The organism is Pseudomonas sp. yb_2, from assembly GCF_043103905.1.
Lineage (GTDB): Bacteria > Pseudomonadota > Gammaproteobacteria > Pseudomonadales > Pseudomonadaceae > Aquipseudomonas > Aquipseudomonas alloputida.
Window position 1 is genome coordinate 1 of record NZ_JBICKH010000050.1, and the last position, 57,671, is coordinate 57,671.

Genomic DNA, 57,671 nt, shown 5'->3' on the forward strand with positions numbered 1-57,671 from the left:
GAACATCTCCGAAACCACCGTGAATACGTGGCAGAGGCGATGAACGACATCCTTCAAGCAGCGGGATCCGCTTATGCAGGTGGCACCGGATCGCCCCTGTTGAACCGATTGGCAGCGGATCAGTTCCCAATCGTTCAGTCTACCTGGATCTAGCCAAATCGATCCCAAGCGCTTGAGGCCAGTGATTGCACCGCCAAGCAAGCTATGGCAGTGTGCCACCGTCACGCGAAACCTCTTGTTCAGACCAGCGGCCAATGGAATTATGAAAGGGAAAAAAAAGGGAAGAGTTGGCTTACGGGAGATCCAGGCCAGCATCTTGAACGGATATTCACTGGCGCACGTACTCAGCGACGCCAGGTCTGGCCTTGCGGTAACAGAATTCGGAGCCTTGCTGTCCTGGTTGCAAACCGCGACCAAGAAGGGTCGACCAGTCGGCGAAAAATTCCGTCAGACCCTCTTCCCTCGCAACCTATCGGAGCTAAGATCCCAATCGGTGATGGGGGCGATAAGCGGAGAAAGAGAGTTACACTGGTTCACTGCGATCGCACTGAATAACGCCAGTAGATTGAGTTCGCAAGTGCAATTTTTCGAAGCTGTCGAGTCCGCCTTCCTCGCTGATGACTCCAGACTATGCTTGCAGTTGCTCGATGCTTACGAAGCTGAGCACGGCTATTCGTTGTGGTCGATTGATGCAAAAATCGCTTTTCTGCAACATTTTGAAGGGGTGGAAGCACAGAAGAACTACCTAGCCTCGCTCAAAGAAAGCGCGCATGGCAATGTAATCTGGCTTGCCGCTTCTTGCAGCAACCGGAACGAAGTTCCAACTACATTCTTCAACTACTTAAACCAGACTATGGATTTGCTGGATAGCGTTGAGGACGCTCCGCTGAAGCACTGGTTGAAATACCAGTCCATGGGAATTATCCCCGATGAGCCACTCGCACAACAGCAAATCCTCCAGTACCAGACAAACTCTGCACTGATAGATGTCTACACCGCTCTCTTCGACATCCTCCAGCAATGCGTGCTAAATTCGGCCCACCCCCTGCATGTTGTCGGCACGCAGTGTGCCATACGTCTCGCCGAAAAAATCCGCGATCCCCGCTTGCAGCGTCTACTCTTCCTCGCTGGGGAAGTTAGCTGCCCAGGCCAAAAAGCTCCACAGCCTTCTGACCCTCTTGACCAAAGCGGTCAATGGCCAGTGATGTGGAAACGCCAAGCTGAACACTTGATCTACTCCAATACCCCCCCACCATCCGGTAAAAGTTTCATCGCAACATCCATTGCTGCCCTATGTAACGTATATGCTCAAGGGGCTGATGCAGATGCAGCGTTGGCCACTGCACTGAAGCAGTGCTTGAATTTCAGGTGGATGGGAGCTTCTCAGGTATTTCAGCAGTTCTTGATGAGGGAAATGTCAAGTTCTGCTCTGCCTGAGCCAGACGACATTACAAACCGCTTCATCTACACCGCTCATCTTGATGAGTCCATGTTGCCATTTTTGCCAGTGGCATGCAGGGATAATTACATCGAATTAATTGGTAATCTCAAAAAATCGCCTGCGACAGATGCACGCTCTGAATCTTTAGATCAAGTGCATAGTGAAGCGCTAATTAGCGCCGAAAGAGAATTACTTCGCGGCGACCTTGATCTCGCTTCAAGTTATGCTCACACTGCGCTTGAATCGCTACAGCCTCGAATCCGTCGTTTGGCGGCAAGATTGGTCTGTGCGCTCTCGATGCACGATGAAAAAAAACTCGAATTGATCCGCAAAGTCAGTGCTTTCGCAGTAAGAGACCCACAGTCTATTCATTTGTTACCCATAAGCTTATGCGGTGACTACCTGGACAAAGCGCTGCGCAAGGAAATGAAAGGTGATCTGGCGACATCGATCGCCCTGTCGCTGAATTACCGGCATTATGACGATGCTTACTCCAGCGTTCTGTCCTATGCCTATGAAGATTTTTTGATTAAGCATGGACTGGAACGCCCGTCACAGCTATTAGACCATGTTTCCAAGCTAGATCACGACCTCCTGATCTACTACCTGCGCTATATCTGCATCCCCGAAACAATGAAGGTCTCCTCTGTCTTCCTCGGCACCGTTGATCTGCAGGATGAGCGCTTGGCGGTGTGTTCCATGTTGCTCGAACTCGACCCTGAAAATCAGAAAATCTACGAGTCGGAAATAATGGAGATCACTCGCTCGCAAGTAGTGCGAAGTGGTGTTCGCCACGTCGAACAGAGCAAGATGTCTATTGACACCATCGCACTGAGAAGATGGGCCGATAAAAAACACCGCGAAAACTTTTCTCGCTACAAGGGATTGATTAAAGCCGGCCTCCGACCTTCCGAAGGCTTCCAAGAAGCTTATTTCAGCCTGCTCACAGACGGTACTCCACTACCATCCGAGTTCTTGCAAGTTCCTACAGATGAAGCGGGCGCCCTACTCCAGGAAATTCTCCGCTCAATCTTGCTCGAAGCCACCATAAACCCAATGTATGGCTTGGACTGCTACCTCAGTATGCGCATTCGCCACGGTGCGTTATCTGGACAGTTGAGAGGCCCACTTGAACTGCAGGGGATCATAACCAGGCGACAAGCAAGCGACGGAGCCTACGCTGCTAACGAAATCTGGATGGAGCGTCTGTCAGCTCTTGATTCATCTGCGCGAGAGAGAGTAAATATTGAATTATGTGTATTCTCCGCCCGCTACGATGCCCTCATCGAACACATCACCAATGAGCTGATACAAATCACGAGCGAAGAAAAGCCTGATGGCTTATTCGACATGATGATCCCCATCCTGCGTATTCGCATGCTCGCCAGTATTTTGCGAGAAGACACCAGCTTTGAAGACTTCTTTAGTGAATGCATTCACATCTTCTGGAGCACCGTTGAGCGTTGTCTTGATGCTGTTCACGATATCATTGACCAACGCCTCAAACACGAGATCAATGCCATCTTTGCCACACTGCAAACAGCAGTTGACGAAGCTGGTGCGTCACGTGAGTTAGCTGAACTGACACAATGCATTCGTACGGCCCACACCAACGCGCTGCAGGCTATAGATCAGACTAAAGACTGGTTCCGACTACCTGCCCCGAGCGCAGAACCATTATTTGAAATGGAACAACTTATTGATATTGGATTGCAATGCGTACAGCGCATCCATCGTGATTTCAACCCGGCCATTACCAAAACACTGGTGGAACTACCTCATCTGGCCAACGCCCTCACTTACTTCTCTGACATTTTTTTCATTCTATTTGATAATGCCCGTCGTTATTCAAATGCGGGGACTTCGCCGTGCATCGCGATTACGATTGAGCGCAAGGCCAAGGACACCATTACCTTCACATTTACCAACGAAATTGAGAAGCTAACTGACACCAGCGCGTCCATCGAGCGGGTCAAGGAGATTCAAGCGAAGATAGCTAGCGGCGATTATCAGCAAGCGATCCGTTCTGAAGGTGGCACCGGGCTGATCAAACTCAAACGTATCATAGGCCATAACCAACCGCTGGATTTTGGTTACACTGCTGACAATCAGTTCACCGTCACCTTTGACACAAACCTCAGGGAGATCGAACTTGAAAATTTTAATAATTGAGGATGACGAAAATAAGCGCATACAACTTGCTCAGTTTCTGACCCAACTCATTCCGGAGCATGAGGTGTTTCTGGAGCGTTCTCTGCAGAGCGGTGTGAGAAAAATTCGCCAGGACGCGTTTGACTTGATCATCCTCGACATGACACTTCCACAATATGATATCAGCCCGGATGAACCAGCAGACGACACCCACATTTTTGGTGGCCGACAATTCCTGACCCAAATGGATCGCTTTGAAGTCGAAACTCCCGTTATCGTGTTTACGCAGTTTGAAGTATTTGGCAAACCACCGAATGAACTGACCTTGGAGAGCTTGGATTTGCAACTCAAGTCATTGTTCCCAGATATATACAATGAAGCAATTTACTACCATTCCTCCATTGACAGCTGGAAAGCCTCGCTCAAGGAAAAACTGGTAAATTTCGGATTCTTGAAGGACTGATACAATGATAAAAATTCTTTTGGTCGAGGACAATCAAGAGAAGCTCCGCAATGTACTCAAGGGTATATTCGCCATTGCAGGAATTCAAGAGGAAAACCTCGACAAGGCACGAGATCTGCAGGAAGCCAAGCTTCGTCTGAAACATCAAGCCTACGATCTGATGATTCTCGACATCTCACTGCCCATCACGTCGGACGTGGACCCAGTACGGGATGGCGGTTTGTCCCTACTTGAGGAGATATTGGCGCGTGACATCTACATTAAACCCCGCGAGGTCGTGGGGTTGACCGCTCATGCTGACATCCAAGAGGAAATGCGCGGCAGATTCGACAGCGAACTCTGGTCAGTGCTCCACTACAGCAGCGCCAGTACAGCCTGGCTCGATCAGATACAACGTAAAATCGAGCACATTTTGCAAACCAATCGAGAACGCTCGTCCGACTTTCCGGAACGGGCAGATATCTGTGTCCTGACAGCGCTGCACGCTCCCGAGCTCACCGCAGTGTTGCGGCTACCCTGGGACTTCCAACCGATCAGTTTGGAATGCGACCCTACTCAATACTACCGCGGTCATGTCATTACAAAACACGGTCGCCTAAGCGTTGTTGCGGCGTCTGCCTCCCGAATGGGTATGCCCGCCGCTGCAGTACTTGCCATGAAAATGATTCAAACCTTCAAGCCCAGCTATATCGCCATGACCGGCATAGCGGCTGGCGTCCCTGGGAAAGTCGAGTTAGGCGACATAATCGCAGCCGACCCAAGCTGGGATTATGGTAGTGGAAAAAACACATCGTTTGAGGGGGGATCATCGTTTGAAGCGGCCCCTCACCACCTAAACCTAGACCCATTTATCCGTTCCAAGCTGGAAAAACTCCGCAATGACCATTCCGCTTTGGATGGTATACGCCGCCACTGGCCCATCGGTGTCGTCACTCCACTCACCATGCAGCTCGGCCCAATGGCCTCCGGTGCATCAGTGCTCGAAGACCCGACGATCACTTCCAACGTCAAGGCGCAACACCGCAAGTTGCTCGGTGTGGAAATGGAAGCCTATGGCGTGTTTGCAGCGGCTCATGAGGCGCCGTATCCCCAGCCCAAGGTGATCGTCCTTAAGTCCGTTTGCGACTTCGCCAACCCCGAGAAGAACGATAATTTTCAGGAATACGCGGCCTATACCAGCGCGCAGGCATTCAAGTTGCTGGTGGAGGGCCATTTGTGACCGAACTCCATCAGGCTTGATCTATCTGCCCAGCTATAGCTACAAAAGTGTGGTGATCGATTGAGAGCCTCTGGTGGATCCAGACGACGCGTTCACCGGGCCCAGTCGCCGAAAGGTGCGTGGGACTCAATATAACGGGCGGCCGATTGCACATCGCGCCACCCGACATAGGCCATCAATTCTTCTGTACTCCACTGATTTCGACTGGCCCAGGTGGCGAAGCCACGACGCAGCGAGTGCGCCGAATAGCCCTCGACCTCGATCCCGCTGCGCAATAGCGCGCGGCGCAACAGACGCGACACGCTGTTGGCATTAAGTGGCTGCTCGTTGAGATGCCCCCAGCGATCTATGCCACGGAACAGCGGGCCCTGCTCGATGCCACTGAGCGTCAGCCACTGCTCGGTGGCCTGCACCGGACACAGGCGCTTTAGCGCTGGCATGGTCAGATTGCGGCCGCGGTTGTCCCGGTCGGTCTTGCTGCTGGGCAGGAACAGTGTAAGCGATCCATAAACCCAACCCGTTACATGAAGGACGGGAAAATCAGGTATTCGAGTCGGGCACCTGCCCCGCTTGACTCTTCAACCCGAACAACTGGTCAGCTAGCTGTCGGCCTCGCTCCAGCCCCTCCGCCGTCAACCAGATAGACTTGTTTCTATTAACTGGATCACTGATGAAACCCTGTTCATGCAGTCGATTCATGATCTCGAAGTCAAATCCTTTCCACGCGTTACCTTTGTCGGAGCTATAGGCTGCCAACAAGGCAAGCACTGCGTCTTCAATCAGTTTTTCGTCGTATTCCATGGTCGTCACCCCCGCTCTTGTCCTTCAGCGCTTCGTAGGCCCCATCTGACCCACGATGGGGGTAGCACTTAACTATGTATTTTAGGCTTGCAATTCCACGGCAGCAGCGCTTCGTAGTCTTCCACGGAGGACGCCTGCGGCAGGCGCTCTAGTGCGTGGCGCAGCCACGCGTAGGGCTCTTGGCCGTTGGCTTTGGCCGTCTCGACCAGGCTGTAAAGTTGCGCACTGGCCGTCGCCCCTCTGGGCGTGTCACTGAACAACCAGTTCTTTCTGCCGATGACAAACGGGCGGATCGCGCGCTCGGCAGCGTTGTTGTCGATCGGCAAGTCTCCTTGCTCGACGTAGCGTTCTAACTTGCTCCAGTTGCTGGCCAGATAGCCGATGGCTTTACCCAACGCATTCTGGCTCGTGACCTGGGGCTGCGTTTTCTTTGTCCAGCTTTTCAACTGGGCCAGCACTGGTTGACTGCGCGCTTGGCGGGCCAGCTTGCGATCTTCATCGCTGCCTTCCTTAAGGTCGCGCTCGATGCCATAGAGCTTGTTGATCAAATTCAGTGCGATGTCTGCCCGCCCAGTTTTACCCTTGGGCTGCACTTTCTGCGCTTCGACGAACTTGCGGCGCGCGTGCGCCCAGCAGCCCAACCGCTCCACGCCGTCCTGTGCAGCCAGCGCGTTGTAACCGGCGTAGTCGTCGGTCATGACATAGCCGCGATAGCCGTCCAGCAGGCGCACCGGCACCTCCTGCGCTCGGCTGGTGGCGTAGTCGAAAAGGATCACCGGGCGATCAGGTGGGCCGCCGGTTTGCACCCACATCCAGGATTGGCTGCTGGGCTCACGACCAGGCTCTTTCAACACCTGCACACGTGTTTCATCACAGTGGAGATCCGACTGTTCAACAGGCTTTCGCGCATCAGATTCAGCAACGGCTGAAAGTGCTCGCTGCATTGAATCACCCAGCGTGCCAGGGTTTGGCGCGGGATATCGATACCGTGACGCCCCAGCACTTTTTCGAAGCGGTGAAGCGGCAAGCCGTCTACGTATTTGGTGGTCAGCAGCATGGCCAGCACACTCGGGCTGGCCATGCTTTTCTCGATCATCTGGGCGGGCTTGTCCGCCGTTACGGGCGCTGACTCGCAGTCCCGGCAGCCGTACACCTTGCGAACATGCTTGATGACGCGAATCTGCATCGGGACGATTTCAAGCTGTTCGCTGACTTCTTCACCGATGGCATGTTTGCGGCAGCCACAAGCGCAGGTCAGTTCATGCTCGGGCAGTTCGTGGACAACTTCGATACGCGGCAAATCAGCTGGTAGCGGCTTGCGCTTGCCACGGCGTTTGGTTGGCGCAACGACTTCTTCGTCGTCAGCCTCATCCAAGGGCTCGGCCAGGCTTTCCGCTTCGTCGAAGAGTGGCAACTGTGGTGTCGCCGCATCGCCAGTCTGCTCGGTCTTGCGCCCGAACAAGCGCTGGCGCAACAGCGCAACTTCCTCTTCGAGATGAACGATCTTGCCCTTGTCGGACGCGCGCTCGTTGATCATCTGCTCAAGCAGTTGCTTGAGCAGAACAGGATCGTCAGGGAGGTTTTCGGGCATGGAAATCATGCCGCGGATTATACCGAATCAGGCGACGTATCGAGGCGTCAAAACCTGATGCGGACGGTTGCGCCAGAGGTCGAAGCCATCGAGCAGCCAGTTCAGTTCCTGAACGGTCAGGACAATGGCGACGTCAGTCGGATCAGGTAAAGTTTTGAACCGTTCGGACTCCAGGCGTTTGAGCCAGAGGCAGAAGCCGTTGCGTTCCCAATACAGGATCTTCACGCGGTTGCGCGGCTTGTTGAGGAAGACGAAAAGCACTGGGTCGAACACCGCCACCTTGATATCGAGTTCGACCAGCGCGGCCAGGCCATCGATGGATTTTCGAAAGTCGACGGGCTTGGGGTAGAGGTACACTTTTTCGACTTTGGCGTCGGGTCGCATCATGGTCGGCGAGCTCCAGAAAGAAATCGGGAGCACAGCATCGGGGATCAGGTAAGCGCTTTGAATGTGGGGTTCATGGAGCGCTTACGAAACATTCTCTGCCGCGTTGCTGTGGAACTTCCGAGTCGCCTCGTTCGGCATCCATGTGGTGTTATGGAACGTTCTCGGTCTGGTGTTTGGTTGGCTGGCCCAGGGCCCTGTACTAGCGCCTCGCAGCCAGCACAACGCCAGGCTGCAATCCTGACGCACTCGCTACTGGGGTGGAAAACAAAGACGCCTGATGGAAACACCAGGCGTCTTTTTTAGTCAGGGCTTACCCAGTCAAAACCGGTATTGCAGCAGCCGTGGCTGGCGAAGCATGAGAACAACCGAAGGGGTACACTCAAACCCCTATGAGCTCGGCGAGGTTGCGGTACTGTCCCTTGAAGTACAGTAAGGGCTGCGAATCAGCAGCTTTCTGCAGGTTGAACGCCTTCACCTCACCAATCACGATCAGGTGGTCGCCCGCTTCGTGCTCTGCGTGAATTTCGCAATCGAGCCAGTACAAGCTGCCAGCAATGACTGGATTACCCAAAGGTGATTGCTGCCACTCCACGCCGTGCCACTTGTCCGTGCCGCGCCGGGCGAACTGGTTGGAGACGTTGACCTGTTCACCGGACAGGATGTTGACCGCGAACCGACCGGCCTGGCGGATTCTAGGGTAGCTAGCGGAGCTGCGCATTACGCTGAATGACACCAGCGGTGGGCTCATCGACACGCTGTAGAACGACTGGCAAGTAAAGCCTATCGGCTCGTCATCGATGTGGGTGGTAATCACCGTGATGCCGGAGGCGTAGTGCCCAAGCGCTTCGCGGAAGCTCAACGGCTCGATAGCAGTACTGGGGAGTGACATAGTGGGTCCTGGGTATTGATTAGCGCTCGAATGTGCAGGGCTAGGCCAAGTCAGCCCGATCACTCGGGCTGTGCTCCACCTGAACCTTCGCTGATTTAGGCTCAGCGCTTGTTCAGTAGCTCTTGACGGACGATTTCCGCGCCGGCACTCAGCGCATTGAGCTTGCCTCTTGCCACGTGACGCGGCAGGGGCGCCATACCGCAGTTGGTGCATGGATAGAGCTTGTCGGCGTCCACGAACTGCAGTGCCTTGCGCAGGGTATTGGCCACTTCTTCAGAGGTTTCGATAGCGTGGTTAGCCACATCGATGGCCCCGACCATCACTTTCTTGCCACGGATGAGCTCGATCAAGTCCATCGGCACGTGGGAGTTGTGGCACTCCAACGAGACGATATCGATGCTGGACTTCTGCAGCTTAGGGAAGGCTTCCTCGTATTGACGCCATTCCGAGCCCAAGGTCTTTTTCCAGTCGGTATTGGCCTTGATGCCGTAGCCATAGCAGATGTGCACGGCGGTTTCGCACTTGAGGCCTTCGATGGCGCGCTCCAGCGTAGCGACGCCCCACTCGTTAACCTCGTCGAAGAAGACGTTGAAGGCGGGTTCGTCGAACTGGATGATGTCGACACCGGCCGCTTCGAGTTCGCGAGCTTCCTGGTTGAGGATCTTGGCGAATTCCCAAGCCAGCTTTTCGCGGCTCTTGTAATGCGCGTCATACAGCGTGTCGATCATGGTCATGGGGCCTGGCAGCGCCCATTTGATCGGCTGGTCGGTTTGCTGACGCAGGAACTTGGCGTCTTCGACGAAGACCGGCTTGCGACGCGCAACGGCGCCAACCACCGTTGGTACGCTGGCATCGTAGCGATCGCGGATCCTGACGGTTTCACGTTGTTCAAAATCAACGCCATCGAGGTGTTCGATGAAGGTCGTGACGAAATGCTGACGTGTTTGCTCGCCATCGCTGACGATGTCGATACCGGCGTGCTGCTGCTCTTGCAAAGACAAGCGCAGCGCGTCTTGCTTGCCTTCGATCAGTTCATCACCTTCCAATTTCCACGGTGACCAAAGTTTTTCAGGTTCTGCGAGCCAGGAAGGTTTAGGCAAGCTGCCAGCAGTCGACGTGGGGAGCAGTTTTTTCACAATAAAAGACCTTGTACGTGGGCGATTCAAGCGGCGTAACTGGCAGACCACTGCTCAAGAATAGCGTGGTAGGGTTTGATGAAGTGCTCTTCGGCAAACTTCCCCTGCTCAATAGCGAGCCGGCCACGTTCTTCTCGATCATAAACAATACGCGTCAGCGAAAAATCCTGGTGTTGCAAGCTGGGCTGATAGGATTTTCCAGCTGCGGAGTTCGCATTGTAGATTTCAGGACGGTAAATTTTCTGGAACGTGTCCATCGTGCTGATGGTGCTGATCAATTCCAGATTGGTGTAGTCACCCAGCAAGTCACCGGCAAAATAGAAGGCCAGGGGGGCAACACTATTCGGCGGCATGAAGTAACGAACCTTCAGGCCCATCTTCTTGAAATACTCATCGGTCAGGGAGTATTCATCCTGCTGGTATTCAACGCCGAGTACCGGATGCTGGTTCTCCGTCCGCTGATAGGTCTTGGCACTGGAGACACTCAGGCAGATAACAGGCGGCTTGTTGAAGTGCTCCTTGTAAGCATCCGAGCTGACGAAAGACTTGAACAGCTTGCCGTGAAGGTCGCCAAAGTTAGCGGGCGTACTGAACTCGGCCTTGTCCTTGTTATGTTCCAGCAATAGCACGCTGAAGTCATAATCCCGCACATACGATGAGAAGTTGTTCCCCACCATTCCGGCGATGCGTTCGTTGGTTTGACGGTCAACCACTGTCGTCTTCAAGATTTCAATCAAGGGTAGAGCATGATCGCTGTTGCCAGCGGCAATATTCATTTCCACAGAAATAATTTCAAGCTCGACCGCGTATCGATCAGCCTTGGGGTTGTCCCAGTGCGCCAGCGCATTGAAGCGATTATCAATCATCTTCAACGTGTTGCGCAGATTTTCCTGGCGACTGGCCCCTCTCGCCAAATTGGCGAAATTGGTGGTTATGCGCGTATTGTTCGAGGGGTGATAATTTTCATCGAAACAAATGCTGTGAATGGCAAATGCAAAGTCTTTGCTCATTTTAGCCTGACATCCTAATCTCGTAATGGTTTCAGTGCACCGTATAGCTCTGCGACTCAGCTAATTAGTTGGACACTGTCTCTAATTGAGAGGCATTTTAAAGGGTGCTATTGAGCGAAGGCTAATGAATTGATTTCAAAAAATCTTTAGCCCCGCTCATGATGAGCACTGGTTCAGATGAGGATTGCTCACTCAGGTGAGCTTTCAGAATCGTCCTGAGCTGAGTGGCCACCGAAGGCTGCATTCCAATCAGCGAGGGGGTAAACACCCTGTGTTCTGCTTTCGCTGACGATATACATCCAGTCGCGTCAGTGTGTCCGTACTGCGCTCATACACATAGGTATGCCCTTCGATGGTCACACGCCCATAGCGGCGGGCAATGCTGTAGCGGGAGCTCTTGACCTGCTGAATGATTTCAGGGAGCTGCTCAGGTGGCAAGTCCATCTCTACTCAGACTTTTCCTGACGTTTTGAACGAAGCTCAGGCGTTACCTTGTTCATCCTCTTCATCACCGTAGTACTTCACGCCAATGCGAATGATGTCCCGGCCTTGCGCTTTGCGGTGATGGTTGGTGTCTCGCAGCGAGTAGATACAACCACAGTACTCCTGCTGATAGAAGCGCTCGCGCTTGCTGATCTCCACCATGCGCGCAGCTCCACCACCCTTGCGCCAGTTGTAGTCCCAATAGGTGATACCAGGATACTTGGCGGCCGAACGAAGACCGCAGCCGTTGATCTGCTGCATGTCCTTCCAGCGTGAAATACCCAGCGAGCTGCTGATCACCGAGAACCCATGCTCGTAGGCATACAAGGCGGTGCGCTCGAAACGCATATCGAAGCACATGGTGCAGCGCTCCCCACGTTCTGGCGCTTGCTCCATGCCTTTGGCTCGCGCAAACCAGTTGTCGGTGTCGTAATCGGCATCGACGAACGGCACATTGTGCTGCTCGGCGAAGCGAATGTTCTCTTCCTTGCGCAGCAGGTACTCACGCTCAGGATGGATGTTGGGGTTGTAGAAGAAAATCGTGTAGTCAATGCCGGAAGCCGTGATGGCCTCCATCACCTCACCGGAGCACGGCGCGCAACAGGAGTGCAGAAGCAGGCGATTGGCGCCGTCCGGTAGGGTAAGTTTTGGTCGATCGATAATGCTCACAGCTTTACCTCGACCAGCATGAATGTCAGTACCAACGTGCTATGCCCCAAACAGAAAATTCAATGAGGTGATTGTTAGGGATCACGCACCCATGAGACAAACTAATTTTTTTTGCGATGAAATGTAGTTTTCCTCATGATCGACTTAAGGCACCTGCGCACTATCCATGCCCTGCGGGAAACAGAAAGCCTGCAGGAGGCTGCTGAGCGCCTGCGCCAAAAAGGGCTACAGGCCAAATTGTTCGCGGCTGTCCGCAGCGACATGCTGGAGGTGCCCTATCTGAGCGACTTCTTGCTCACCGCCAAGGACACTTCATTTTCCACCTTGGAGGGCGTCAACGCCGTCCTGGATGCCAAGATGTGAAGAGTACTTGCGTGAACTCATCTACGAGGTGTCCGCGGCACGCCCTGCACCTGCCCCGCCATGGGGATACACTGCAGTCCAGGGTGCACCCGCTCAACGGTTGTCAGGAATCGCCAATCTCGATCGCGCATTCTTCTGGGGGTATCAAGGGTATTTTTGGGGGTAAATTTTTGTTTTTGCCAATCAAGAATACCGCCCCAGAGCCATGTCCAAATGTTCTTTGGGGATCCCGATAGCTTGTGACAGGCTTCCACTGAGATCCAGAAAACCGACCTTGCCAGTTAAAGACTGTTACCTATGTGCGTGAACTGATTTGTAACCTATGTGGGTGAGTCATACCACCGGCCGATTTGGGGGAGTTTTTGCTGCGCCTGGATGAACTTAGCCCGAGCAGTATAAGCATCGCGATGCGCCTGCTGGTGATGCTGCCGGTTCGCCCTGGAGAGTTGGTGAAAATGCGCTGCCACTGGCGGTGGATGCAGTGGCGCCGCGGTCGAGGCGTCCTCGCAGGGCACGGCGGCTAATACCGTGCGCAGCTACCAGAGCGCCCTCGCCTATTGGTCGGCCTGGCTTCAACTGCGCTATCACCGGGCGCTCGGCGACGGCCCCTACCGACCGAGGTCGCAATGCAGTTCATCGTCGCTCACTTGGCCCACAAAGCCGGTAGGTAAAAAGCACGAACCTCGCCCCCCACTGACATCGCGCGCGTCGGCTGTGCTGTGGCAAACTGCCGCTTCTATTGTTTGACCGATGAAACCGCCCCCCTATGCCTGAAGTACACCCCCGCACTGCTCCCAACGCCAAGGCCAAGGCCAATGAAAGCGAATCCGAACCGCTTGCCCGTCGTGGGCGCCCGGTTGGCGATCGCGACGCCAAAAGGTCCGAGTTGCTGGCGGCGGCGATCGCGGTGATCGCGCAAGAAGGCTATGCCGGTGCCACCATGCGCAAGGTGGCGCAGCACGCCGGGTGCACCACAGGCGCGGTGACCTACTACTTCGCCAACAAGGAAGAAATGGTCAGTGCCGTTGCGCAGACCCTGTTCGACAAAGTCGACGCACTGCTGGACATCGACCTCGATCAGGTCGACATCAAGTCGCTTATTGAGCAGTGGCACCAATGGATCAGCCTTGACGAGCCAGGCAACTGGCTTGCATGGCTGCAACTGCTCACCCATGCCCGGCACCAGCCCGCGTTCGCCAGTGTCATCAAGCAGCGCTATACCAACTTCCGCGAGGTGGCCACTTCGGTGCTGGAGGCCGGCCAGCGCCAGGGCCAGATCCGTGAAGATGTGCCGGCCGATGTGTTGGCCGATCACATTGCCGCGTTCAGTGATGGCTGGCTCATGATGCTGCCTTTCGAGTCCGAACCCGTTAGCGCAGAGCGCGGGAAAGCCTTGATTGACGCCTTCATTGTCATGATTTCTCCACCCAAAACCGCCAAGTCCTAAGTCGCCTCCCGGTAGACCCGGCGCCTTCCCTGGAAGGCGTCACCCCCACCAAACCGCTCGTGTCTTCGCCGCCTTCCGTCGTCGCGCAACTGCCGCCCCGCGCCTTGCCGATCCAACCCAAGCACCAGGCCCCGATAGCGCCTGCCCTGCTTTTTGCAGGCTCTGGCGCCATTGCGTCTTGCATGTAAGCAAAACTCCTGTATTTTACAAAACACTTGATATAACAAATAAAACACAACCAAGTGGCAGGAGCGAAAATGGGCTTTAGCACCAAGGCGCTGTCGCGGTCCGAGCAGGCATGCCAGGGCTACCGGATCCTTATTCCACAAAGACGCAGGTTGCCTGAAATTGACGACCTCACCTTCCTCCACCTCTCCAAACCTGGCCTCGGCCTGACCCTCCACGCAATCGGGCGGCCAATTCGCAACGGGGCACGGAGGGGCGCCATGATCACGTAACGCCAACTTACGCTGTCGAAGGACAGCCCTTTGTCCGACGTGTCGCGATAGCACGCCCTGCCAAAAGCGCACCGGCTATTGCGGCCCTGCTTGCCTGCAATTTGCCCTTCGTCCCGACGAGGCCCGCACAGCCCATGTTCAAAAACATTCCGCTCACCTTGAAACTCTTCCTGCCACCTGCCATCGCCCTGTTCGGCATGTTGCTGTTCGTGGGCTACACCGCGGTGCAACTGGACGACAACGACAACCGATTGGTGTCGCTCGAAAAACAGCGCTACCCAACGCTGGAAGCTGCCGACAACGTGATCTTCCAGTTCTCCCGCCTGCCCGGCCTGCTCAACAGCGCCGTGGCAGCGGGCGAGCGGGACACCTTGGATGAAGCGAGCGACGTGCTGGCCGACGTCCATGCGCGGCTGCGCGACCTGGAACCGCTGACCGCTGAACGGGCCGACCGACACCGGGAAATTCAAGCCTGGTCGGCGGCGATCAAGCGCTACGCCGATAACGCGTTCGCCTCCTCCGGGCAACTGCTCGATGGGGCGGCGTTCGATGATTTACGCCCCCATTTTGATCGCATGGCCAGCGACCTCAAGAACGCCCAGGCGCTCGGCGAGCAGTTTCGCAGCCACGCCTACGCCGACTTCCAGAGCAGCTTGACCCAAGTCCGCGCCGACAACGCCACCACCACGCGCGTCGGCTACCTGCTCAGTTTTTGCCTGCTGCTGGTGGTCAGCGCCAGCGCGGCCTGGGTGATTCGTCAGGTCATGAGCAATGTCCGCGGCGTCATCGGATCGCTCAAGACCATTGCCAGCGGCGATGGCGACCTGACCCGCCGCGTGCAGGTCGACTCCTCAGACGAAATCGGCGAGATGATCGGCCTGTTCAACGGTTTGCTGGACAGCCTGCAAGGCACCTTGCGCCAGGTCATCGAAACCGCAGCGCCCCTGGAGCAGATGTCCCGCGAACTGCACCGGCTCACCCAGGGCGCGGAGGACAGTGCGCGCTCACAGCAAGAGCGCACCGAGTCCATCAGCCGTGACATAGACACCATGACCAATAGCATTCAGGAAGTGGCGCAGCGCTCCGAGCAGGCCTCCGAGCAAGCCAGCGCCGCGGCGCGTCAAGCGAACGAAGCCAGGCATAACATCGACAGCCTGTCCTTGAGCATCGGCGACCTGGGCAACAGCGTGCTCAGCTCGGTGCAGGCCATGGAACAACTGGAAGCAGAAACCCAGCACGTCGGCTCGGTGCTGACGGTGATCCGCAGCATCGCCGAACAGACCAACCTGCTCGCCCTGAACGCCGCCATCGAAGCGGCACGGGCTGGCGAGCAAGGGCGGGGCTTTGCCGTGGTCGCCGATGAGGTGCGCAACCTGGCCCAGAAAACGACCGCTTCCACCGCGCAGATCCAAGACATCATCCAGCGCCTGCAAAACAGCGCCAGCAGTGTCTTGCACGCGATGAACCTGAACGGCGAAAAGGCCAGGTCAAGCATTCAGCGCTCTGAACATGCCACGCAGACCCTGGAGGCGATTACCGGGGCCGTTCGCCAGATCGATGAGTTAAACGCCGGCATCGCCCGTTTCACCAACGAGCAGATCGGCCTTTCCCGTTCGATCCAGCAAGACACCGAGAGGCTGCAACAGGACACCCAGGCCACCACCCAAGGTGCCGACGCCACCGCACGGCTCGGCGAGCAATTGGTCGGTACGGGCAACCACCTTCGCAGCGCCACCGCTCAGTTTCGCATTTGAACCTTCCCCACCACGAGAGCAGTTGAAGCATGCAAGGCATTAGAGCACTCGGTATCGCAGGCCTTATCGCGACCACCCCAGCAATGGCCCTGGACCAGGGAGACTATCAATTCAACGGCTTCGGCACCGCCGGCCTCACCCACCTGGGGGGCGAGGACAAAGGGCGCAGTTTCGGCATCAGCGGGCAGACAACGGACGCCTGGCGCGGTGACCAGCTCTCCCGGCTGGGTGGCCAGCTCCAATATGGGCTCACCGACACGCTGGGGGTGACCGTGCAGGGCACCCTCAAGCCGGAACAGGACACCTGGAAAGGCAACCTGGAGTGGGCTTACCTCTCCTGGAAAGCGACCGAAGGCCTGACGGTGCGCGTAGGGCGGCTGCGCCTGCCGATCTACATGTATTCCGAAACCCTCGACGTCGGTGTCACCCACCCTTGGCTGCGGCTGCCGGATGAGGTCTACAGCCAGGTCCAGCTGAGCAACTACGAAGGTGCCGATGCCCTCTACACCGTGACCACCGGCATCGGCTCCGTGACGTTCCAGGTGGCAGGCGGCCAGGCCGCCAACCGCAACTTGTTCGCCATGGATGACTTGTACGACATCGACTACAAGAAGATCTTCGCGGCTAACGTCAGCCTGGAAACCTATGACTTCGGCACGCTGCGTCTCGGGTACGCCGAAGCGGACATCGACACGAACCTCAGCGCCTCGGTCGTCGCCCCAGGGGGCTCGCCTACACAGGTCGACTTCCTGAGCCTGAACCGCAAGAAAGGCGGTTTCGCGTCCATCGGCTACCAGTACGACAACGGCACCTGGGTCTCCTCGAACGAGTGGACCAGCAACAACACCGAAGGCGACCAGCAAGGCAGCATCGATGCCTTCTACCTCATGGGCGGGCGCCGTTTTGGCGACGCGCTGCTCCACCTTACCTACGCTCAGCTCGACGAAGACGCTGGCCGCCAGAGCTCCTGGACCTACGGCATGAACTACAACCTGGCGCCGAACCTGGTGCTCAAGGGCGAGTACAAGCGGGTGGACACGCGCGGCAACGGCTACCGCGGCACCTTCGTGCAGAACGCCCAGGAGACCTTCGACCATGCAGTCTTCGCGGCCAGCAACGGTACCGCCGGCACTCCTTCGCGCAACTACGACGGCGACATTGTCAGCGTCGGCGTCGATTTCGTCTTCTAAGGAGCGCCCATATGAAACCACTCCTCACCGCAATGTTCGGCGCAACCCTGGCCACAGCCAGCACCCTGGCCAGTGCCGAGGTGGCCGTGATCATGAATGCCGGCGCCAGCGCCGCACCGTCCCAGGCCGAGGTGGCCAACATATTCCTGGGCAAGGACACCAGCCTCAGGGGCCTCGACCAGAAAGGCTGGAACCCCACCAAGGAACGATTCTACAGCGCGCTGACCAACAAGAACGAATCCCAGCTCAAGTCGTACTGGTCAGGCCTGGTGTTCACGGGCAAGGGGCAACCGCTGCAGAGCGTGGACGATGACGCCGCGGTGATCGCCAAGGTGGGCAGCGAGGCCAATGCCATCGGCTATATCGACACCTCTGCCGTCAACGACAAGGTCAAAGTGCTCTTCACCCTGCCCTGAGCTTCGCCGCCTCCCCTGACCTGGCATACCGGGGGAGGCAGCGCCTGGCGCTCGCAGGCAAGCCCCTGCAGGGCTGCGACCTGCGAGCCTTGATTGAGCCATTATTTGCTCAAATGGGTGCCCTATGAGCCGTTTTCATTCACAATGCCCGCACGATATGCAGTGTGGAATCTTCTGATGCACCTCCCTACCGATGAGCGCCTGCTCAAAGCGCTGGCCGACGCGATCGTCGTCCACCCCCGAGCCACATTGAAGGAGCTGGCCGAGGCGGCGGGCGTGAGCAAGGCGACCCTGCACCGTTTCTGTGGCACCCGTGACAACCTGGTGAACATGCTGGAAAGCTATGGGGACCAGGTCCTGACGCAGGTCATCGGCAACGCTGACCTGCACGGCAGCGACCCGACCGCAGCCCTGCATCGCCTCATCGTCGAGCACCTCAAGCATCGCGAGATGATGATCTTCCTGCTCTTCCAGTACCGCCCGGACTCGTTCGACGACAGCGAGACGAACCGCCCGTGGCGGGCCTATGCCGACGCCCTGGATGCCTTCTTCCTGCGCGGCCAGCAGGCGGGGGCTTTCCGTATCGATATCAGCGCGGCGATCTTCACCGAAATGTTCCTGAGCATGGTGTACGGCATCGTCGATGCCGAACGACGCGGGCGGGCGGCCAGCGCGACGTCCGTGCAAACGCTGGAGCTGCTTTTCCTCGACGGTGCTGCGGCACCCGCTCGCTGACCTGCCTTCACCAGCCAAAAAAACCCCAGGGCATCGATCCCTGGGGCCAAGTGGCTGGACAAGCCAACCAAAGGAGGCTGTTTCAGCCCTTGCTCGGCCAGCCGCCGCCGAGTGCGCGGAACAGGTCGACCAACGCCAGTTGTCGCTGGGTACTGGCTTCGATGAAGGCTGCTTCGTTCACGTAGCTGTTGCGCTGGGCGTCCAGGTAGCGCAAATGGTTGTCCACCCCACCCTCGTAACGAGCCTTGGCCAGCGTCAGGGTCTCGCGGCTGGTGTCGGCCAGGGCCCGCCGCGCGGCTTGCTCGCGGCGCAGGGTGTCGGTGGCGGCCAGCGCATCGGCCACTTCGCGGAAGGCGACCTGGATCGCGCCTTCATAGGCGGCCACGGCCGAGTCCTTGCGTGCCTCGGCCAGGCTGAGCCCGGCACGGTTGCGCCCGGCGTCGAACAACGGCAGCGACAGCTGCGGCATGAAGGCCCAGCTACGCGAGCCACCGTCGAACAACCCGGACATCTGCGCACTGGCGGTACCAAAGCTGCCGGTCAGGCTGATACGCGGGAAAAACGCTGCCCGCGCCGCGCCGATATCGGCATTGCGCGCGCGCAGCCGGTGTTCGGCGGCGATGATATCGGGGCGGCGCTCGATCAATGCCGACGGCGCGCCCGGCACAATGTCATTGAGCACCATCGGCTCATCCGGGCGTTCAGCGGGCATCGCCTTGGCCGCCTCGGCACTGCCCAGCAACAGCACCAGCGCGTTGTAGGCCTGGCGCTGTTGGCGCACGGTGACTTCGAGCTCGGCACGGGACTGCTCGACCAGCCCCAGCGCCTCTTGGTGGTCCAGCGCCGTGGCCGTGCCGGCGGCGCGCCGCTGGCCGACCAACGCCAGGGAATCCTCGCGGCTGGCCAGGGTCTGGCGGGTCAGCGCCTGGCGCCGCTCGGCGCCGTCCAAGGCCAGGTAGGCCTGGCTCACCTCGGCGATCAGGGCGATGCGTGCGGCACGCCCGACTTCCTCGGTGGCCAGGTACTGCTCCAGGGCCGCATCGCTCAGGCTTTTGACGCGGCCGAACAGGTCCACTTCGTATTCCGGCAGCGACAAGCCCACCTGATAGGTGCTGCTGACACCCTCGCGGCCATCGCTCGAAAGCGCCGCAGGCAAATGCTGGCGATTACCGGAGGCGCTGGCATTCAAGCCCGGCACACGGTCGGCCCGCTGGATCCGGTACTGCGCACGGGCCTGCTCGATGTCGAGCAGGGTCTGGCGCAAGGAGCGGTTGTTGTCCAGCGCGGTACCGACCAGCTGACGCAGCACTGGGTCGACGATGAATGCCTGCCAGTCCAACTGCTCCACCGAGTGGCCAGTATGGCCGGCTGCATCGCCCCATTCGGCCGCCACCGGCGCTTCGGGGCGCTGATAGGTCGGCGTCAGGGAGCAACCAGCCAAGGTCAAGGCCAGGACGATAGGAAGCACACGATTGACCATGATCATCACTCTGCCTCCTCGACAGCCTGTTGCACCGGGGAAGGCTTGCGCTTGAGCAACGTCAACACCCAGACAAAACAGACCGGCACGAACACCACGCCCAGCAAGGTGGCGCTGAGCATGCCGCCGATCACGCCGGTACCGATGGCGCGCTGGCTTGCCGCACCCGCGCCGGAGGCGATGGCCAGCGGCACCACGCCGAGGATGAACGCCATGGAGGTCATCACGATCGGACGGAAACGCAGGCGCGCGGCCTCGATGGCGGCGTCGCACAGGCTGTAGCCCTTCTCCCACAGTTCCTTGGCGAACTCGACGATCAGGATGGCGTTCTTCGCCGCCAGGCCAATGATGGTGATCAGGCCGACCTTGAAGTACACGTCGTTGGGCATGCCGGTGAGCGTCACCGCCCACACCGCGCCCAGGGCACCGATCGGTACGATCAGCATCACCGTCAGCGGGATCGCCCAGCTTTCGTACAGCGCCACCAGCAGCAGGAACACCACCAGGATGGCCAGGGCGAACAGGCTGGCAGCCTGGCCGCTGGAGACCTTCTCCTGGTAGGAAAGGCCCGTCCAGGCGTAGCCGATACCTGGCGGCAGCTCGCTGACCAGGCGCTCCATCTCGGCCATTGCCTGCCCGGTACTGTGCCCCGGCGAGGCGTCGCCGGCGATGCGGATCGACGGGTAACCGTTGTAGCGCACCAGTTGCACCGGGCCCTCCTCCCACTGGGTGGTGACGAAGGCGCTGAACGGCACCTGCTCGCCGTTGGCATTGGGAGCATAGAGGCGCAGCACGCTTTCGGGGGTCATGCGTTCGCCTTGCTCTGCCTGCACCACCACGCGCTGTTGGCGCCCGGCATTGATGAAGTCGTTGATCACAGCCGATCCGAAGGCGGTGGCCAAGGTGCTGTTGATGGCCTCGAAGCTCACGCCCAGGGCTCGGGCCTTTTCCCGGTCGATGTGCAGGCGCAGCTGCGGTGCTTCGGCCAGGCCTTCCATCATCGCGTAGAGGATCACCGGGTTGCCGTTGGCACGCGCCAGCAACTGGTCACGGGCCGCGAGCAGTGCTTCGCGCCCGAGGCCACCACGGTCCATCAGGCGCAGGGCGAAACCACCGGAGTTGCCCAGGCCGTCGATCGGCGGCGGCATGACGGCGGTGATGGCACCGTCGCCGTTGGCGGCGAACTGTGCATTGATCGCTGCCGTTTCCGCCTCCGCCGATTGCGCCTTGTCGCGCTGCGACCAGTCCTTGAAGGTCGGGAACGCCAATGCGGCATTGTCACCCTGGCCCGAGAAACTGAAGCCGCTGACGATGAACGAGTTGGCCACCGCGTCACGGGACATCAGGAACTTTTCCAGCGCCTCAGCGGTGTGGTCGGTGCGTACCCGGCTGGCGCCTGGTGGCAACTGCACATCCACGACGCTATAGCCAAGGTCCTCGGCCGGCACGAAGGCCTCCGGCAAGCGCAGGTAGGAATAGCCCAGCACCACCAGGATGCCCACATACGCCAGCATCCAGCGGCCGGCACGTGCCACCAGTTCGCTGTTGAGCAGCGAATAGCGTTCGGTGACACGGGCGAAGCCACGGTTGAAGGCGCCGAAGAAACCGGCCTTTTCATGGTGGCCATGGGGCACCGGCTTGAGCAGCGTGGCGCACAGCGCCGGGGTGAAGGTCAGGGCCAGGAAGCCGGAGAACAGGATCGACACTGCCAGCGACACGGAGAACTGCTGGTAGATCACCCCCACTGAACCGGACATGAACGCCAACGGCAGGAACACCGCCGCCAGCACCAGGGTGATGCCGATGATCGCCCCGGACACCTGCCCCATCGCCTTGATGGTCGCCTCCACCGGCGACAGACCTTCCTCGGCCATCAACCGCTCGACGTTCTCCACCACCACGATGGCGTCGTCCACCAGGATGCCGATGGCCAGCACCATGCCGAACATGGTCATCATGTTCACCGAGAAGCCGAGCAGCTTCATGATCATCAGCGTCCCGAGCAGGCACACCGGCACCACGATCGACGGGACCAGGGTATAGCGCACGTTCTGCAGGAACAGGAACATCACCAGGAACACCAGCACCATGGCTTCGATCAGGGTGTGGATCACCTTCTCGATGGCCACGTCGACGAAGCGCGAGGTGTCGTACGGCACCGAGTATTCGACACCTTCGGGGAAGAACTGCGACAGCTCGGCCAAGCGCTCCTTGACCAGCGTCGCGGTCTGGATGGCATTGGCGCCCGGCGCCAACTGCACCGCACCGGCCACCGCCGGGTGGCCGTTCAGGCGCGCCGACAGGTTGTAGTTCTCGCTACCGATGGCCATGCGCGCCACATCACCCAGGCGGACGCTGGAGCCATCGGGGTTGGCGCGCAGGACGATGCCGGCGAACGCTTCCGGGGTGTCGAGGGTGCCCTGCACGGCCAGGGTCGCGGTCAGCTCCTGCTCGCTGGCACCGGGCGTGCTGCCGAAGCTGCCGGCCGGTACCTGGACGTTCTGGCCGCGAATGGCCGAGTTGATGTCGTCGATGGACAGGCCATAGCCCACCAGCTTCTGCGGATCCACCCAGACCCGCATGGCCGCTTCCGAGGCGAAGAACTGCAGCTTGCCCACGCCGGGCACGCGCAGCAGTTCGTTGTTGATGTTGCGCGCGGCATAGTCGGCTAGGGCCGTGGTATCGCCACGGTTGCCGGCCGTGCTGGTCAGGGCGTAGATCAGCAGGAAGCCGGAGCTGGCCTGCTCGACTTTCAGCCCTTGGGTCAGCACCGCCTGTGGCATGCGTGCCTCGGCCTGTTTCAAACGGTTCTGCACGTCGACCTGCGCCATGTCCGGGTCGGTGCCTGGCTCGAAGGTCACCATCACTTCGGCCACGCCGTTGGAGTTGTTGGTGGACTCGTAGTACAGCAGGCCCTTGGCGCCGTTGAGCGACTGTTCGATGATGCTGGTCACCGACTCCACCATGACCTTGGCCGAAGCGCCGGGGTAGGAGGCGGTGATGGAGATCTGCGGTGGCGCCACGTTGGGGTACTGGGCCACGGGCAAGGATGGAATCACCAGCAAACCGGCCAGTGAAATGAACAACGCCACGACCCAGGCGAAGTTCGGGCGATGGATGAAGAACCTGGACATCTCACTTCCCTCGCATCACTGGGCGGCAGCCGTTTGTTTCTGCGCAGGCGCAACGGGCATACCGGGGGCCAACCCTGCGGGGCTGCCGACGATCACCTGATCGCCCGGCTCCAGCCCCTCGGTAATCTGCCAGCGCGAGCCTTGCATCACGCCGGTGCGCACCGCGCGTGCCTCGGCGATGCCATTGGTGGCGACCAAGACCCGCGCCTGGCCGTCGCTGCCTCGCTGAACCGCACGCTGTGGGACCAGGATGGCGTGGTTGTCGGTGCCTTGAGGCGTGCGCACGCGCACATACATGCCCGGCAGCAGCGTGCCGTCCGCGTTGTCGAAGCGCCCCCGCAGGATGACCTGGCCGGTACCGCGGTCCACACTCACATCGGTGAACATCAGCTCGCCCGAGCGCTGGAAGTCGGTGCCTTCCACTTGCGCGGTCAGGCGCTGGCTGTCGGCCGAAAGTGCGCCGTCCTTCAACGCTTGTCGCAGGCGCAGTGCGTCAGCGGCAGACTGGGTGAAGTCGATGTAGATCGGGTCGAGTTGCTGGATACGCGCCATCAGCGTCGCCTCCCCCTGCCCCACCAACGCGCCTTCGGTGGCCAACGCACGGCCAATGCGCCCGGAGATCGGCGCGGTGACGGTGGCGTAGCCCAGGTTCAGGCGTGCGGCCTGCACGTCGGCCTGGGCAGAGCGCACCGCCGCACCGGCACTGCGCAGCTCGGCGGTGGCGCTGTCGAAGTCCTGCTGGCTGACCGCCTCGATCTTGACCAGTGGCTCATAACGCTTCACCCGCGCCTGGGCCTCCTGCTGCACGGCCTGGGCTCGGGCCAGGTCAGCCTCGGCACGGGCCAGTGCGGCCTTGAACGGCGCCGGGTCGATCTGGAACAGCACATCCCCCGCCTTGACGTCAGCCCCTTCCTCGAAGCGCTTGTGCAACACGATACCCGGCACCCGCGCCCGCACCTCGGCGACGCGCATCGGCTCGACCCGGCCCGGCAGTTCAGCCGCCAAGGCGACCTGCTCGGGCGCCAATGTCACGATTTCCACCGGGTAGCTCGCATTGGCTGCACCGTCCTGCTCTGCTGCGGGCTCACACCCGGCCAAGGCGATCGCCATGGCCAATGCGCCCACCCTTATCGAACCTGTCTTGCCCATCACACACCCGAACCTTGATTGAAAACGGGGCGGATGCTACTTTTCAAACCCACATGAGTCAATATTGTCTCATTAAAATCATAAAAGACTCTTAATGACCCCTTCAGACTTTCCACCTTCAACGCTTCCCGCCAAGCTGGTGAATGCCCTGTATGCCGCTGCCGCCTTGCGACCCAGAGCGTCCATGGGCGAGCTGGCCGTGTTGGCGGGCATCAGCCGGGCAACCCTGCACCGTTACTGCGGTACGAGAGACAACCTCGATAGCCAGCTCGAACAGCACGCCAAAGACACGCTCATGCATATCCTCGACAACAGCGGCACGCTGGCCTGCCGCGAGCCCCTGGCCGCGTTGCGTCAGCTGATTCATGCGCACCTGGCCCAGGGTGAACTGATCGCTTTCCTGGCCTCCCGTTACCCTGTGCACATGAGCGTGCAGCACGACCTGCGGTTTTATCTGGAAAGGCTCGATGCGTTGTTTGCCAGCGGCCAGCGACAAGGCGTATTTCGAGCGGATGTCACCGCGGCGTTGCTGACCGAGATGTTCGTATCGCTGTTGCATGGCATGGTCGACGCCCGCCAACGGGGGCGCGCGCCAAGAGAGTGTGCAACGGTGCTGGAGAGCGCGTTTCTACAGGGCATTGCCACGCGGGCGCCCTATTGAGCGCCCGCGCAGGGCAACAGCCGTGAAGACCTATTGCGTCAAAGGAAGGGAATGAACGCTATTGCTCGGCGTCATCGAGCGGCGTGCTCCAGATCACCAGCTCAAGGGCAGCGGCGATCTGGATGCGATGGTCGGCAAGCGGGATAGGCAGCAGGTCCTGGGCGCGCTCCAGCCGGCGCAGCAAGGTATTGCGATGGGTACCCAGCACCTCGGCGGTCTGGGTGATGTTGCAGCCATTGGCCAGGAAGGCGTGCAACGAATGCTGAAGCACCGTGGGCTCGGTCGCCAAGCGCCCCAACGTGCTCAAGACGAACTGCCTGGCCGCGCGGGCATCCTGGGTCATCAGCGACACCATCCTCACCTGATCGATCGTGGCAACGGCGGGTGAACCCGCCAAACGGCCCATCAACCGCTGGGTGGTCAAGGCTTCCAGGTGCGAGCGCCGGAAGCCATTCATCCCCGCGCCCGCCGAACCGATTGCCGCGCGTATCTTCGGAAATTGCCGGGCGACGTCCTGCAGCAGGTTCAGGTCCAGCGGCTTTGCCGCATTGCTCCAGGCCCACAGGGTCGCAGGGCCCGCGAATACGATCAGCGGCGCTACCGTGCCCGTGAGCTGCGCCAGGGCACGCGCCATGTCTTCCAGGGGGCGAATCTCGGCGTCCGGGGTTTCGCTCCAGACGAGGCAGGCATGGTGCCTCTGAGCCAGGCTGTAGCCCAGTCGCCTGCCGAACTGCTCCGCGTCCACATCCCTGCCATCGAGCAGCCGGCTGACCAGGCTGCGTTTATCGATAGGGTCGTCATGGGCCTGGGCGCTTTTTTCTTCGAGGATGATCTGCGTCACCACGCGCATGTTGCTGTCGATGAATTCCGAGATCGACCGCGACGAGACCTCCAGGAATTCCTCGAGCACCGCGGGATCCTGCGTCAGGCTGAAGGCCATCTTCATCCACAGGTCCCAGGCTGCGTTCTGTGTCGACCTTGCAACATTCATCAGCAGTTCGGACAACCCCCTGCGGGCGAGCTCCCTGGCCGTGTCCACCATGTCAGCAGACACATAGGGCTCCACCGGCTCCCCAGGGCGCTGCAGGTTGGCATTGGCCCAGTGCAGCAACTCTGCCCGGTTGGCGCGCCGGCACGCCGCGAGGATGACCGGGTCCTCCAGCAACCTGGCATCTTCGGGCGAAGAGAACAGTGACTGGTTCAGGCGCTCGACCCACTCGGCTGGCAGCGCCTGAGCGAGCTCGGCGCCTTTGCGCATAAGCTCGCGAACGGTTTCCGAGGGGCGTGGCCAGGGCGACGGCGTGCTGGTCATGGGCGGTGCAAATCACTCAAAAATCGGCTGGAAAATGGTGCAGTTCGTACCTTGGCGCAGGGCCAGTGGAAACCTAGCATGAACTCACTGCCTGAACAAAAAATACAAGGAGGCACCGTGACGCTTCATGTCCCTTTTTTGGGTTTAGCGCAGTGGCAAGCAGGCCTGTTTCCTGATGCCCGTTGATCAAACGTCAACCCGCCTGCGCAACCGTTCCTTTCAATCTGGAGTGTTCTCAATGTCAGCCTCTCGCGACGCCACGCCAAGCCTGCCCGTGGTAACCCGCTCGACTTCCGCGCAAGAGATTGCGCTGCTGAGCGACCAAGCAGGTGCGGTAATCATCCGCAACTTCATGACCCCTGAACAAGTCGTACGGATCAACAACGAACTCGACGCCCCCCTGGCCGCGCTCGATGCCGGCTCCAGGCACGAGCACGAGCTGATCGCCGAGTTCCATGGCCATCAGACCAAACGGCTAACCAACCTCGTCACCCACAGCAAGACCTTTCGTGAGGAAGTCCTCGATGACGACCTCTTCCACGAATTGGGGAACGTGCTTTACGCCCCGGAGTGCGGTGACTGGTGGCTGACCACGGCCCAGTTGATCGAAATCGGCCCAGGCAACAAAGCGCAAATGCTGCACCGTGACATGATGCAGTACCAACCGTTCGTGGCCATGAACAAACATGCGCCACGCGCCATCACCAACCTGATGCTGGCGCTGACCGATTTCACCGAGGAAAACGGCGCCACGCGCTTGATCCCCGGGAGCCAGGACTGGGATGACTTCGACGATGTCGGCACCCCAGAGATGACGATTCCTGCCCTGTTGAAAGCCGGGGATGCCGTGCTGTTCGGCGGCAAGGTCGTTCACGGTGGCGGGGCCAACGTGACCACCGACTATTACCGTCGCGGGCTGACCATCCCGATGCAGGCTTCGATAATCACGCCTGAAGAAGCCTACCCGTTGATCGTGCCGCTCGAGCTGGTGCGCACGCTTTCTCCGCGGGTACAGAAGATCCTCGGTTTCCGCTCCCAATACCCCAATGGCAGCCCTGGCCTTTGGCAACATAACTACGCAGACCTGGCGGATTACCTTCAGCTCTAGCGTCCAGCGTTGACTTGCCTGGGCCTGAAGGTGCCACGACCACCCATTCGCCCAGGCAAGAAAACAGGCCAGGCATCGGTTTGCGATGCCTGGCTTCTGAGCGAGTGGCCAACCCTTCACTCCTGGTAGGGCATTACCCCTCGGCGTGAAAACAATACAGGTACACCTTCGGCGTTGAACAACGCCGCCGTCAGTGAAAGGCCATCCGCGGTCTGCGTTTCCTGGAAACTGTGCCCGCCATCGCTGCTCTGCACGCTCAGCCCATCCAGCCCGACCGCCAGCACACGAGAGCCGGCTACCGCTACGCAAGTGACAGAGCCCTTGCTTTGCGTTGGCACTCGGCGAAAGCCCTTGCCGTCCGCTGAACCCTGCAACAGGGTGCCGCGCTGGCCACCCAGCAGCAGACGTCCATCGGCCAGTACCGCGCCTGCCCACAGGGTGCCTTCGTAGCCAGTATCCAGGTAACGCCAGTTTTTACCCTGGTCCTCGGAATGCAGTACCTGCCCATGCTCGGCCGTGGCGTACAGCGTGCCGCGGCTGTCGGCAAACAGCCCCATCAGGTTGAGGTCGGCCCGCTTGGCCCCCGGCGGGGCCTGAAGCGGCTGCTCGGACCATGTCTGGCCCCCATCCTCGGTAGTCAGCAGCAACGACCAGAGGCCTACCGCCACACCCTGCCGGGCATTGAAGAAGTGCACCGCGAACAGTGGCCGGTCTTCTTCGGTGGCCAGGCGCTGGACCTGCCAGGACTCCCCGCCATCGGTGGTGATCAGGATCGCGCCCCAGTGGCCAACCGCCCACCCGCGTTTGGCATCCACGAACGACACGCCCGTCAATGATGTGGACAGCGGTACCGACCTCGCCTGGCGCCACTGCAGGCCCTGATCGTCGGACAACAGCACGACACCGTGGTCGCCCACGGCCACCATGCGCGCCCCCGCCCAGCCGGCGGCCAGCATGGTGGCCTGCGTGGCATTGCTCACCTGTACGGCCGGCACGGCCTGCAACGGCGCGGCCTGAAGAGACATCAGCGGCAATGCTGCTGCGAGCAAGGCCGCGGTGAATGAAACCCTGAACTTCATGCTTCTCTCCTCAGTGCACCAGCGCGCCGATCATGCGCACAGGGCGCTTACGTGGGAATACCCGCTCCAGCCAGACCGCGAAGGCCGGCAGCACGGTCATGGCCATGACCATGTTGACGATGAACATGAAGGCCAGCAGCTTGCCCATGTCGGCCTGGAACTTGAGCTCCGAGAACGCCCAGGTAGCCACGCCCACCGCCAGGGTAATGGCGGTGAAGATCGTCGCAACGCCCACCTCGAGCAATGCGTGCTCGACCGCCTTGGTGATCGACTGGCCGTGGGCCAGGTGCAGTTGCAGCCGGTTGTAGATGTAGAAGGCGTAGTCGACACCAATGCCCACGGCCAACACCATCACCGGCAAGGTAGCAATGGTCAGGCCGATCTGCAGTTCCTTCATGAACCAGTAGCCGATGAAGGTGCCGATGGTCAAAGGCAGGCAACAAACCAGCACTGCCCGCAGGTCGCGGTAGACGGCGAACACCAGCAGCGCGATCGCGGCATAGACATACAGCAGCATGGGAGTTTCGCTCTTCTCCACTTCTTCGTTGATAGCGGCCAGAACGCCGGCGTTGCCCGAGGCGAGGCGGATCGACAGGCCAGGCTGCGGATAGTCGCTGCGAAACGCCTTGGCGGCGTCCACCACTCGGTTGATGGTCGTGGCTTTGTGATCGGCCAGGTACAGGTGCACCGCCGACATGCTGCAGTCGGTACGCACCAGCCCGGGCGTGCGCGCCACCTCGGTGGCCAGCGCGGCATAGTTCATCGGGTCGATGGGCACCGCGGCCATTTTGGGATTGCCTTCGTTGTACCCCTCGTTGAACTGACGCATGTTGCTGGAGAAGGAGGCCACCGACAGCACACCGGGCACCCCCTGCATGGCCCAGACGAAGCGATCCTGGTACTGACCCGCCGCGACATCCTCGCAGGCCGCCGCCTCGCCTTCACCAGAGGCCCCCTGGTTGGCTTCGAAAACCACGCTGAGCCAGTCGAGGCCAATGTCGTAGCTGGTGGCGATCGAGACCGCATCGCGATTGAAGCGCGAGTCCTCACGCAACTCCGGCGCACCCGCCTGCAACGAGCCGACGACCCGGTCGTGGCTTTGCCAGATCGCCACCAGGAACACCACCAGGGCCACGCCAAGCACCCACTGTGCGTTACGCCACTCGGCGAGCCGGGCCAGGCCTCGCAGCCAGCGGGTACGGCGCTGCCGGGAAACTTCCTGGGCAGCCGCATAGCGATCGTCCACCCGCAGCATGGAGGCCAGCAATGGCAGCATCAGCAGGTTGGTGATGATCTTGTAGGCCACACCGAGGGAGGCCGTGATGGCGACTTCTCGTACCATCGGGATAGGAATCAGCAGCAGCGTCACGAACGACACCAGTGCGGTCACCAAGGCCAGTGTTCCCGGTATCAGCAAGCCGGTGAAGCTCGAGCGCGCCGCCTCTTCGGCACTCTTGCCGATAGCGATCTCGCGCACGATGAAGTTGATTTGCTGCACGCCATGGGAAACCCCGATGGCGAACACCAGGAAGGGCACCAGCACCGCCAACGGGTCGAGCCCGTACCCCAACAGGCGCAGGCTGCCGAACTGCCACACCAGCGAGGCCAGCGAACAGACCAGCGCCAGCAGCGTGAAGCGCAGTGAGTGGCAATACCAGTACACCGCCCCCGCGGTCAGAAGCAACGCAAGCAAACAGAACTCCAGTACGGCTGAAGCACCGTCAGCGATGTCGCCGATCTGCTTGGCGAAACCGATGATCTGGATTTCGAATTCGCCATCCTCGAATGGCTGACGGATCTCTTTTTCCAGCCTGTGGTTGAACGCCACATAGTCCAGGTGGGCGCCATGGGTGTCGTACTCGTTGAGTTCCACCGTGATCATCGCGCTGCTCTGATCACGGGAAACCAGCGTGCCAATGAAACCACCCTGGGCAGTGGAGTTGGCGATCGTCGCGATGATCTGGTCATCCAGGTGATCGGGAGAAACCGTACCCGGTACCAGTGGATCCGCGCGAAAACCTTCTTCGGTGATTTCGTTGACGAAGGCATTGGGCGTCCAAAGGGACCGCACACTGCTGCGCGACACGCCAGGAAGGAAGGTCACTGCCTGGGTGACGTCATACAGCCGCTTCAGGCCCGGGGCGCTCCATATATCGCCCTGTCGGGCCTTGACCACGATGGTCAGCCGGTTCGCTCCCAGCAGGTCGTTGCGGTAGGCCTCGAATGTCTTGATGTATTCGTGGCCTACCGGCAATTGCTTTTCGAAGCCGGCATCCATACGCAGTTGCACGGCGAACCAGCCCATAATCAGCGTGAACACCGTCAGGCTCGCCAGTACCAGACGACGATGCCCGAACAACACACCCTCGACGCGTGACAACAGGCCACGTGCCGGGGCTTCAGATAGCTTTACAGAACCGTTCACGGCAGGCCTCACAAGGTGCGGGAAATCGCGATGCCGACATAATCGCGGTCACGATAAAGCTGGTCGTAGGGGGTTTCGCCGCCCATGAACTTCGCGTAGTTGAGGGAAATCTGCCAACTGGCCGGGTTTCGTACGAAATTCAGGTACAGGTTCATGCTGCTCGCGTCTTCGGTGAAGGTGGCGCTCAGGTTCGGCGTTCGCCCGCCAAGCGAGCGCGAGTAGAAGACGCCGGGCGTGACCTGCCAGCCCGGCAGCAACGTGCCGTCATAGGTCAGGCTGAAGTCCAGGTTGATGCCCGACGAGGTCTTGTCGCCACGGGACTTGGGCGCTGTCGCAGGATCCAGTTGCCAGGCATTGAGCCCTGGGGCGAGTGGTTCGCCATTGACCTCGTCATGCAGCCCGGGGTACTTGATGACCACCAGTTCCGATAGCAGGGTGCCCGTGCTGGCCCCGGTGAAATCGAGCAGCGTCGGGGAGTTGGACGGCGTGAAGCTGTAAAGGCCGGTGAGGTGCCACTGGAATTTCTTTTCGTCTTTCCAGCATTTGCCCCCATTGCTGGAACACAGGTCGACGACAGGGTTGAGCATGACCGAATCCTTCGGCCGGTAAGAAAGCTCCGTACCGACTGCCCAGTCACCGATCGGCATGTTGGCACTGACGCCATACATCATCCGGTTTTCCTGGTATTCCCAGGTGGGTGCCGCCGCGAACGTGTTCGGGTCAAGAATGGCGACGCGCAACGACGGCAACTTGTAGTGATAACGCATCACGTAGAAGCCATAGTTGATGTCGCTGTCTTCCGGCTGCCAGCGCAGCGAAAGGCCCCACTGGCCGCTGTCGCGGGCGTCCTTTTCGGAGAACCCGTAGTCTCCCCTGCCCTCGCCCAGTGCGTTGGTGTTTGACCAATAGCTGCCCACCGGCGGCAACTCGCTCTTGTTCCAGCGGAACTGATAGTAGGCCTCGACGTTGACACCCGAGCCAAGGCCTGACGCAACACTGAGCATCGGCGCGGGCAGCACGGCCTCCTTGAGTTGCACGCCGGGGCGCGCCAAGGCCTGGTAGTCGTAGGCGTTGGTGTTGTTGATGCCACCGGCCACGAACAGGCTCTCGCCCCAGTTGATCACCTGGTTGCCCAGGCGCGCACGGACCCGCTGCCCACCCACGTCGAAGCCTTTGCTCACCCACAGGTCCAGCAGGCGGGCCTTGAAGGCGAGGTCGTCGCGGGCGTCGTCACTCAGCCCGTTGCTGCCGACGCTCTCTGGGGTATTGAACGACAGCGTGCCGGTGGTATCGGTGGCCGCGAAGTCGCGGATCCAGGTGCCACGCGCCATGAAGGTGACGTCCTCGGGCATCTTGAGCAACAGCTCATGGGTGCCCTTGAGGTAGTTGGTGAACATGTCGCCGCGGTCGTAGTTCAGGTCGCCCTGGTCCGCCACACCGGAGCTCTGCGCCAGGCAGCCGGAGGGCACGTTGTGCCCGGTCGGCCCCTGGTTGATCAGGTTGCAGCCCCGCGACTCCGTACGCAGGCCCATGCCTGCGGTGATGGTGGAGTCGAAGGAACCATTGAGGGTTTCGGTTTCAAAGGTGAACCCCATTGCCAACGGGGTTGCGCACACGATGACAAGGCCTGACGCTTTCGTAATTATTTTTTTCATGCTGGCTCTCGATCTGACGTCGGTTTTAGCGCTCGCTGATGGCTCGCAGGTTATCCGAGGTGAAGAAGTCGCGCTTCAGGCGAGGGTTGCCACTGTCTTCGGTGATCCAGCGAATATCGTGTTTGCCTGCCCCGATCGAGGTCATGTCGAAGAGGTAACGACCATCGGCCAAGTTGTACTGGACCTGGGCCTGCACGTCGCAAGCGCCGGTCTCGTAAACGGGAATCGAGAACCCTTCACGCACCTTCCAGATCTGCCCTTGCTTGTCGAAGTCGACGGCCAGCAGCGGGTTCCAGCTGTCCTCGTCGATGTAGAACATGCGCTTGGGCGCCTGGTGGCGCATGCCTTGGCGGACATTGGCCTCGACCACCCAGACGCGATGCAGCTCATAGCGACGCGACTGCGGCGCGATCGAGTCGTTGCCGGCGAACGCTTCTACCTTGGCGGCGGTGTCGTAGGCACCGAAATCGTTGTAAGGTACCAGCAGCTCCTGCTTGCCGATCAGCTTCCAGTCGAAACGGTCCATGGTGCCGAAGAAGACGTTTGCCTCGTCCACGGTGTACTGGTTGTCCAGGCCGATCTGAGGCGCGTCGTAGGAATATGAGGGCATACGGCGCACGCGACGCTGGCCAGGGAAGTAGTAGAAGGTCGTGGCCTGCTCGCCGGCCACAGCCGTTTGCACGGCGGACTGACCGGCCAGCGCAGCGGGCGCCAGATAGTTGAAGAAGGTCGCGTTTTCCAGGCGGCCGTAGGACGAGAAAAGCGCACTGCCCTTCTTGCCCCAGGGGGTCAGGAAGAAGGTGTCGGTCGACTGGCGCAGCCATTCCCCGCCCTTGCGAGGAGAAATACCTGAAATGCTCCGGGGGATTTCCACGCCAACGCCGCGATAGCGCATCTTCATGTTCCACATCACCTCTGCACCGGTAGTGGGCATCGGGAACGGGATACCCGGAACATGGGCTTCTTCAAGGGCGACACCGGAAGCATCAAGCTTGGCGAAACCCACGTTCTGCCTGGTGTTCTCGGCCACGAAATCTGGCGCGCTGCAGGTACGACGGGTCGGGTAGACATCCATGCGATAGCCTGGGACTTTCTTGAACAGTTCGAGCTGCCCAGGCGACAGCTTGCTCGCATGCTGTGCCACATTGTTCGAGTCGATGTTGTAGAGGGGCTTATCACCCTTGAACTTCCAGTGCTCCCCTCGTACCTGGCCGTAACTCCATCCTGCCCCCTGCTGCCCTGGCTGTGCCCAGGCTGGAATATCGCCGCTAGAACTGGCGGCGCTCTCGCCCCCCAGCGGCGTCAACTTCGAACCCAGCGCCTCCGCCCCCTGGGGCGCAGCCTGTACCGAACAGATCGCGGTCGAGGCCGCAAGGGTAACCAGCAGCTGCCTGAAAATACGGCGGGCGGATACGACACTTTCCGACCGTGCAGTGACTTGTTTCATTAGAGGATCCTCAAACATAGGGCTTGGACCGGCTACTCGACCCTTCGGGTGGAAAGATCGACGCCTGCCACATCCTGATCATGCGACATGATCAAATGACCATGTCGCATGATCAACACGCAAGCCACATGCCAGAATGCGACATGGACGGATTGCGCCAGAGAAATCAGCGAGTTGAATTTATTTATGGATTGACGCGTGCCTGGCACCTGCACCTTATTGGGAAGTAAGGAAACATGTGTTACCAAAAGATGCTTTTTAATAGTGCGCCATCTAAAAGATTTGCCACTTGCAACACTGAACCCTACCTACTTTTCGCTTATCCAGATGCATAACTGACGCGAATGAATCACCCATAAAAAACCGCCCCTAGGGGCGGTAAAAAAGCAGGCTTTCGCCCGCCATGGAGTAACAGCAGATATCAAACTACACATCCCGTCTGCCATTGAACAGCCCGTTAACCAACCCGCAACTTAACTGGGATGAAGCATGGCATGCGAGGGCAATTTCCTTGAGCGCTGAAGTGCCCCATAGGCATAAAACAACTGCACAATCGAATAGGACCAGGTCAGGAAGGCACAGGTCATGAAGATCATCTTGGTATCATCCCCCGGGATCGGGAAGAAGTCATACCGCAGCGCGATCGTCAGCCCCGCCGCCCCTCCCAGCAAGGTGGCCAGCGCGTGCAGCGACTCGCCGGCACGTACCAGCCGCCAGATAAAGTAGACCAGAAACAACGTGTACAACGACCACATCAACACATAGAAATAGGGCAGCAACTCTTTAAAGCTCGTCGACAGGTAGTAAAGGGCAGTCGCGGCAAACGCGGCCAAAAACAATATCACGTCCTTCACCGGCGACGGCTTATAATTATGCGTCACGGCCATCAACCCGAGCGTTGCAATAACCGGCACGCCGACCCCGCGGGAAAACGCATCCAGAAAGATGGCGACTTTATAATTGGCTTGCCACCCCGTGGCGATGAACGTCGTAAAGTTTGTTGCGGAAATACCGACAATCAAGAACTCCACGCCCAACAAATAATTCTTGCGCCTGATAAATGCAACACCATAACCCAAGCCACTCATCACCAGCAGCACGCATGCGATCAACGCAAACAAATCTATGAGTTCCACGATAACAGCCTCTGTCAAAAGGGTCGCGCCGTAGTTCTGCACGTACGGGCATAGAACACGCACATCAATTGCAATCAGCCCTTCCTGGCCTTGTCTTTACGCACTTTTCTATCGGTCCAGTCATCCAGCAACTTGGCCGCCGCAAAGGCAGCGTGTACGGCGCACCATTGCAAGGGTTCAGGCAGCAAGGACGGGGTCTTGTGTTGCAGTGCTGCCAGCAGCTCAGGCGCCTGGCCGTTGATATGCTCGGCAAACAGCTTGCCGATCAACGATTGCGTGCCCAGCCCGTGGCCCGAGCAGCCGGTGGTGTAGTAAATATTCTGTTTCGCGCCCATGGCACCGATCACCGGCAGGAAGTCGTAGGCGCCACTGACGTAACCACTCCAGCAGTGCTTGACACCAAGGCCTTGCAATGCCGGATAGCGCTCGCGCAGTACCTGCGCCAATGCCGCATAGGCGCCCTGGTCCGGGACATTGGGCGTCTTCGAACCGTAGGCATAACCTAGCTTCTTGACGGTCAACACCATCGTGCCGTGTGCCGTCAGGCGGTGGCTCTCCATGGTGTAGTGCGGCGTGATGATCCCTTCCCGCCCTTGCCAGCCGAGGGCAGCCAACTGCTGCGTCGACAGCGTTTGGGTTTCGATTGCCGACACCCGAATCGCCGCGACCTTGTTGCGCAACACCCCCAGCTGCGGGGTATAGGCGTTGGTTGCCAGCACCATCACCGGGGCGGTTGCACGGCCATGGGCAGTCTTGCAGGTAATGACCGGCCCTTCGCTGAAGCTCAGCAACGGCGTGCGTTCGTAGAGCTTCACCCCCGCCTCGATGGCCGCGCGCCGGAGGCCGCCGATGTACTTCCCTGGATTCAAGGTGCCGCCACATTGCTCGGCGGCGAACAGAAACGCAGGGGGGATGCCCCGCGCACGCATCTCGGCACCTTCGACGAAGCGGCTCGTCGCCCCCAGTGTCTGACCCAGCGCCATGTTTTCCCGCAAGCGCTTCTCCTGACTGGGATGAACACCTGCCCGGAGCACGCCCGAAGGGTTGTAGTCACAGTCGATACCCAATGTTTTGAATCGACCTTCCACGTAGGGCACCGCCTCGTCATAGAACCTGACGAACTGCGTGGCCTGCTCCACGCCCACCCGTTTGACGAACATATCGTACTCGATGCCCATGCTGCCCAGCAGGTAGCCGGCATTGCGGCCACTGGCACCGAAGCCGGCGAATTCCTGTTCCAGCACGATCACATCCGCCCCGAGCGCCTTGAGTTCCAGCGCGGTCGACAGCCCGGCAAAGCCGGCGCCGATCACGATCACATCGGCCTGCGCGTCACCTTCGAGGGTCGGCTGCAGATCAGCCGGTCGCTCTACCCATCCCCCCAGACCGCGAAACTTCAACGGTGCTGAGTCACCATCGGCCGCATTGTTCAAGGCATTCATTCGCGTCACTCCCAGAATTATCAGAAGCCTTTACCCGGCTCGGAGAATGCCGGCATGCCCAGGAGTTCCTGCGGGTCGCGCATCTGGCCATCGATTTCCACCCACCCCAGCAGCGTCGAACTGGCACTCCAGCCCAGCAGGCGTTGCATTTCGCTCGGGAGCTGGCGAACACGTTCGACGGGAATGGACAGGAAGTGATTCTCTTCAAGGCGCAGGAAGGCCAGGTCGTAGGCCATTGTCAGGCCAGTACGAGGCGCTGCCGTCGTGTTGGCGCCGCCGCCGTGATACACCGAGCCGATCCACAGCAGCGCCGAACCTGCCTTCATCTGCGCGGCGACGGTTTCTTCCTGGGTCGGCATTCGTTCGTCATCCCATTGATGGCTACCGGGGATGACGCGCGTCGCACCGTTTTCCTCGGTGAAATCTGAAATGGCCAGCATCATTTGCAGCCTGGCCTCACGCCCATACTGCGGGTGCCGCCAGAGCGAAGTGGCATCGTCACGGTGCAGGGGCTGGAGGCCTTGGCCCGGGCCAATCTGGATCGCCTGGGTGATGCTCAGTTGAATATCAGGCGCCATCTCGATGCGGTCGCTGCCCACCCAGACATGGGTAGGGGTTTGCAGGATCTGCCTGGCCGCGCCAAGGAACAGCGGGTGCAATGCCACCTCCACGGCGGTGTCGCTGCGCCCAATGATTCGGGCCACACGGCGGGTCTGGGTGCCGGCGAAATATGGATCGACACCACAAGGCGTGACCTTCAGGTAGCTGTCCAGTTCTTCGGTGAGGGACTTCAGCGTTGCCGGCGAAACAAAGTCGGCAATGATGACGCCGCCGTCACGCCGAATGATGTCCACCACCTGCTCGATCGAGGCATCGCTGCTGACTGTGGAGAGCGCTCGTGTATCCATCTGCTTTCTACCTGTCTGGTTTTGTCATTGTTCTGCCCACCGAGGCCGGGCGACTTGGGTGGTGAACTCATCATCACCGAACATGGTCACTTGATCAAGTCATTTGATTTTCATTTTTCGTACCTTCCTTTGCCCATGCGGTATGGGATTGCATCGACTCATGGATTGAGGCTTGACCTTGCGCTAGCATTCGTCACCGTCAACGCCGGGCCAAGGGGCCGGCGGCAATACCGAAAAGGGAGAACGCTCAATGGCTCGGATTGGTGCTGAAGAGCGCAGGCAGGACTTTATCGAGGCCACCGTGAAGGTGATCGCGGAACATGGGGTGGCCAACGCCACAACCCGGCGAATCGCTGCGGCAGCAGATTCGCCGCTGGCATCGTTGCACTATGTCTTCCACACCAAGGACGAGCTGTTCTATGCGGTCTACGAGTCCTTGATCAACATGCCGCAACAATCGTTGCAACACGTGCCGACAGGCGCCACGGCGGCGGAATCGGTGGGGGAAATGTTGCGCCAGCTGGTCAACTGGTTCACCGCTCATCCTGAGATGGCGACCACGCAGTTCGAACTGTTTTGCTGGAACCTGCGCAACAACCCGGAGATGGCAACCAAGATCTATGCCGTTTCCCTCGAAGCGGCCCAACAGGCCATCGTGAAGGTCACCGACGGCGCACTGGACCAGGCAGCACTGACCACTATCAGCCGCTTGCTGATCAATCTGTTCGACGGCCTGATGCTCGCCTGGTCCGCTCACGGCGACCGTGCACGCCTGGAGGCCGAGACCGAGACCGCCTGCCAGGCAGTCAAGTTGCTGGTGGCCAGTTACTGAGGCCCCACAGGATTCGCCGTGCTGCGTCGCTGCACGGCGATCCCCTCCCCCTCCGGCTCTGAAAGCCGCAGCGCCCCCCTTCGAACGTTCCGATGACGATATCTACCAGACTGACCCAGTCTGATCGTTGATCGGCGAAGTAACAGGTGCAAATCATCCTGAAATAGCAGTGACGTGGTGCATTTTGCACCTTGCCCCACCCTTCCTGCGACCTTATTCTGAGTCAAATGATCAAGTCAAAAGATCAGTCTCTATAACACAACAATAGGAGGCGACATGTCCTCTCACACTGCTCTTCCGGTTGAGCCGCTCGATGTTCTGATCATGGGAGCCGGTGTGTCTGGCATCGGCGCGGCGGCCTACCTGCGACGCAATCAACCGAACAAGACCTTTGCCATTCTCGAGTCCCGCGAGCGCATGGGGGGTACCTGGGACCTGTTCCGATACCCCGGCATCCGCTCCGACTCGGACCTCTACACCTTCGGTTTCGACTTCAAGCCCTGGACCAAGGCCAAGTCCTTGGCGGACGCCGCGGATATTCTTGAGTACCTGAGCGAAGCCATCGACGAGCACCAGCTGGCTCCCTTCATCCAGTACCAGCAGAAAGTCATCTCGGCCAACTGGCAAAGCGACAAGGGCTTGTGGTCGGTGCGTGTCGAGGATGGCCGCACGGCGCAGATCCGCACGGTCGAATGCCGCTGGCTGTTCAGTGCAGGCGGTTACTATCGCTATGATCAGGGCTTCAGCCCCCGGTTCGAAGGCAGCGAACAGTTCAAGGGCCAGATCATCCATCCGCAACACTGGCCGGAAGACCTCGACTACACCGGCAAGCGCGTCGTGGTCATTGGCAGTGGCGCAACTGCGGTAACCCTGATCCCGGCCATGGCCGACAAGGTCGCCAGCATCACCATGCTGCAGCGCACGCCCTCCTACATCATCAACCAGCCCGCCAACGATGGGGTTGCAGCGTTCCTGCGCAAGGTCCTGCCCGCGCAAACCGCCTATTCCCTGACGCGCTACAAGAACGCCAAGATCACCCTGGCCTTCTGGGGCTTCTGCCAGCGCTTCCCCAAGCTTTCGAAGAAACTGCTGCTGTGGCTGACCCGCAAGGAGTTGCCGAAAGACTACCCGGTCGACGTGCATTTCAACCCGCCCTACAACCCTTGGGATCAGCGCCTGTGCTCGGTGCCCGAAGGCGATTTGTTCAAAGCCATCAGCGCGGGCAATGCCGACATCGTCACCGATCATATCGAGCGGTTTACCGAGCACGGTGTATTGCTCAAGTCAGGCAAGATGCTCAAGGCCGATATCATCGTCACCGCCACGGGGCTGAACGTGCAGCTGTTCGGCGGCATCACCCTGCACAAGGACGGCAAACCGGTCGTGCTCAGCGAGACCCTGGCCTACAAAGGCATGATGCTCTCCGGTGTCCCCAATTTTGCGTTCGCGGTGGGCTACACCAACTCATCCTGGACCTTGAAAGTCTGCCTGCTGTGCGACCACTTCTGCCGCTTGCTGGGCTTGATGGAGCGCGAAGGCTACAACGTCTGCGAGCCCAAGGCGCCGGAAGGCGTCGAAACCCGCCCCTTGCTCGACTTTGGTGCCGGCTACGTACAGCGCGCGTTGGACAGCATGCCGCGCCAGGGCCCGCGCGAACCCTGGGTGATGTCGATGGATTATTTCCGCGACGTCAAACTGCTGCGCCGTGGCGCGGTGACAGACAAGTGCCTGAAGTTCACCGCAGTACCCAATGCGCCCTTGCACGCCGATGTCCAGTTGCAGCAGCAAGGTAGCCGCCGATGAGCACCGATCGCTTCTGCGAGCTGGCAGGCGAGCGCAGGCTCTGCTATCGCAGCCATGGCCATGAAACCGCCCCGGCAGTCCTGCTCATCGTCGGCCTGGGGCTGCAACTGACCTACTGGCCGCAAGCGCTTATCGACGGCCTGGTCGAGCGGGGGTTTCGGGTCATCACGCTGGACAACCGTGACGCGGGCCGCTCGTTCTTCACGGATGTGGCGCCCCCCACGCCCCTGCAGCAGTTCCTGCGCAAGCGCACGCCCGGCTATGACCTGGGGGACATGGCCAGCGACGTGATCGGGCTCATGGACGCTTTGCATCTGGAAGCGGCGCATGTGGTGGGGATGTCGATGGGCGGCATGATCGCCCAGACACTCGCCGCGCGTTACCCCGAGCGCGTCAGCACGCTTACCTCGATCTTTTCCACGACAGGCTCACTGCGCGTCGGCCAGCCGGCGCTTAAAGCCCTGTTCAAACTTCTGCGCCGCCCACCGCGTAACCAGCACGAAAGCGTTCGCGACTACGTGGACATCATGGGGCTGATCGGTTCGCGGCTGGAGTGGAACGAGCCGGCCTTGCGTGACTACGCCATGCAAGCCTGGCCGCGAGGTGGCGGTGAGGCCAGCAACCTCGGCACCGCCAGGCAGATCGGCGCGATCATCAACTCCGGTGACCGTACCCAGGAGTTGCAGCGGATTCGCTGCCCCACGCTGGTCATTCATGGCGACAAAGACCTCATGGTCGCCACCAACGGCGGGTTTGCCACGGCGTCGGCGATTCGCGGCGCCAACCTGGTGCTGCTGCCCGGGATGGGGCATGACTTGCCGACGTGCCTGTCGGGCACGCTGCTGTCCCTGCTGACGGGGCACATGCGTTAGCACAGATTTTCTTTTAGGGGCCCGTCGCTTGGTCGCCCCTCTTTTTATTCCGCTGGAGCCTTTTCGCAACAGGTTTACGCAAGACCCAAAACAACAACATTCAGGCCCGTGCGTAACCGCCAGGCCCACATTACACGCCCGAGCCGTTAAACACGGCCAGGCGCGGATGCCCCTCCACTGCCCTTTCGACAATGACAACAATTGAGCAAGAGGTACGTATGGAATTCAAGTTTCTACTCCCCAGCAAAATCGTGATGGAACCGGGCCTGCGCGAGCGCACCGGTGAACACCTGCGGCAACTCGGCCTGGCCCGCGTGTTGATCGTGACCGATGCCGGGGTCAAGGCAGCAGGCCTGCTGGACAGCGTCTACGCCAGCCTCGACAAGGCCGGTATCGCCTACGAGGAAGTGGCGGACATCAAGGCCAACCCGCGCAGTGACGACATCAACCACACCGCCCAGCGCTATCGGGGCACGGGTATCGACGGCCTGCTGGCCGTGGGTGGCGGCAGCGCGATGGATGCGGCCAAGGCCATCAGCCTGCTGCTCACCCACGACGGCCGTATCGAGGACTACGAAGGGTCGTTCACGCTTACCCATGCCATCCCGCCCATCGTCGCCATCCCGACCACGGCCGGCACCGGCAGCGAAGTGACCTGCTTCTCGGTGATCACCGACACCGCCCGCCACTTCAAAATGAACGTGCTGGACTATCGCATCGGCCCGGTGCTGGCATTGCTCGACTCCCATATCACCGACACGCTGCCGCCGTCGATTGCAGCCGCAACCGGCATGGATGCCCTGACCCATGCCATCGAAGCCTACACCTGCCGCGTGGCAAACCCGATCAGCGACGGCCTGGCGCTGCATGCCATCCGCCTGATCAGCCAGCACCTCAAGGCGGCCGTGCAGGAGCCCGACAACCAGGCGGCCCGGGAGCAGATGCTGGTGGCCAGCCTGATTGCCGGCATGGCCTTCGGCAACGCCGACGTCGGCAGCGTGCACTGCATTTCCGAAGCCATCGGCGGCATGTACGACACGCCCCACGGTGTGGGCAACGCGATCTTCCTGCCCTTCGTGTTCGGTCACAACCGTGATGCCGATATCGTCCGCCATGCCCAGGTCGCCTACGCGTTGGGGATCGACCCCACGCTGTCTCCGGTCGATGCCGCCGAGGCCGCCGTCGGCCATCTGTTCCAGATGAGCAAGGACCTGGGCATCCCCCGCTTCGCCGAGGTCAAGGGCGTGCGCGAGGACGATTTCCTGACCATCGCCGAAAAGTCCAAGCAGAACTTCTCCGACGCCAGCAATGCCAAGGCGATGTCCGTAGCGGCCTACCACGACATCATCACCACCGCTTACCACTTCGTCGCGTAAGAGGGCACCGTCATGAGTCAGTCAACCTCCGGCGCCTCGTTGAGGCGCAGCCTGGGCCCGTTTTCCGTGCTGCTGTTCGGCCTGGCCTTCCTGGCCCCGCTGATCGTCTTCGGCACCTACGGCGTGATCACCCAGGCCAGCGGCAACACCACGGCCATGGCCTACCTGGTCGCAGCCACCGGCGTTGTGTTCACGGCCTTGAGCTATGGCCGACTGGTCAGGGTGTTCCCGGTGGCAGGTTCGGCCTACACCTACACCCGCAAGATGCTCAATGCCAACCTCGGATTCATGGTGGGCTGGGCCGCCCTGCTGGACTATTTCTTCATCCCGATGCTGATCTGGCTGCTCGGCGCCAGCTACCTCAACATGGCGTTCCCCGAGGTGCCCCAGTGGGTGTGGATCACCGGCTTCATCGTCTCTACCTCGCTGCTCAATGTGCTCGGCATCCAGGTGGCCAACCGCTTCAACGTGCTGTTGATGGTGGTGCAACTGGTCATCATCGCCGTGTTCATCGGCCTGTGCGTGCACTACATCGTGGCGGCCAACGGCCCTGGCGGGCTGCTGTCGGCCAAGCCGTTCTTCAACCAGGACGTGCCCTTCGCCACCAGCATGGCCGGCGCCGCCATCGCCGCCTACTCGTTCCTGGGCTTTGACGCGCTGTCCACGCTGAGCGAGGAAACCCGCGACCCTGGCCGCACGCTGCCGCGCGCCATCCTGCTGGTCGCCTTGATCGGCGGTTCGGTCTACGTCGGCTCCTCGTACTTCATGTACCTGGCGCACCCCTCCCCCACTTTCGAGCTTGTGGACGGGGCCGCCTTCGAGATTGCCCGGATGATCGGCGGCGACCTGTTCTTCGCCGTGGTCCTGACCGGGATCATCGTCGCCCACTTCGCTGCGGGGATGTCATTCCAGGCCAGCGTGGGCCGGCTGCTCTACGCCCTTGGCCGGGACAACCAACTGCCCCGGCGGCTGTTCGGCGCGCTGCACCCGCGCTACAAGACCCCGGCCTTCAACATCTTGCTGTGCGGTGTTTTCGGCACCGCCGGGTTTGGCCTGACGATCGCAACCGCGACTTCCCTGGTCAACTTCGGCGCCTTTCTCGCCTTCACCGCCGTCAACCTGTGCGCCTTGCGGCTCACCTTCGATGCGCGCGTCAAGGACGGCGCCGGGTTGCTGCGCGGGGTGCTCTTTCCGCTCATCGGCCTGGTCACGGCCGGGTGGATGCTGGTCAGCCTGGATAAAGACGCCCTGATCATGGGCGGTTGCTGGCTCGGCCTTGGGCTTGTCTACCTCGCCTGCCGGACCAGCCTGTTCCGTAACCCGGTCCCCGACGCCCTGGTATAGCCCCCTCTTCCCATCGAACGCTCTGACGACAATCACAAGGCAGGCCACAGGCCTTGCCGCTCAATGACGAGATCGACATGCAAACAAAACTGCTGATCAATGGTGCCCTCGTAGCCGGCGAAGGCGACCACGTGGACGTCTACAACCCCTCCCTGGGCCGCGTCCTGGTACAGACCCACGAGGCCAGTCATGCACAGGTCCATGCCGCAGTGCAAAGCGCGGATGCGGCCTTCGAAGCCTGGTCGCAAACACCGCCCAAGGACCGTGCGGCACTGCTGCTCACCCTCGCCGACCGCATCGACGCCCAGGCCGCGGTGTTCGCCCGCCTGGAGGCGGACAACTGCGGCAAGCCGTTCACGGCCGTGCTGCAGGATGAACTGCCCGCCGTGTCGGACGTGTTCCGCTTCTTCGCCGGCGCCGTTCGCTGCCTGCAAGGCTCGGCGGCGGGCGAGTACATCCCGGGGCACACCTCGATGATCCGCCGCGACGCGGTCGGTGTCGTCGCCTCCATCGCGCCGTGGAACTACCCGTTGCTGATGGCGGCGTGGAAGCTCGGCCCGGCCTTGGCCGGCGGCAACACCGTGGTCCTGAAGCCCTCCGAGCACACCCCGATGAGCACCTTGAAGCTGGGGGAACTGCTCGCCGATATCTTCCCCGCCGGGGTGGTCAATATCGTTCATGGGCGCGGCGCCACGGTGGGTGAGCCGCTGACCAGTCATGCTCTGGTGCGCATGGTGTCGCTGACCGGTTCCGTACGTACCGGAAGCCGCATCATCGAAGGCACGGCCGACAGCGTTAAGCGCATGCATATGGAGCTGGGGGGAAAAGCCCCCGTGCTGATCTTCGACGATGCCGACATCGACGCCGCCGTCGAGGGCATTCGCGCCTTCGGCTTTTACAACGCCGGCCAGGACTGTACGGCCGCGTGTCGCCTCTATGTGCAGAAGGCGGTCTACCCGGAGTTCGTTCGCAAGCTTGGCGAAGCCGTGTCCAGCATCAAATGTGGGTTGCAGGATGACCCGGCAACCGAAATGGGCCCGCTGATCACCCAAGAGCACCTGCAGCGTGTCGAGGGCTTCGTCAACCGGGCCAGGGAGCAGCCCCATATAGAGGTCGTCACGGGCGGCAAGCGCGCCGCAGGTCCCGGGTTCTTCTTCGAGCCCACGGTCCTGGCCGGCACCCGGCAGGAAGACGAGGTGGTGTGCCGTGAAATTTTCGGCCCGGTGGTAACGGTCTCGCCCTTCGAGGATGAGGCCCAGGTACTGACCTGGGCCAATGAATCGGACTACGGCCTGGCCTCTTCGGTGTGGACCGCCGACGTGGGGCGGGCACATCGCCTGGCCGCCCGCCTGCAGTACGGCTGCACCTGGGTCAACACCCATTTCATGCTGGTGAGCGAAATGCCCCATGGCGGCGTGAAGCTGTCGGGGTACGGCAAGGACCTGTCCATGTACGGCCTGGAAGACTACACCCTGGTCCGCCACGTGATGTTCAAGCACTGACCGCCCCACGACACCCCATCATTGCAAGAGGTTATGCATGAACAACATCGAAACGTTCGAAAGGCTCGAGTCCAACGTGCGGATGTACTGCCGCGACTTGCCGCTGGTGTTCGATACCGCCCAGGGCAGCAAGATCCGCGGCGAAGATGGCCGCGAGTACCTGGACTTCTTCGCCGGCGCCGGCGCCCTGAACTATGGCCACAACGACCCGCGCATGCGCGATGCGTTGATCGCCTACCTGTCGGCCAACGGCGTGACCCATGCCCTCGACCTGCACACCACCACCAAGCGCCAGTTCCTGGAGTCGATCGAGCGTGACCTGCTCAAGCCACGAGGCTGGGACTACAAGGTGCAGTTCACCGGCCCGACCGGTGCCGATGCCGTCGAAGCGGCATTGAAGCTGGCGCGCAAGGCGACCGGGCGCACCAAGGTCGTCTCCTTCTACGGGGCTTACCACGGCATGACGGCCGGTGCGCTGGCGGTCACTGGGAACCGCACCCGCCGAGGCCCCGGGCTGTCCAACGACGTGGTGTTCGTACCGTACGAAGACAGCCCTTACGGTGAGTTCGACAGCATGGGCTTCCTCGAGCGGCTGGCCAACGACCAGGGCAGCGGATCGGAACTGCCAGCCGCCGTGATCGTGGAGTCGGTGCAGATCCAGGCCGGTGTCTACCCGGCCTCCAACCTGTGGTTGCAGCGTTTGCGCCAATGGACCCGCGATCACGGGGTGGTGCTCATCTGCGACGAGATCCAGGCTGGCTGTGGCCGCACGGGCGACTTCTTCGGTTTCGAGCGCTCCGGGATCGTGCCGGACCTGATCACCTGCGCGAAATCCATCGGCGGCTTTGGCCTGCCGATGGCGATCGTGTTGATCCGCGCCGGGCTGGATGTGTGGCAGCCGGGCGATCACATCGGCACGTTCCGCGGCAACCAGCTGGCCTTCCTGACCGCGCAGATCGCGCTCGGCTATTGGCGCGACGAGCAGTTCCTGAAGCTGCTGACCGACAACAGCGCGGCCATGACACGTGCGGTTGCCGGCTTCGCGGAGATCCCGGGCGTCGCCTCCGCCCGCTCGCGCGGCATGATCGCCGGCATCGATTTCGGCCGCGGCAACGTGGCCTTGGCCAAGGATGCCCAGCAGCGCGTTCTGCAAGCGGGCGTGCTGGTCGACCGCTGCGGCCCGAATGGCGAAATCATCAAGCTGATGCCGCCGGTGAACACCCCGACCGACCAGCTCGAACAGGGCCTGAACGCCTTCGGCGAGGCGGTCGCGGCAGCGCTTCGCCAGTAACTGCAGGGTCCAGGCGTGCACCCGGAGCGGACACTGGGCGCACGCCACCTGCTCACCTGCGGGCAACCCTCGCCCTGCGACAGGAACATGAGCCAATGAGCACCCACTCTTCAACCGTTCAGAACGATCTGGCGGCACTCATTCATCCCAACACCAACCTGGCCCAGCACCGAGAGGTCGGGCCACTCGTGATCGCCAGAGGTGACGGCGTCCGGGTCTTTGACGAGCAAGGCAATGCCTACCTCGAAGCCATGTCGGGCCTGTGGAGCGCGGCATTGGGCTTCAGTGAACAGCGCCTGGTCGATGCTGCCGTCGAGCAGTTCAAGCAACTGCCCTACTACCACAGCTTCAGCCACAAGACCAATGCGCCTGCCGCAGCGCTCGCCGCCAAGTTGGCAGCGCTGGCGCCGGGTGATCTGAACCATGTGTTCTTCACCAACTCAGGTTCCGAGGCCAATGATTCGGTGGTGAAAATGGTGTGGTACGTGAACAACGCACTGGGCCGGCCCGCCAAAAAGAAATTCATCTCTCGACAACAGGCCTATCACGGCGCCACCGTCGCCGCAGCAAGCCTGACCGGCATCCCATCGATGCACCGTGACTTCGATCTGCCGGCCATCCCGGTTCATCACCTGACCTGCCCGAACTTCTACCGATTTGCTCGGCCAGGAGAATCGCAAGAGGCCTTTACGGTCCGTCTGGCGAACGAACTGGAACGCTATATCCTTGCCGAAGGGCCGGAAACCATCGCCGCGTTCATCGGCGAGCCGGTAATCGCGGCAGGTGGCGTGATCCCTCCTCCCACAGGCTACTGGGCGGCGATCCAGGCGGTGTGCAAACGCTACGACATCCTCGTGGTGATCGACGAAATCATCACCGGCTTTGGCAGGCTTGGCACAATGTTCGGCTCTCAGCTGTACGGCATCCAGCCCGACATCATGGTGCTCTCCAAGCAGCTCACCTCCTCATACCAGCCGCTGGCGGCCGTGGTGGTGTCCGATGCCATGAACGATGTACTGGTGAGCCAGAGCCAGCGCCTGGGGGCATTCGCCCACGGCCTGACCTGCACGGGCCACCCCGTCGCCACGGCGGTTGCGCTGGAAAACATCCGCATCATCGAAGAGCGCGATCTGGTCGGCCATGTGCAGCACCTGGCCCCCGTGTTCCAGCGCCACCTGCGCGCGTTCGAAGACCACCCGTTGGTCGGCAACGTCAGAGGCGTCGGGCTGATGGGCGGGATCGAACTGGTTGCCGACAAGGCCACCCGCCAACCGTTCGCCCAGCCAGGGACGTTGGGCGGCTACGTGTTCAAACAGGCTCACAAGCATGGGCTGATCATTCGCGCCATCTACGACACGATCGCCTTCTGTCCTCCGTTGATTACCACCCAGGACGATATCGAGGCGATCTTCAGCGCCTTCGAGCGGACGCTGGCTGACGCGACGGATTGGGCGCGCTCACAGCACCTGCTGTGAGCAAAGGCTGCATCTGATGGCTACTCACGTAAAACAACAATCATGAGGGTTTGACCGTGCGTGAACACAGTGATGAAAGCTTCGAGTTCGACGTTTCCGTGATCGGGCTCGGTGCCATGGGAACCATCATGGCCCAAGTGTTGCTCAAGCAAGGCAAGCGCGTCGCGATCTGGAACCGATCACCCGGCAAGGCCGCGGCACTCGTCGCCGCTGGCGCTCATCTGTGCGAAAGCGTCAAAGCCGCGCTGAGCGCAAGCCCGGCCACGATCTTCGTGCTCCTGGACAACCACGCGACCCACGAGGTCCTCGGGATGCCGGGTGTGGCGCGTGCACTCGCCCATCGTACGATCGTCGATTACACGACCAACGCCCAAGACGAAGGCCTGGCGCTTCAGGGCCTCGTCAATCAGGCGGGCGGCCATTACGTCAAAGGGATGATCGTGGCCTACCCCCGCAACGTCGGCCACCGCGAAAGCCACAGCATTCATACCGGCGATCGTGAAGCCTTCGAGCAGCATCGGGCGCTGCTTGAGGGGCTCGCCGGCCATACGGTGTTCCTTCCCTGGGACGAAGCATTGGCCTTTGCGACCGTCCTTCACGCGCATGCGTTTGCCGCGATGGTGACTTTCTTCGAGGCCGTGGGTGCCGGCGATCGTTTTGGCCTGCCTGTTTCGAAGACGGCAAGGCTCCTGCTCGAAACATCACGTTTTTTCGTCGCTGACGCACTCGAGGAAGCCGTACGCCGGCTCGAAACGCAAGATTTCAAAGGTGACCAGGCGAGGCTCGATGTGCATGCGGACGCCTTCGCGCACATTGCCCAATCCCTGCACGCACAAGGCGTCTGGACCCCGGTCTTCGATGCGGTGTGCCAGGTCGTGCAGCGTGCGGCCGCAATGGGCTACGGCGACCAGGACATCGCAGCCACGACCAAGTCATTCGCCCGCGAGCAAGAGCCAGGGCATTAACCGTGCTTTCGCGGATTGAACCCGACGACAACAACTATAAAAAACGCTGGAGGATCCTATGCGCCGATTTGGTTTTCTACTTGCCGTGTTGACGCTGGCCATTTTCCTGAGTGCCCTACTTGCCCCTCGGCCGTCCCTCGTCAACCGGGGGACGGCGCAGCACATGGGGCATCCGATTACCAGCATCGGGGAGATCTTCAGAGGTTACTAGCGAGCTATCACACGGCCGCTGGCACTCCTGCGCTTGCGGCCGCGGGTAACTCAATGATCGACGGCACCGCTGGCACCAAGGCCGGTCTGGCCACGGACGAACTGGTCGGCGAAGGCCGCCCTTTCGGCCTTGGCCCGCGCAGTGCGGTCCATCCGGGAAACCGCATACGCCACCAAAAACGCCAGCGGCATGGAGAACAGCGCGGGCTGGGTATAGGGGAACAGCGGTTCGGCAAAGTGCAACACATCCACCCACACCAGCTTGGAAAACACCACGAAGCCCATGGCACTGAGCAACCCGACGTAGCCAGCGGCCAATGCGCCGCGGGTGGTCAGCCCCGACCAGAACATCGACAGGAACAGCACCGGGAAGTTGGCCGAAGCGGCAATACCAAAGGCCAGCGCAACCATGAAAGCCACGTTGATATTTTCGAACAGGATGCCCAAGGCTATGGCCACCAACCCAAGGCTCAGGGTAGCCAACTTGGTCACCCGCAGCTCCTGCGCCTCGCTGGCCGCGCCCTTCATGATCACCCGCGCATACAGGTCATGGGCGATGGCGGACGCCCCGGCCAGAGCCAGGCCTGAAACCACAGCCAGGATGGTGGCGAAGGTCACTGCAGACAAGAAACCCAGCAGCAGGTTGCCGCCGACTGCCTGGGCCAGGTGCATGACCACCATATTGCCCCCGCCCAGCAGCTTGCCACCCACCTCACCGCCCTCGAAGAACGTCGGCTGCTGACTGACGATCACGATCGACGCCAGGCCCAGCAGGAAAATGACATTGAAGAAGTAGCCGATGAACCCGGTGGCATAGAGCACCGACTTGCGCGCCTCCCGGGCATCGCTGACGGTGAAGAAGCGCATCAGGATATGCGGCAGCCCGGCGGTGCCGAACACCAGCCCCAGGCTCAGCGACAGCGCTGTCAACGGGTCGGCCAGCAGGCTGCCGGGCGCCAGCAGGCGTTCGCCCAGGGCATGGGTGTCCATGGCCTTGCTCACCAGCGCGTCATAGCTGAAGTCGAACTCGCGCATCGCCAGGAACAGCACCAGCGAGCCGCCGACCAGCAGCAGGAACGCCTTGATGATCTGCACCCAGGTAGTCGCCACCATGCCGCCGAAGGTCACATACAGCATCATCAGCGCACCGACGATGACCACCGCGATGTGGTAGTCCAGGCCGAACAGCAACCTGATCAACTGCCCGGCCCCGACCATCTGCGCCACCAGGTAGAAACACACCACGGTCAGCGAGCCGATGGCGGCCATGGTGCGCACCTTGCCTTGGTCGAGGCGATACGAGGTGATATCGGCAAAGGTGAAGCGGCCCAGGTTGCGCAGCCGCTCGGTCATCAACAGCAGCAACACCGGCCAGCCCGCGAAGAAAGCGATGAGGTAGATGTAGCCATCCATGCCGGAGGTGTAGATGAGTGCGGTGATCCCCAACAGCGTCGAGGCGGACATGTAGTCCCCGGCCAGCGCCAGGCCGTTCTGCCAGCCCTGGATGCCGCCACCGGCGCTGTAGAAGTCTGTCGTCGAGCGTGTGCGACGCGCCGCCCACCAGGTGATGCACAAGGTGAACAGCACGAACACCATGAACATGCCGATGGCATGCAGGTTGAGCGGCTGACGCTGACCAGCGTCGAGCGAAGGCGAAGCCAGCAGCAGGCCTGAGTGCAGCAGCAGGGCCAGAGGCACGAGTTTTTTCATGCGCCCTGCTCCTCTTCCAGCCCGCTGAGCAGCGCCTGGGTCAGGCTATCGAACTCGCCATTGGCCCGGTACACGTAGAACGCCGACAACGCACAGAAGAACACGAACAGGAAGGCGCCGGCAGCCACGCCCACGGTCATGTTCGACCCCTGGGCCAGGCGCCTGGCAATCAGTTCGGGCCAAAACGATACCAACCCGATGTAGCCATAGAACGTGGCCAGAATCAGCACGAACAGGCTCAGGGTGAAACGGTTTCTGCGCGCCACCAGTTGCTGGAACCGGGCATTGGCGCGAACACGCGCGTATAACAGGCTGGACATGGGACACCTCGGTCAAAGTCGTTGTTGTTATGGGGGTACAGGCGTTGCACTCGATCAATGCTCGGCGTCGGCGATCTGCGCCTCCTGTTGCCGGGCCCACTCACGCAGGACGAACTTCTGTATTTTTCCAGTGGCGGTCTTGGGCAGGTCCACGAGCGACACATGGCGCGGCGCCTTGAAGTGCGCCAGACGCTCACGGCACCAGCGCACCAGATCGTCCCCGCTGGCCAGTGCATCAGCGCGCAGCGTGACGAAAGCGTGAGGTGTCTCGCCCCAGCGCGAATCCGGACGCGCCACCACCGCAGCCTCGACCACCTCGGGGTGCTGGTAGAGCACTTCTTCTATCTCCAGCGAACTGATGTTCTCGCCGCCAGAAATGATGATGTCCTTGGCCCGGTCCTTGATTTCCACGTAGCCATCCGGGTGCAGCACGGCCAGGTCGCCCGTGTGCAGCCAGCCGTTGGCCAATGCGGCCCGGGTGGCCTCTGGGTTGTGCAGGTAGCCTTTCATCACGGTGTTGCCGCGCACCACCAGTTCGCCAAGGGTAAGGCCGTCGGCGGGAACCGGCCGGCCGGTATCGGTATCCAGCACCGTGGCCTCCTCGAGCAGCGGGTGGGCGACACCCTGGCGGCTCATGAACTGCGCCCGGGCCTCAAGCGGCAACTCGTCGACCCCCGGCTGCCATAGGCACAATGTGCTGGGACCGTAGCTTTCGGTCATGCCATAGGCATGGGTGATGTTGAAGCCACGCGCCTCCATCGCCGCGATGACCGCACTGGGCGGGGCGGCACCGCCAGTGATCACCGAAACCGGCACCGGAGGGGCGCTGGCATGCTCGGCGTGGATCAGCATCGACATCACCACTGGGGCGGCGCTCAGGTGAGTCACGGCATGCTCGGCGATGGCGGCGTTGATCGCATCAGGCTGGACCTTGCGCAGACACACGTGGGTGCCACCGGACAACGTCACCGCCCAGGTATGGCTCCAGCCGTTGCAGTGGAACATCGGCAAGGTCCACAAGTAGACGCTGCGCGGCCCCAACTGGAAGATCAGCGCCCCGGCGCAGGCGTTGAGGTAGGCGCCGCGGTGATGCAGCACCACGCCCTTGGGGTCCCCCGTGGTGCCGGAGGTGTAGTTGATGGCGATCGACTGCCATTCGTTCTGTGGCGCACTCAACGGCCGCGCGGGGTCGCCCTGGGCCAAGAACGCTTCGTAGTCCAGGTCGTGGGCCAAATCGGCGCGCTCGGCCTGATCATCGTCGATGCCCACCAGCAAGGGCGGCGCATCGAGCATGGCCAGCGCCTGATTGGCCACGGCACCGAACTCACGATCGCAGATCAATACCTTGGCCGCGCAGTGACGCAGGATGAAGGCAATGCTGCGCCCCTCCAGGCGGATGTTGATGCACACCAGCACCGCCCCGGCACCGGGCACGCCATAGTGGGCCTCGAGCATTTCCGGGATGTTCGGCGCCAATATCGCCACCCGCTCGCCCGGCTGAACACCGACCCGCTCCAAGGCACTGGCCAGGGCGCGGCTGCGCTCGTGCAACTGACGGTAGCTGTAGCGCCTTGCGCCATAAACCACCGCATCGCGCTGCGGGTACACCTGCGCGGCACGCTTGAGGAACGACAGCGGCGACAGCGGGACATGGTTGGCTTCGTTGGGAGCAAGCTCGTGTTCGAGGGTTGGAACCATCATGGCAGGCACCTCATCGACACATTGCTCAGGTTTTGCACGCACATACCTACCTCCTGTTCTTGTTGTTATTGCGCCACGGCGCGTTACAGGCTGCTGCACAGGTGGCCGCCATCGACCACGATCTCAGCGCCGCTCATCGCCCGCCCGGCATCGCTGGCGAGCAGCAGCAAGGCGCCGTCCAGGTCCGACGGTACGCTGAAGCGGCGGCTGGGGATCCGCGAGCGCAACTTGTCACCGGCCTCGCTGGCCAGGAAGGCCTCGTTCAAATCAGTCATCACGTAGCCGGGCGCCAGGGCGTTCACCCGGATGCCATGGCGCGCCAACTCCAGCGCCATGGCGCGGGTCAGGTGGGCCAGGCCGGCCTTGGCCGCCAGGTAAGGGCCGACGGCGCCGGCCACACGGCTGGCGAGGATCGAGGTGACATTGATCAGGCTGCCCCCCTTCCCCGCCACCACCATGCGCCGGGCGCTTTCCTGGGCCACGGCCCAGGCGCCCTTGAGGTTGGTGTCGAGCACGTGGTCCCAGGTTTGATCATCGCAGGCCAGCATAGGCTGGCTGTCGCTCACGCCCGCATTGTTGACTAGGACATCCAGCGGGCCGGCGGCATCGAGCACCCGGCAGATGTCCTCACGGCTCGTCACATCGAGGGCAAAGGCCTGCGCCCGCCCTCCGGCCACCTCGATGGCCTCCACCAACGCCTGCAGCGGCGCCTGGCGTCTGGCGGTCACCACCACCTCGGCGCCTGCGGCGGCCAGGGTCATGGCGAAGTGACGGCCCAGGCCGCTGGAGGCCCCGGTCACCAGGGCGCGACGCCCGTCGAGGGCGAACAGTCGGGCAAGGTTCGGCTGCATCAGTGGGCCTCCAGGCGCTGGTCGAGCAGCTTCTTCGCCAGGCTCATGCGGTGCACTTCGCTCGGGCCGTCATAGATGCGGAACGGGCGAATGTCGCGGAAGATCCGCTCCACCACGGTGTCCCCGGTCACCCCGCGTCCACCCAATACCTGGACGCAACGATCGACCACCCGCCACAGCGCCTCGGCGCTGATCACCTTGGCCATGCTCGAATCGACATTGGCGCGCCGGCCCTGGTCGAGCACCCAGGCGCAGTGCCAGACCGCCAGACGCACCACGTGCAGGTCCATCATGTTGTCGGCCAGCATGAAACCCACGCCCTGGTGCTCGCCCAGCGGCTTGCCGAAGGCGTCCCGGGTGCGCGCATAGTCGCAGGCGATGTCGTGGGCGCGGCGCGCGGCACCGAGCCAGCGCATGCAATGAGTCAAGCGTGCAGGCGCCAGGCGCACCTGGGCATACCGGAAGCCCTTGCCGATCTCGCCGAGGACATCGCTCGCCGGAATACGCAGGTTGTCGAAACGCAGCTGCCCGTGACCGCCGGTAAAACAGCTGTCCAGCGAGTCCAGCTGACGTTCATGGATGATGCCGTCGCGCTTCATGTCGGTCAGGAACATGGTCGCGGTGCCGTCCTCCATGCGCGCCATGATGATGCCGAAGTCCGCGCCTTCGGCCCCGGTGATCAGCCACTTGCGACCATTGATCAGGTAGTCGTCGCCATCGCGGGTGGCAGTGGTGAGCAGCATCGACGGATCCGAACCGGAGCCCGGAGCAGGCTCCGTCATGGCGAAGCACGAACGGGCATGGCCCTGGACCAGCGGGCGCAACCAGCGGTCCTTCTGCGCTTCGGTGGCGACCACGTCCATCAGGTGGATATTGCCTTCGTCCGGCGCATGGATATTCAGCGCTACCGGGCCCAGCGGCGAGTAGCCGGCTTCTTCGAAGACGATCGCCTTGGCCACATGGCTCAGTTCCAGACCGCCCATTTCGCGGCTGGCGTGAGGCGTCAGCAAGCCAGCGGCGCGGGCGCAGAGCACCAGGTCCTGGCGCAGTGCGTCGCTGGGGCCGTGGCTGTTCTGGCGGGGGTCGTTCTCGAATGGGATGACCTGTTCGGCAATGAAGTCTCGAGTCTTGGCCTGCAAGGCGAGCAGTTCGTCCGGGAGAGTGAAGTTCATGGCTGTCCTTGTGTGTTCTTGTCTATCGGAGGAATGGGGTGGTCGATGCGGTTTCAGGGCAAGGCCTTGGGGTTGCTGATCGCCAATCGGGCAACGATGATCTGGCGTAATGTCTCGACCAGGGTGCGCCGGGTTTGCGGGGCGTCATGGCTGCCCTGGCGAATGGCGCGAGCCAGTTGGCGGCGCAGGTCGGGCAATGTCGACGGCGCGTCATCGACCAAGGCGGCCAGACGCGCCTGCTCCTGATCCTCGGCCTGAGCGCCCAAGCGGTTTTCGCGGGCCGCAATGGCCATGGCGTTGGCGATCATCAGGGCCGGGTAACGCAACTCGCCGGGCAGCGCTGGCAGCAGCTGCTCCAGAAGCGTCGCGCGGGCGATCTCGAGCAATTCGTGGGCGTTGGGTTGGGTCATGGCGCTTCGGCTCCGGTCATGTGCAGGATGTCGAGTTCGAGCTCCGGCAACAGCCGGGCTGTCAGTGCTAGCTCGAGCGACGGTTCTTCACCGGACAGATGGCGCTGCCCTTGCTGCAAGGCAATCACCGCCCAGCGCAGGGTGGCCATGACTTGCCAGTAGTGGAGCCGACTGCGCTCGATGCACAGCGAAGACACCTCGTGATAACCACGCAGAAAATCCTCCAGCTGGCCAATGCCGCCGGCTTCGAGGTCTGGACGGGTAAAACGCCAGCAACGGGCGGTGAACCAGCCGAGGTCCTCGCAAGGATCTCCCCAGCCGGTGAACTCCCAGTCGAGCACGGCCTCCAGCCCTTCTTCGCTGGCCAGGTAGTTGCCGGTGCGGTAGTCACGGTGCAACAGGCACAGGGTGCTGCTGCGCGGCGCATGCAGCTCGCACCAGCGCAGGCCCCATTCCAGCACCGGATAGGCATCGGCGAGGGTGTCGAGGTAGCGGCGGTAGGCGTCGATGGTCGCCAGGGCCGGCGAGCTGTCCGGAACGGACAGGAAGCACAGCGTGGCGCACGGCGGGCGGACCTGATGCAGACGCGCCAGGTTGGCGCCAAGCTGCGTCGCCAGTTGCGCCCGGCCCTGAGGACCGGCGCCGGTGCTGAGCGCGCGGCCGGCAGCGCTACCCGGCACATACTCCATCAGGAAGAACACCCGCCCATGCACGCGCACATCGCGGCACAGCCAGAGCGGGCGTGGCACTTTCACGCCGGCCTGGTAAACCACCTGCAGCACGGCGAACTCCTGTTCACGGTCAAGGCTGGCGGGTAGCGCTGAAAGCGCATCGCTGCGCAGTACCCAACGCCGGACACCGGCCCACGGGCCGCCTTCGATCAGCAGGTCCAGCAGCCAGTTTTCCTGGATAGCGCCGCCGCTCAGGCGCTTGCGCGCCTGGATGACCACCCGCGTTGCCGAGGCCTGCTCGCGGATGAACTCGGCCAGGCGGTGATCGTCAGTCATGGCCGCGAACGTATCGCTGGCCGGGGAAATCGTTGGTGAACTGCTCATGGGTCTGTAGGCCCTGCCTTTGGTTTCTGGGTTGGCACAAGCCCAAGAGCAAGGCCTGGGCCAACTCTTCAAAAGTCAGCCACAGGCCGCATACAGCCTGGGTTCTGACGCCTCACCGCCGAGCGAAAGTCAGGCTGCTTGTTGCATATTTGCAAGATATTGATTCATTATCGAAACATTTCAAATATGAACAGGCCCCGTGATGGATGCTCTTGCCTCCCAGGTCGTCGTGCTGATCAGCCACTTGCAGCGCCCCCAACAACGGAGCCGGCTCGCCCATGTGGTGGCCGGGCTCACGACGGACTACCCAGATACTCGTATCGAAGTCCTCGACACCTCGGTGGCTGAAGCACTACAGACCGCCCGAGAATTGGAGCAGGCAGGCAAGGTCGATGTGTTCGTCTGCGCCGGGGCGACCGCCGCCTACCTGCGCAAACTCCTGACACGCCCGGTACTGGCGATGCGCGTGGGCAGTGGCGACCTGCTACGGGCATTGGGGCAGGCCCGCGAACGCTCCTCCCAAGTGGCCGTGCTCAGCTACAACCATGTCAACCACGACCTGCAAGCCATGGCCGCGCTCTTCACCGTCCAGGTTCACCAGGCCGCCTACACCTCCCTGGAAGAGGCCCGCCAGGCCGTCGAACAGGCGGCCCAGCTAGGCTGTCGCAGCATCATCGGCTCGTCGACGGTGGTGGAGCTGGCGGAGCAGGCAGGGCTGCATGGCGTGCTGTCGCTGAGCGAAGACACCGCGCGCAAAGCGCTGGAGGAAGCCCTGGGCATTCTCGACACTCAACGCGTCGAGATCGCCAAACGGCGGCATCTGAATGCCGTGCTGCGGCATATCCCCGCCGGCGTAGCAGCGGTCGACAACCAAGGCGTGGTGCAGTCGCTCAACCCTGCCCTTGCGCAGCTGCTGGACCTGCCGGTTAGCGCAGCGCTGGGCCGGCCGCTGCAGCAGCTGTGCCCGGAACTGGACCTGCAGCAGGCGCTGCAGGAAGGCACGGGTGAAGAAAACCGAGTGATGCGGCTCGGCTCGCACGCCGTGGTGAGCAATTTACTGCCTATCCTGGAGAACGGCGAACGTACCGGCCTGGTCCTGACCTGCCAGGACATCACCGTTGTGCAACGTGCCGACCAACGCATCCGATCCACCCGCCGCCCTGGTGCGTTCACTGCCCGTTACCGGCTCGACCAGCTCAACGGCAACAGCAAGGCCAACCGCGAGATGCTGCAGTTGGCCAAG

At 61.1% G+C, this 57,671-nt stretch carries 46 protein-coding genes and 4 pseudogenes (1 of these 50 running past the window's edge); 24 read left to right on the plus strand and 26 right to left on the minus strand.

The features are described 5' to 3' along the window. Window positions 1-262: 262 nt before the first annotated feature. The 3 genes from ACF8FB_RS11645 to ACF8FB_RS11655 are packed head-to-tail and all read left to right on the plus strand — an operon-like array spanning window position 263 to window position 5,274. Complete coding sequence (locus tag ACF8FB_RS11645; protein ID WP_392511359.1) at window positions 263-3,613, plus strand: hypothetical protein; 3,351 nt, start codon at window positions 263-265, stop codon at window positions 3,611-3,613. Further along, on the plus strand, window positions 3,594-4,055 hold the full coding sequence (locus tag ACF8FB_RS11650) for a response regulator (protein ID WP_314617773.1): 462 nt from the start codon (window positions 3,594-3,596) through the stop codon (window positions 4,053-4,055). Before ACF8FB_RS11645 ends, ACF8FB_RS11650 begins: the two co-directional genes overlap by 20 nt. A 4-nt stretch (window positions 4,056-4,059) precedes the next feature. Next, window positions 4,060-5,274, plus strand: a complete 1,215-nt coding sequence (locus ACF8FB_RS11655; protein ID WP_392511360.1) for a hypothetical protein — start codon at window positions 4,060-4,062, stop codon at window positions 5,272-5,274. 92 nt (window positions 5,275-5,366) lie between these two features. Here the strand turns inward: ACF8FB_RS11655 and ACF8FB_RS11660 are convergent, their stop codons facing one another. The 4 genes and pseudogenes from ACF8FB_RS11660 to tnpB form a co-directional block, all read right to left on the minus strand. Continuing rightward, window positions 5,367-5,714 (minus strand): tyrosine-type recombinase/integrase, encoded by a 348-nt coding sequence (locus ACF8FB_RS11660; protein WP_392511361.1) that lies wholly within the window; start codon window positions 5,712-5,714, stop codon window positions 5,367-5,369. A 100-nt stretch (window positions 5,715-5,814) separates the two neighbouring features. Beyond that, on the minus strand, window positions 5,815-6,075 hold the full coding sequence (locus tag ACF8FB_RS11665) for an IS66 family transposase (RefSeq protein ID WP_010954796.1): 261 nt from the start codon (window positions 6,073-6,075) through the stop codon (window positions 5,815-5,817). Between the two features lie 68 nt (window positions 6,076-6,143). Beyond that, window positions 6,144-7,675: pseudogene (gene tnpC / locus ACF8FB_RS11670) on the minus strand (IS66 family transposase). Between the two features lie 18 nt (window positions 7,676-7,693). Further along, window positions 7,694-8,053, minus strand: coding sequence for an IS66 family insertion sequence element accessory protein TnpB (tnpB, locus tag ACF8FB_RS11675; RefSeq protein WP_392511362.1), 360 nt, complete (start codon window positions 8,051-8,053; stop codon window positions 7,694-7,696). Between the two features lie 61 nt (window positions 8,054-8,114). Here tnpB and ACF8FB_RS11680 point away from each other — a divergent pair, with 61 nt between their 5' ends. After that, on the plus strand, window positions 8,115-8,294 hold the full coding sequence (locus ACF8FB_RS11680) for a CbtA family protein (RefSeq protein ID WP_392511363.1): 180 nt from the start codon (window positions 8,115-8,117) through the stop codon (window positions 8,292-8,294). 138 nt (window positions 8,295-8,432) lie between these two features. On the opposite strand, the gene ACF8FB_RS11685 is transcribed toward ACF8FB_RS11680, so the two are convergent. The 4 genes from ACF8FB_RS11685 to ACF8FB_RS11700 all read right to left on the minus strand — a co-directional run bounded on the left by ACF8FB_RS11685 (window position 8,433) and on the right by ACF8FB_RS11700 (window position 12,240). After that, window positions 8,433-8,942, minus strand: a complete 510-nt coding sequence (locus ACF8FB_RS11685; protein WP_392511364.1) for a flavin reductase family protein — start codon at window positions 8,940-8,942, stop codon at window positions 8,433-8,435. Between the two features lie 101 nt (window positions 8,943-9,043). After that, the gene (locus ACF8FB_RS11690) at window positions 9,044-10,078 is read right to left on the minus strand and encodes a methionine synthase (RefSeq protein ID WP_392511365.1); all 1,035 of its coding nucleotides are present in this window, start codon (window positions 10,076-10,078) and stop codon (window positions 9,044-9,046) included. 26 nt (window positions 10,079-10,104) lie between these two features. Further along, window positions 10,105-11,088, minus strand: coding sequence for a DUF1852 domain-containing protein (locus ACF8FB_RS11695; protein WP_392511366.1), 984 nt, complete (start codon window positions 11,086-11,088; stop codon window positions 10,105-10,107). 480 nt (window positions 11,089-11,568) lie between these two features. Continuing rightward, entirely contained in the window at window positions 11,569-12,240 is a 672-nt protein-coding gene (locus ACF8FB_RS11700) for an epoxyqueuosine reductase QueH (protein ID WP_392511367.1), read from the minus strand. A gap of 201 nt (window positions 12,241-12,441) precedes the next feature. Between ACF8FB_RS11700 and ACF8FB_RS11705 the strand changes: the two are divergent. From ACF8FB_RS11705 to ACF8FB_RS11740, 8 genes and pseudogenes are all read left to right on the plus strand, one after another. Next, window positions 12,442-12,603: pseudogene (locus tag ACF8FB_RS11705) on the plus strand (LysR family transcriptional regulator); the annotation flags it as partial. Window positions 12,604-12,944: 341 nt separating this feature from the next. Further along, a pseudogene (locus ACF8FB_RS11710) lies at window positions 12,945-13,064 on the plus strand (integrase); the annotation flags it as partial. Window positions 13,065-13,110: 46 nt separating this feature from the next. Next, window positions 13,111-13,256: pseudogene (locus tag ACF8FB_RS11715) on the plus strand (integrase); the annotation flags it as partial. A 113-nt stretch (window positions 13,257-13,369) separates the two neighbouring features. Further along, complete coding sequence (locus ACF8FB_RS11720) at window positions 13,370-14,050, plus strand: TetR/AcrR family transcriptional regulator (RefSeq protein WP_010953733.1); 681 nt, start codon at window positions 13,370-13,372, stop codon at window positions 14,048-14,050. Window positions 14,051-14,642: 592 nt separating this feature from the next. Then, the gene (locus ACF8FB_RS11725; RefSeq protein ID WP_020191871.1) at window positions 14,643-16,262 is read left to right on the plus strand and encodes a methyl-accepting chemotaxis protein; all 1,620 of its coding nucleotides are present in this window, start codon (window positions 14,643-14,645) and stop codon (window positions 16,260-16,262) included. Window positions 16,263-16,291: 29 nt separating this feature from the next. Continuing rightward, a complete protein-coding gene (locus ACF8FB_RS11730; RefSeq protein WP_061405631.1) occupies window positions 16,292-17,452 on the plus strand; it encodes a hypothetical protein in 1,161 nt (386 codons plus the stop codon). An 11-nt stretch (window positions 17,453-17,463) separates the two neighbouring features. Beyond that, window positions 17,464-17,868, plus strand: a complete 405-nt coding sequence (locus tag ACF8FB_RS11735) for a phosphate ABC transporter substrate-binding protein (protein WP_392509710.1) — start codon at window positions 17,464-17,466, stop codon at window positions 17,866-17,868. A gap of 177 nt (window positions 17,869-18,045) precedes the next feature. Beyond that, window positions 18,046-18,603: a TetR/AcrR family transcriptional regulator gene (locus ACF8FB_RS11740; protein WP_010953729.1), complete on the plus strand. Its 558-nt coding sequence runs from the start codon at window positions 18,046-18,048 to the stop codon at window positions 18,601-18,603. Between the two features lie 82 nt (window positions 18,604-18,685). Here the strand turns inward: ACF8FB_RS11740 and ACF8FB_RS11745 are convergent, their stop codons facing one another. Genes ACF8FB_RS11745 through ACF8FB_RS11755 form a run of 3 tightly spaced genes read right to left on the minus strand, consistent with a single transcriptional unit; the run spans window position 18,686 to window position 24,366 of the window. Then, window positions 18,686-20,089, minus strand: a complete 1,404-nt coding sequence (locus tag ACF8FB_RS11745; protein ID WP_392509709.1) for an efflux transporter outer membrane subunit — start codon at window positions 20,087-20,089, stop codon at window positions 18,686-18,688. Beyond that, a complete protein-coding gene (locus tag ACF8FB_RS11750; protein WP_392511368.1) occupies window positions 20,089-23,217 on the minus strand; it encodes a multidrug efflux RND transporter permease subunit in 3,129 nt (1,042 codons plus the stop codon). The genes ACF8FB_RS11745 and ACF8FB_RS11750 overlap by 1 nt, the downstream gene beginning before the upstream one ends. A gap of 15 nt (window positions 23,218-23,232) precedes the next feature. Then, on the minus strand, window positions 23,233-24,366 hold the full coding sequence (locus ACF8FB_RS11755) for a MexC family multidrug efflux RND transporter periplasmic adaptor subunit (RefSeq protein ID WP_049586198.1): 1,134 nt from the start codon (window positions 24,364-24,366) through the stop codon (window positions 23,233-23,235). A 94-nt stretch (window positions 24,367-24,460) separates the two neighbouring features. Between ACF8FB_RS11755 and ACF8FB_RS11760 the strand changes: the two genes are divergently transcribed. Continuing rightward, window positions 24,461-25,027: a TetR/AcrR family transcriptional regulator gene (locus ACF8FB_RS11760; protein WP_010953725.1), complete on the plus strand. Its 567-nt coding sequence runs from the start codon at window positions 24,461-24,463 to the stop codon at window positions 25,025-25,027. Window positions 25,028-25,085: 58 nt separating this feature from the next. Here the strand turns inward: ACF8FB_RS11760 and ACF8FB_RS11765 are convergent, their stop codons facing one another. Next, window positions 25,086-26,339 (minus strand): CdaR family transcriptional regulator, encoded by a 1,254-nt coding sequence (locus tag ACF8FB_RS11765; RefSeq protein ID WP_010953724.1) that lies wholly within the window; start codon window positions 26,337-26,339, stop codon window positions 25,086-25,088. A 238-nt stretch (window positions 26,340-26,577) separates the two neighbouring features. Between ACF8FB_RS11765 and ACF8FB_RS11770 the strand changes: the two genes are divergently transcribed. Then, window positions 26,578-27,447, plus strand: a complete 870-nt coding sequence (locus ACF8FB_RS11770) for a phytanoyl-CoA dioxygenase family protein (RefSeq protein ID WP_392509707.1) — start codon at window positions 26,578-26,580, stop codon at window positions 27,445-27,447. A gap of 116 nt (window positions 27,448-27,563) precedes the next feature. Here ACF8FB_RS11770 and ACF8FB_RS11775 read toward each other — a convergent pair whose 3' ends face one another. From ACF8FB_RS11775 to ACF8FB_RS11805, 7 genes are all read right to left on the minus strand, one after another. Further along, window positions 27,564-28,526 carry a WD40/YVTN/BNR-like repeat-containing protein gene (locus ACF8FB_RS11775; RefSeq protein ID WP_392509706.1) on the minus strand — a complete coding sequence of 321 codons (963 nt, stop codon included), beginning with the start codon at window positions 28,524-28,526 and terminating at the stop codon, window positions 27,564-27,566. Window positions 28,527-28,536: 10 nt separating this feature from the next. Then, window positions 28,537-30,951 carry an RND family transporter gene (locus tag ACF8FB_RS11780; RefSeq protein ID WP_392509705.1) on the minus strand — a complete coding sequence of 805 codons (2,415 nt, stop codon included), beginning with the start codon at window positions 30,949-30,951 and terminating at the stop codon, window positions 28,537-28,539. Between the two features lie 8 nt (window positions 30,952-30,959). Next, window positions 30,960-32,606: a DUF1302 domain-containing protein gene (locus ACF8FB_RS11785; protein WP_392511369.1), complete on the minus strand. Its 1,647-nt coding sequence runs from the start codon at window positions 32,604-32,606 to the stop codon at window positions 30,960-30,962. Between the two features lie 25 nt (window positions 32,607-32,631). Beyond that, window positions 32,632-34,053 carry a DUF1329 domain-containing protein gene (locus ACF8FB_RS11790; RefSeq protein ID WP_392511370.1) on the minus strand — a complete coding sequence of 474 codons (1,422 nt, stop codon included), beginning with the start codon at window positions 34,051-34,053 and terminating at the stop codon, window positions 32,632-32,634. A 473-nt stretch (window positions 34,054-34,526) separates the two neighbouring features. Further along, the gene (locus ACF8FB_RS11795; protein ID WP_392511377.1) at window positions 34,527-35,174 is read right to left on the minus strand and encodes a hypothetical protein; all 648 of its coding nucleotides are present in this window, start codon (window positions 35,172-35,174) and stop codon (window positions 34,527-34,529) included. An 89-nt stretch (window positions 35,175-35,263) separates the two neighbouring features. Then, on the minus strand, window positions 35,264-36,631 hold the full coding sequence (locus ACF8FB_RS11800) for an NAD(P)/FAD-dependent oxidoreductase (protein ID WP_392509703.1): 1,368 nt from the start codon (window positions 36,629-36,631) through the stop codon (window positions 35,264-35,266). A gap of 20 nt (window positions 36,632-36,651) precedes the next feature. Continuing rightward, window positions 36,652-37,539, minus strand: coding sequence for a phytanoyl-CoA dioxygenase family protein (locus ACF8FB_RS11805; RefSeq protein ID WP_010953716.1), 888 nt, complete (start codon window positions 37,537-37,539; stop codon window positions 36,652-36,654). 250 nt (window positions 37,540-37,789) lie between these two features. On the opposite strand from ACF8FB_RS11805, the gene ACF8FB_RS11810 reads away from it, so the two are divergent. The 9 genes from ACF8FB_RS11810 (at window position 37,790) to ACF8FB_RS11850 (ending at window position 48,999) form a co-directional block, all read left to right on the plus strand. Beyond that, on the plus strand, window positions 37,790-38,371 hold the full coding sequence (locus tag ACF8FB_RS11810) for a TetR/AcrR family transcriptional regulator (protein WP_010953715.1): 582 nt from the start codon (window positions 37,790-37,792) through the stop codon (window positions 38,369-38,371). A gap of 276 nt (window positions 38,372-38,647) precedes the next feature. Continuing rightward, complete coding sequence (locus ACF8FB_RS11815; RefSeq protein WP_010953714.1) at window positions 38,648-40,174, plus strand: NAD(P)/FAD-dependent oxidoreductase; 1,527 nt, start codon at window positions 38,648-38,650, stop codon at window positions 40,172-40,174. Continuing rightward, window positions 40,171-41,046 (plus strand): alpha/beta hydrolase, encoded by an 876-nt coding sequence (locus ACF8FB_RS11820; RefSeq protein WP_350297748.1) that lies wholly within the window; start codon window positions 40,171-40,173, stop codon window positions 41,044-41,046. Before ACF8FB_RS11815 ends, ACF8FB_RS11820 begins: the two co-directional genes overlap by 4 nt. Before the next feature lie 218 nt (window positions 41,047-41,264). Continuing rightward, window positions 41,265-42,422: an iron-containing alcohol dehydrogenase gene (locus ACF8FB_RS11825; RefSeq protein ID WP_392509700.1), complete on the plus strand. Its 1,158-nt coding sequence runs from the start codon at window positions 41,265-41,267 to the stop codon at window positions 42,420-42,422. Between the two features lie 12 nt (window positions 42,423-42,434). Then, complete coding sequence (locus ACF8FB_RS11830) at window positions 42,435-43,766, plus strand: APC family permease (protein WP_010953711.1); 1,332 nt, start codon at window positions 42,435-42,437, stop codon at window positions 43,764-43,766. Between the two features lie 77 nt (window positions 43,767-43,843). Beyond that, the gene (locus ACF8FB_RS11835) at window positions 43,844-45,268 is read left to right on the plus strand and encodes a gamma-aminobutyraldehyde dehydrogenase (protein WP_392509699.1); all 1,425 of its coding nucleotides are present in this window, start codon (window positions 43,844-43,846) and stop codon (window positions 45,266-45,268) included. 37 nt (window positions 45,269-45,305) lie between these two features. Beyond that, complete coding sequence (locus ACF8FB_RS11840; RefSeq protein WP_392509698.1) at window positions 45,306-46,559, plus strand: aspartate aminotransferase family protein; 1,254 nt, start codon at window positions 45,306-45,308, stop codon at window positions 46,557-46,559. Between the two features lie 95 nt (window positions 46,560-46,654). Beyond that, a complete protein-coding gene (locus tag ACF8FB_RS11845) occupies window positions 46,655-48,034 on the plus strand; it encodes an aspartate aminotransferase family protein (RefSeq protein WP_392509697.1) in 1,380 nt (459 codons plus the stop codon). Between the two features lie 56 nt (window positions 48,035-48,090). Continuing rightward, window positions 48,091-48,999, plus strand: a complete 909-nt coding sequence (locus ACF8FB_RS11850) for an NAD(P)-dependent oxidoreductase (protein WP_010953707.1) — start codon at window positions 48,091-48,093, stop codon at window positions 48,997-48,999. Between the two features lie 261 nt (window positions 49,000-49,260). On the opposite strand, the gene ACF8FB_RS11855 is transcribed toward ACF8FB_RS11850, so the two are convergent. The 7 genes from ACF8FB_RS11855 to ACF8FB_RS11885 all read right to left on the minus strand — a co-directional run bounded on the left by ACF8FB_RS11855 (window position 49,261) and on the right by ACF8FB_RS11885 (window position 56,428). Continuing rightward, window positions 49,261-50,919 (minus strand): cation acetate symporter, encoded by a 1,659-nt coding sequence (locus ACF8FB_RS11855; protein WP_392509696.1) that lies wholly within the window; start codon window positions 50,917-50,919, stop codon window positions 49,261-49,263. Continuing rightward, window positions 50,916-51,239 carry a DUF485 domain-containing protein gene (locus ACF8FB_RS11860; RefSeq protein WP_010953705.1) on the minus strand — a complete coding sequence of 108 codons (324 nt, stop codon included), beginning with the start codon at window positions 51,237-51,239 and terminating at the stop codon, window positions 50,916-50,918. The genes ACF8FB_RS11855 and ACF8FB_RS11860 overlap by 4 nt, the downstream gene beginning before the upstream one ends. A 54-nt stretch (window positions 51,240-51,293) precedes the next feature. After that, a complete protein-coding gene (locus tag ACF8FB_RS11865; RefSeq protein WP_350298818.1) occupies window positions 51,294-52,940 on the minus strand; it encodes an acyl-CoA synthetase in 1,647 nt (548 codons plus the stop codon). Window positions 52,941-53,023: 83 nt separating this feature from the next. Next, entirely contained in the window at window positions 53,024-53,791 is a 768-nt protein-coding gene (locus ACF8FB_RS11870) for an SDR family oxidoreductase (RefSeq protein ID WP_350297744.1), read from the minus strand. Next, entirely contained in the window at window positions 53,791-54,963 is a 1,173-nt protein-coding gene (locus tag ACF8FB_RS11875) for an acyl-CoA dehydrogenase family protein (RefSeq protein WP_392509695.1), read from the minus strand. The genes ACF8FB_RS11870 and ACF8FB_RS11875 overlap by 1 nt, the downstream gene beginning before the upstream one ends. Before the next feature lie 53 nt (window positions 54,964-55,016). After that, the gene (gene lvaB, locus ACF8FB_RS11880) at window positions 55,017-55,373 is read right to left on the minus strand and encodes a 4-hydroxypentanoyl-CoA kinase subunit LvaB (RefSeq protein ID WP_392509694.1); all 357 of its coding nucleotides are present in this window, start codon (window positions 55,371-55,373) and stop codon (window positions 55,017-55,019) included. Further along, window positions 55,370-56,428, minus strand: coding sequence for a phosphotransferase family protein (locus tag ACF8FB_RS11885; protein WP_049586209.1), 1,059 nt, complete (start codon window positions 56,426-56,428; stop codon window positions 55,370-55,372). The genes lvaB and ACF8FB_RS11885 overlap by 4 nt, the downstream gene beginning before the upstream one ends. A 202-nt stretch (window positions 56,429-56,630) precedes the next feature. Here ACF8FB_RS11885 and prpR point away from each other — a divergent pair, with 202 nt between their 5' ends. Then, window positions 56,631-57,671, plus strand: the 5' portion of a protein-coding gene (gene prpR, locus ACF8FB_RS11890; RefSeq protein ID WP_392511371.1) for a propionate catabolism operon regulatory protein PrpR. The gene runs 912 nt beyond the window's last position; only the first 1,041 of its 1,953 coding nucleotides appear in the window; it begins with the start codon at window positions 56,631-56,633; the stop codon falls past the right edge of the window.

Bases quoted from the DNA above. Each gene is read 5' to 3' on its own strand.
- ACF8FB_RS11735 (WP_392509710.1), top strand. From the start codon at position 17,464: ATGAAACCACTCCTCACCGCAATGTTCGGCGCAACCCTGGCCACAGCC.
- ACF8FB_RS11810 (WP_010953715.1), top strand. From the start codon at position 37,790: ATGGCTCGGATTGGTGCTGAAGAGCGCAGGCAGGACTTTATCGAGGCC.
- ACF8FB_RS11865 (WP_350298818.1), bottom strand. From the start codon at position 52,940: ATGATGGTTCCAACCCTCGAACACGAGCTTGCTCCCAACGAAGCCAAC.
- ACF8FB_RS11875 (WP_392509695.1), bottom strand. From the start codon at position 54,963: ATGAACTTCACTCTCCCGGACGAACTGCTCGCCTTGCAGGCCAAGACT.
- ACF8FB_RS11800 (WP_392509703.1), bottom strand. From the start codon at position 36,631: ATGAATGCCTTGAACAATGCGGCCGATGGTGACTCAGCACCGTTGAAG.
- ACF8FB_RS11790 (WP_392511370.1), bottom strand. From the start codon at position 34,053: ATGAAACAAGTCACTGCACGGTCGGAAAGTGTCGTATCCGCCCGCCGT.
- ACF8FB_RS11840 (WP_392509698.1), top strand. From the start codon at position 45,306: ATGAACAACATCGAAACGTTCGAAAGGCTCGAGTCCAACGTGCGGATG.
- ACF8FB_RS11655 (WP_392511360.1), top strand. From the start codon at position 4,060: ATGATAAAAATTCTTTTGGTCGAGGACAATCAAGAGAAGCTCCGCAAT.
- ACF8FB_RS11745 (WP_392509709.1), bottom strand. From the start codon at position 20,089: ATGATCATGGTCAATCGTGTGCTTCCTATCGTCCTGGCCTTGACCTTG.
- ACF8FB_RS11665 (WP_010954796.1), bottom strand. From the start codon at position 6,075: ATGGAATACGACGAAAAACTGATTGAAGACGCAGTGCTTGCCTTGTTG.
- ACF8FB_RS11695 (WP_392511366.1), bottom strand. From the start codon at position 11,088: ATGAGCAAAGACTTTGCATTTGCCATTCACAGCATTTGTTTCGATGAA.
- ACF8FB_RS11755 (WP_049586198.1), bottom strand. From the start codon at position 24,366: ATGGGCAAGACAGGTTCGATAAGGGTGGGCGCATTGGCCATGGCGATC.
- tnpB (WP_392511362.1), bottom strand. From the start codon at position 8,053: ATGATGCGACCCGACGCCAAAGTCGAAAAAGTGTACCTCTACCCCAAG.
- ACF8FB_RS11855 (WP_392509696.1), bottom strand. From the start codon at position 50,919: ATGAAAAAACTCGTGCCTCTGGCCCTGCTGCTGCACTCAGGCCTGCTG.
- ACF8FB_RS11730 (WP_061405631.1), top strand. From the start codon at position 16,292: ATGCAAGGCATTAGAGCACTCGGTATCGCAGGCCTTATCGCGACCACC.
- lvaB (WP_392509694.1), bottom strand. From the start codon at position 55,373: ATGACCCAACCCAACGCCCACGAATTGCTCGAGATCGCCCGCGCGACG.
- ACF8FB_RS11645 (WP_392511359.1), top strand. From the start codon at position 263: ATGAAAGGGAAAAAAAAGGGAAGAGTTGGCTTACGGGAGATCCAGGCC.
- ACF8FB_RS11720 (WP_010953733.1), top strand. From the start codon at position 13,370: ATGCCTGAAGTACACCCCCGCACTGCTCCCAACGCCAAGGCCAAGGCC.
- ACF8FB_RS11805 (WP_010953716.1), bottom strand. From the start codon at position 37,539: ATGGATACACGAGCGCTCTCCACAGTCAGCAGCGATGCCTCGATCGAG.
- ACF8FB_RS11750 (WP_392511368.1), bottom strand. From the start codon at position 23,217: ATGTCCAGGTTCTTCATCCATCGCCCGAACTTCGCCTGGGTCGTGGCG.
- ACF8FB_RS11760 (WP_010953725.1), top strand. From the start codon at position 24,461: ATGACCCCTTCAGACTTTCCACCTTCAACGCTTCCCGCCAAGCTGGTG.
- ACF8FB_RS11785 (WP_392511369.1), bottom strand. From the start codon at position 32,606: ATGAAAAAAATAATTACGAAAGCGTCAGGCCTTGTCATCGTGTGCGCA.
- ACF8FB_RS11775 (WP_392509706.1), bottom strand. From the start codon at position 28,526: ATGAAGTTCAGGGTTTCATTCACCGCGGCCTTGCTCGCAGCAGCATTG.
- ACF8FB_RS11740 (WP_010953729.1), top strand. From the start codon at position 18,046: ATGCACCTCCCTACCGATGAGCGCCTGCTCAAAGCGCTGGCCGACGCG.
- ACF8FB_RS11770 (WP_392509707.1), top strand. From the start codon at position 26,578: ATGTCAGCCTCTCGCGACGCCACGCCAAGCCTGCCCGTGGTAACCCGC.
- ACF8FB_RS11660 (WP_392511361.1), bottom strand. From the start codon at position 5,714: ATGCCAGCGCTAAAGCGCCTGTGTCCGGTGCAGGCCACCGAGCAGTGG.
- ACF8FB_RS11815 (WP_010953714.1), top strand. From the start codon at position 38,648: ATGTCCTCTCACACTGCTCTTCCGGTTGAGCCGCTCGATGTTCTGATC.
- ACF8FB_RS11835 (WP_392509699.1), top strand. From the start codon at position 43,844: ATGCAAACAAAACTGCTGATCAATGGTGCCCTCGTAGCCGGCGAAGGC.
- ACF8FB_RS11845 (WP_392509697.1), top strand. From the start codon at position 46,655: ATGAGCACCCACTCTTCAACCGTTCAGAACGATCTGGCGGCACTCATT.
- ACF8FB_RS11885 (WP_049586209.1), bottom strand. From the start codon at position 56,428: ATGAGCAGTTCACCAACGATTTCCCCGGCCAGCGATACGTTCGCGGCC.
- ACF8FB_RS11870 (WP_350297744.1), bottom strand. From the start codon at position 53,791: ATGCAGCCGAACCTTGCCCGACTGTTCGCCCTCGACGGGCGTCGCGCC.
- ACF8FB_RS11820 (WP_350297748.1), top strand. From the start codon at position 40,171: ATGAGCACCGATCGCTTCTGCGAGCTGGCAGGCGAGCGCAGGCTCTGC.
- ACF8FB_RS11725 (WP_020191871.1), top strand. From the start codon at position 14,643: ATGTTCAAAAACATTCCGCTCACCTTGAAACTCTTCCTGCCACCTGCC.
- ACF8FB_RS11825 (WP_392509700.1), top strand. From the start codon at position 41,265: ATGGAATTCAAGTTTCTACTCCCCAGCAAAATCGTGATGGAACCGGGC.
- ACF8FB_RS11685 (WP_392511364.1), bottom strand. From the start codon at position 8,942: ATGTCACTCCCCAGTACTGCTATCGAGCCGTTGAGCTTCCGCGAAGCG.
- ACF8FB_RS11765 (WP_010953724.1), bottom strand. From the start codon at position 26,339: ATGACCAGCACGCCGTCGCCCTGGCCACGCCCCTCGGAAACCGTTCGC.
- ACF8FB_RS11860 (WP_010953705.1), bottom strand. From the start codon at position 51,239: ATGTCCAGCCTGTTATACGCGCGTGTTCGCGCCAATGCCCGGTTCCAG.
- ACF8FB_RS11680 (WP_392511363.1), top strand. From the start codon at position 8,115: ATGTGGGGTTCATGGAGCGCTTACGAAACATTCTCTGCCGCGTTGCTG.
- ACF8FB_RS11830 (WP_010953711.1), top strand. From the start codon at position 42,435: ATGAGTCAGTCAACCTCCGGCGCCTCGTTGAGGCGCAGCCTGGGCCCG.